Raw genomic sequence first — 56705 nt, 5'->3', positions numbered from 1 at the left:
TGCGCGCCCATCCAGACGTCAAGGCAGCAAGGCTTTGCCTCGAGCGTCACCTCGACCGCGACCGCAAGTTCCGCCGCGCCCACGCCGACGACCTCGCCCTCGCCCCCGGCCTCGCCCCCGGCCTCGCCCTCGCCCTCGCCCGCGCCCTCGCCCACACTCTCGCCCGCGACCTGGACCTCGCCCTCGAGCGCGCCAGCGAACTCCTGCTCGCCGACAACCGCGACCTCATTGGCCTTCTCTCCGTCACCCGCAGGCGCGCCAGCGCTTTCGCCAACGACCTCAACCCCAACCTCGACATCGGAAACAGCCTCAAGCTCGCCCGCAGTGTCCACGTCGCCCGCCGCCGCGCACGCGACCTCGGCCTCGACACCGACATCGTTTTTGCCCTCATCCTCACCCGCGCCCGCGCTTGCGCCCGCGACCTCGCCCACACCCACGAACTGGGCCGCGCCGACACTCCTAACCTCGATGCCTTCACCAAGATCCGTACCAACGAGGTTTGCCGGGCTATCGGCTTGGCCCTAGGCCAGGAGCCCCCTCGCCTCGATGCCGACGCGGCGTGCAGACTCCTGGACGACTTCACCCATGACGACCTGCGCGACGCCGATCTAACGGGGCTGCAGCACCTCAGCGGAGTGCATTGGTCGCAGCGCACCCAATGGCCCCCGCCCGTAGACACCGAAGCCCTCAAGGCCCGCTCAGACGAGACCCCGCCCGGAAGCGGAATCTGGGTCGTCCGATCCGGAACCATCCGTAACTTCGCCGATCTGACATGACCGGCGCAGACATCTCGGTTGGGTCCCGACGGCTGCGGAGGATGCGGGACGACCGGTGCCGTGCCCCGGGCTTCCCGGCCAGCGCAGGGCCCGCCGCAAGTACGAGAGCCGCGTCCACCTCTCTCGTGGCCGACAACCCGCGCTGAGAGCGATCTGCCGCGCCTGCCGGTTCGCGGAAGCGGCCTTCGCCCGCAGGGGGGTCGGGGCCGCTGCCGCAATACCTTCGCTACGTAGCTGGGTCCCAGTCCTCCGGGTCCGCGCCCTTCCCCTCGCCGAACTCCGGATCGGCGAGGTCGACGCCTTCAGCGTCCTCAAGCCCGGCGGCGGCGAGGAGAGCGCGGATGTCGGCTGGGCGGTGGGCGACTCCGATGGCGACTCAGTCGTACCGAACCCGGCGCCAGCCGTTCTGCCGCGGCCCTGCCTCAAGTGGCTCAGGTCCGGCAGCCAAGTCGGCTCCACGACTTGCCGCCCCTCCGTGCCTTCCTGACTTTCCGTCGGCCGCTGCTTCGATGTCAGCGCTACACGTAGACTCTGGGCTACCTCACTGAGGCTCTCTCCCTACACCTGCCAATCGGCAGGGCCCCTGATCGGGGGGCAACTGAGAGCACCGGGAGGTGCCGCATGACGAGCACGGACGGCACGGACAACAACGGCAAGAAGAAGCGCAACCGACGCAGGCCGCCCTGGCAGCGTGCGTTGGTCTTCTGGTCTCCGGTGTACGTGCCAGTGGTCGTCGAAGTGATGAGGTGGTTCAACCCCCAGGTGTGACCGTGCGCGATGCGCGGCCGAATGGTTGTGCTCGGCGGCGTACCGGGCCGCGGCGGCGTAGGCGCGGTTCCAGGCGGCGGTGAGCTGTCCTCCTTGGGCGGGAGACGGTCCCAGCGCATGCCCAGGACGTCGAGGGTTTGGAAGATGCCCACGGGGAGCTTGCCCGTGGTGTGCAGGCCGCGTTGGCGTGTGAGCCAGATCCCCAGGCGGACCCCGTGTTGTTGACTGCCCATCACCGCGGAACCAGCCGCGATGATGGGCCGTCGTGGTGACCGTGAGACTCTCCCTGCTCCGGAACGAGACCCAACGGCGCGGTCTGCGACTGTGGCACATCTGGCTCGTTCTCCCCCTGGCTTCATCACCGCGATAGCCATCGCCGGCGGCGCGTTCTGTGCCGGGTGGGACCTGCTCGGCGCCCACGGGCTCAAGCCCGAGCCTCGCCTCGACTCCAAGATTTCTCGTACTCGCGGCGGGCCTCGCGCTGGGTTGTTCAGCGAAGTGCGGGGGACCGCTGGCCAGGCCCCGACACCTGAAAAGGCGGGTGTCGGGGCTGACCTGGGAAAACGCTTCGATAGGGGGGTGGGGGCGGATTCAGCGGGCGGGATCGTGCCACGGCCGCGATGAAGCTGCCTTGCGAGGCAGCCACCGGGTCAGTCCCGCCAGGGGGTGCCGAGGGCGGTGGCGGCCAGGGCGCGCAGGTCGTCTCCGGGCGTGGTGGTCATGCGCAGGCGGAGACGCTGGCGAAGTAGATAGCCAGGCCGGTGGCTGCGGCGCCCGCGCCGGTGAGGATCGCCTGGAGGATGCCAGCGCTGGAGCGGTGGGCCAGCAGCCCTACAGTAATCGCAATGCTGCGGTCGGTGGACAGGGCGAGCAGCTTGGCTTCGTAGGTGAGAACCCGTTCTCGTGTACGGAGCCACCCGGTGCCCGGCGGGTCCCGCCACCGGGCTGCCGCTCCATCACCGGCTCCACGTTGCCCCCGTGCTCGGCGCACCAGGACACAGAGACCACGCGGCCGCACTCGTGCGGCGCGCAGCCGCAGGCCTGGCCTGGCCTTGCCTGGGCCGACGTACACCCTTCCTCGGCCGGCCGCTAAGACGTCCAGTGGAGGTGCCACCACAGGCCAATGACGGCCGGGGGCTGCAGAAGGCCAGCAGGAGAGGCTGCCGAAGATCCTATTGAGCCCTGTGTTGCTCACTGCTCCGTGCCGGGAGCCCGGTATCGCACTTGCTCGGCTCTGCGCAGGGCGTGGAGTGTTTCATCGACGGTCAGGAGGACGGTCGTCTCGAAGGAGCTGAGCGCGCCACCGCCGCTGATCGCCAGTGCCACCGCGGCCATGGATACGTTGTCCGGTGCTTCCCACAGGTTGTAGCCGTCGTGCGTGCCGAAGGCGTACCAGAAACCATGGAGCTTCCCGCCGACGGACTCGATGTACGACCGAGCGGCTTCTGCGCGGTCCTCGGGGTGCAGCGTCAGCCTCGCCCAGGTCTCTGGCGTGTAGCTGAATCTCGATAGATAGAGCGGCATCGCGTGTCTCCTTCGTTTCATCCACGCGTGCCCGCACTGGAGTGCAGGGTGCCGGACGTGTCGCGTAGGTCCCCCGATCAGCCGGGCACGATGACCGGGACAGCCCATAGCCGGGCGGCCACGTCCTCCAGACCTGCCAGGGCGGGCACAGGATCGGAGACCTGCCCCGGGCGGTGTCTGCCGTGCTCGCCGACGGGGTCGCGTTCGTTCTGCGGCCATCGAGCACCGGCGGCAGGAGCGGGCGGCGCCTTGTGGCGCGGAAGCAGCTAGCGGCACTGGCGCAGGCCCACCAGCGGCCGTCGGCTCAGGTACTGCAGGCCGCCGCGGCGCGGGAACTGGCGGCGGGCTCGGCCGATGTCCGGGTCGCGTACGACATCATCGACGGGTAGACGTCGACGAGCTCGTGGTGCAGACCCCCGCCTCCTGCTCCCAGGAGAGCCCGCGGCAAGCGAAAGCGCGCCAATCAGGACGACGACGCCTCGCAGGTCTTCAACGAGACGTGGCTGACAGCACCGACGACGACGGCACGCTGACCGACCCGAAAGGATGGCGAGTTCTAGCGGGTGGTCACCTGAGACGGTACGACGTACACCTTCGGCCTGAACAAGTCGCCGGGCGCTCCCGACTCCGACCGTACGAACTCGGTCTGAACCGTCCCTGTGTACGGCGATGACGCCGGGGAACCCGGCTGCAAGAAGGGCACCTCCTTCTCCACTCGCTCGGTCCAGCAGGCCTCGCGCTGGAACCTCGACCTCGTCCAGGACCTCCGCGGCAAAGGTTCCACGTACTGGCACACCAAGGAGGCAACTACTATGCAAAGAATGGCGTTACGGTTCCTCGGTCGGGCTTTCCTCGGGTTCCGCTGGGTTGTTGAGTACGTCGGCGAGGGCCGCGCCGACGATCGCGTGGGTGACCGCCCGCCACGGCTCGAAGACGTCTTCCTCCCGGAACGGCGAACCGAACATCAGATGCACCGACTTGTTGACGACGGCGCCGATGAGGACGACCATCCTGGAGCTGATTCCGAGCCCGAAGGCGTCGATCAGCAGGGTGTCCATCAGGTTGTCGATGTCCAGCGGCTTCACCATCCTGTCGCCCAACCAACGAGACGCCAGGGCCGCGATCAGGGCGAGCGGCACCGCTGGCACCAGGCGCCAGATCTCCCGGCTACGCAGGAAGGACTTCCACCACGGGACAGGCGGCCCCTCGTAGTAGGTGGTCTTGTACGTGCCGTACGGGTCCGTAAAGTTAACGGTGGTTTTGGAGTTGTTGGGGGTTCAGCGGCGGGCGGCTGAGAGCCGGCCGTCGAAGGTGATGTCGAAGGCGTTCAGAGCGGCCTTCCACCGCTGGGTCCAGCGTTTACGCCCCTGGCCGGTGGGGTCGAGACTCATGATGGCCATGTAGACGCACTTGATGGCGGCCTGCTCGTTCGGGAAGTGCCCGCGGGCCCGGACGGCTTGCGGATCCGCGCGTTCACGGACTCGATCGCGTTCGTTGTGCAGACGATCCGTCGTATCTCGGTGTCGAACTGGAGGAACGGCACGAACCGGCCCACGCGTTCTCCCACAGCCGCACGATCGCGGGGTAGTTCTGGCCGGGGGCGGGCCTGGCGGCGGGACCCTGCTGGGCCGGGAGCGCGGCCACAGCCCGGTCGACGCCGGCCATGCGCGCCGCAAGCAGGGGCCAGGCCCGGGTGCTGACCAGCAGGCCGGTGCGCAGCACGGCCGCGCGTAGAGCTGCCAGGATCGGGATGACCGCGGTACCGGTGAGGGTCTTCGTTGCCACATCGATGAACCACGCCCCCACGGGCGCACCAGCTCCCCATCCGCATCGACCACCAGCGACGCCTGAACATGGTCGGCCTCCCAGGTGTGGTTCCGCCACTGCATCGGTCGACGCCCGACCACATCATGAGCCCGGGCCGCCTCCGGCCCCCGGGCCAGAGCTGCGCGCTCCCCCGCGGTCAGAGCACGACGCACCGCACGTAGGGGCGTCGACAACGACGGCACCGGATCCGGTAGAGGGAATGCGTCGGTCGGCGCACCGCCCGGAACCGCGACAGCCGGCCCACCGGCCGCCCTCCGGGCCCGAATCACCAGCTACCAGCGCGCCCCTGAGCGGCCGTCCTGGCTGTGGGGCGCCCGGGCGTTCGCCTACGCCCGGCCGGCGGCCGGGACGCCATCGTCGTTCGCGGCCTGCGCCTGGTCCGCATCACCCCCGCCGCGGGCACCGCATCCCTTGCAGGCCGCAGCGCCGACCGGCTCGGGTGCGGCCCCGGACATGTCCGTCCGGGGAGGTCTCGTCGCCTCGGCGTGCCGGGACAGGATGTGCCCGAGGTGCTGCCAGCGGCGCAGTTCGCGGGCGTCCAGGTGATGCATGCGGCCGACGCCCGACGAGGTCCAGGCGGTGGCACCCGTACCCAGTACGGAGCAGATCAATGCGAACCACACAAGGTTGTTGGTCACTGCGGGTCCTCTCCGGTGAAGGTGATCATGGGGAGCGCGTTCCGGCTCTCCGGCGACATCTCGTCATAACGCTTCGGCATATGACGGGTTGCGCTCCGTCAGCCGTTTGCCGTCACGACGGCCACCGGCCCGGCGGCGGACCGGACGACCATGCGGGCATTCCCGATCAGGGGCGCGCGCCCGGGCGTGAGCGCCGTGGCGCGGCCCCGTGCGCGGTGCCCGTCGACCGTCCGATGATGTGCCCGCAGCCAGCGGAGGTGCCTCTCCGGGACGCGCGGACCGATCGTGCCGACCGAGGCGATCGGGCTCCGTCGTCCCCCCTTCGAGCTGGAAGGACCGCCGCGCCGACCGGATACCGGACCACCGCCCCGACGTGCCGTCCGTGAGCGCAGAACCGATAAAAGACACTGGTCAACACTGCTTTACTTCGTCGGCGTCACCTGTACGGAGCAAACCCTCGCCGGTATCCGGAGCGTTGGGTGGACTATGACAAGAGCAAAGAACGAAGCAATGTTCTCGCTGAGCACAGGGAGCGACGCGGTCGACGGGCAAACCCGGACCGCAAGGGTGGGGAAATGGACGTACACGCCCGTCCCGCCAGGCGCGGCCGAGGAAACTGACGCGACCCTTCACCGTGAGGGCCTGGAGGTCAACCTCCACTATTCGTCCTCGATCTTCGAGGACTTTCTGGACACGGTGTTCAGGATCCAGGACGAGTTCAACCGGAGGTCGCAGGAGGTCGCGGCGCTCAAGGCGCCGACCGGCGAGTCACGTGGGCGGATGCCCCGTGTATGAGCAGTACGGCCACTACTCGCCCCAGTCGGAGCCCGCTGCCTTCTGGCCGGAGGCGGACCGGGAGCAGCACGCCGCCTACGGCGGGCCGCTCGGGCCGGGCGGGGTCGACGCCCCGTGGGACCTGTCGGAGGAGCTAGCCCATCTCTGCAGCACAGGTAACGTCGCGGCACCGGGGCGGGCAGAGTCGATCGGCCAGGTCACGTTCGGTCAGACCTGCGACGAGACCGTCACCGGCGTCGGAGTCGGCCTCGCCTCGGGCCCGGCCGACGGAGGGCTCCCACCGGGCATCGGCCAACGGCATCCCGCACCGGTCCCGGGCGGGCACCGCCGGGGGAGCACGGCGAGGACACCGGTGGTGGCCGTCCTGCGGACCAGCAGCCTCTGCACGGCCGTGCTCGTCGCCGTCATCGCCACCGTGGTCAGTATGTTCAGCGGTCTCGCCGTCTGCGAGGCCCTGCGGCACAGCGCCGGGCCCCGCACGGCGCACGACGTGGCCAGTTGGTGGCCCCTGCTGATCTACGGCCCCTGGATGGTGGCCTCCCTGTCCATCCTGCGGGCCGCCCTGCACCAGCACCGGGCCCTGCACTCCTGGTCGATCGTCCTGCTGTTCTCCACCCTGGCCACGCTGCTCTGCGTGGCCCAGGCACCGAGGACGTTCGCCGCGCAGGCCGCGGCCACCCTTCCCCCCATCGCTGCGCTGGCCTGCTTCCAGCAACTCGTCCGGCAGATCACTCTGACGCGCCCACCCCGCCAACTCGCTCCGCGGCACCGCAGCGGTCGGTCCGCCCAACTCCGGCCGCCGACCGCGGCGGGCGGCAGGCCGGGCCCATCGCTCCCCGACTACGGGGGGCGGGACCAGCGGGACCCCGACCGTACGGGCACCGGGTACCGGTACCGGTTCCGCTACGGATCGTGAGGGTCGCGCGCTCCCGCCGGGTGCTGCCCGGTCGCCCCCGGCTGCCCGGGGCGACCGGGGGCGGGGCGGCGGCGCAGGAATCCGCCGTGCGGGGGCGGCCGGGCACGGGGCCACGGAGCGCGGTGGCGCCGACGCCCAATGCCATGCAGTCGAGCGCCGCTAACTTCTCGGACACCTCAGCCCTTCCCGGAAACCCACGAACGTGATCACGTGCACCCCAGGAACGAAGATCGAAACCCATAAGTCACGGGCTGCGCACAGTCTCAGCCCTATGAGTCTCCCGCGCTGACCCACCGTGGCCCTGCCCTCGAGCACCGCACGAGGGCTTCGACCCGCCCCGTTCGCGGCGCGACGCGCTCCATCCACCCGACCCAGACCGAGAGGTCGACACCATGACCCACGTGCTCACCCACGCCGACGCCGACCGCCTCCGGTACAGGCGGCGCCAGGACGCCGCGTACCAGGCTGGGGAGGAAGCCGTCACGAACCTTCAGGCCGCACTCGCGCTCGCCGGGCTGGCCCTCCCCTCGCTGGGCAACGACGGGCCGGTGGGCTGCCGCGGTTTCGTCCGGCTCGGAGGGTGCAGCGTCGCACTCGCCAACCGGCTCGCCGAGGTCATCACCGCAGGTGCCCACGCCCTGGAAGGCCCGCAGCTGTGAGCGCCGGGACATCCAGCCGGTGACCGGTTCGGAGGACACCGCATGAACGCCTGGCAGGCCGACCCCTACCGGTTCCCCGGCTTACGGGGTCTACCGTACGACGAGGAAGCCGGCGCCCGGATCCCCGCGAACCCCCTGTCCGATCCCCTCCCCGACGCGGACCGCCGACCGGGCACCGAGGGCCTCACCCACCGTCGACGCCACGACCTGCACACGTGCCTGACCGTCGCGGGCATTACGCCGCGCGACGGCGACCTGCATGCCATCGACGTGCTCTGCCGGGTCGACGACACCACGTACGTGGCTCTCCGACGATGGATCACCGGATCCCCCTGACCGGCCTCTACCAGCCACGAGCGGACAGCCCGTCAACTCCGCATTGGGCCAAACAGGTGGTGCTCGCGATGCGGGTGCACGACCTGATCGGCCGCCTATGCACAATGCGTTCTGTCGGTGTCTGACGTGAGGTGTGCAGCCCGCGCGCGTTCTGGAGCTGGAGGTACACCGCCCATGGCGGCGAACGGACATGCCACGGTCAGGAGGCGCCGCCTGGGCGCGGAGCTCCGCCAGCTCCGCAAGGCCGCAGGCATGACCTCCATGCAGACGGCAGGACATCTGCTGGTGTCGCAGTCCAAGATCAGCCTCATCGAGACCGGCCGCCGCGCCATCAACCCGCGCGACGTACGCGATCTGTGCCGGCTCTACGGAGTCGCCGACCAGGACCTCGTCGACTCCCTGATGCGGATGGCCAAGGAATCGCGCCAGCAGGGCTGGTGGGTTTCCTGCGGAAACATCCCGTACGGCGTCTACGTCGGGCTGGAGACCGCAGCCGCCTCCATCCACACCTACGAGCCGCTGGTGATCCCCGGCCTGCTCCAGACCCGCACCTACGCGGCCGCCCTCATCACCGAAACGGTCCCTCACATCACGGACGAACAAGCCGCCGTCAGCCTGGACGTGCGGCTGCGGCGCCAGCACCGGGCTCACCACCCCGCCCGTTCCTTCCGGTTATGGGCGGTGCTGGACGAATCCGCACTGCACCGCGCGGTCGGTGACCGCGAGGTCATGCGAGAACAGCTGGAGCACCTCAACACCCTCGGCGCCGAACCGCACATCACCGTGCAGGTCCTGCCCCACTCCGCCGGAGCCCACGCCGGGCTCCTGGGCCAGTTCTCCATCCTCGGGTTTCCCGACGCGGATGCGGGAGTCGTCTACCTGGAGCGCTTCACCAGCGATCTCTACCTGGAGAAGCACGCCGACCGGCACCCGTACCACATCATGTACGACCACCTCCAAGCCCAGGCACTCAACCCCCACGACACATGGCACTTCATCAACGACCTCATCAAGGCGTCCTAGCACCGCGACGGTGCTTGCCGTGAGAGCAGGAAGCAGCGCCGCGACCGGCTCCACACCGACCAACTCGCCGCCCTCGCCGACCTCGGAGTCCAGTGAGCCGTAGCAGGCCGCGCCGAAAGGCTGCGCCAGGCAGCCATCCGTTACGGACGACCGGCCCACACTGTCATCGATCAGTAAAACTGCCCAGTCCTTGGCGGATGCAAGCGTGGCGACCCAGGCCCACGGCGTCGCAACTGATCAGCGACAGATCTGACGCAGCGCGGTGCCCACGTTCCGCATCATCGTCACGTCCCGCAGAGCGCCGCCGACCACCAGAGCCGTCCGCCCCGCGCCGAGCGGGAGCACGTCGTACCAACAGCGCCGGGCGGCCCCCGGCTGCGCGGTCGGCACGAGCGACCGCGCCACCACGAGCTCCTCCGGCTGTGCGACGGCCGCCCGCCCCACCACCGTACGCAAAGGCGCCCGGCCGGACCGAGGTCCTGTGGCCGGGCGCCGTTCGGCGCCGTGGGGCGGTTCTTGTATGCCTGAACAGCTATCCGATGGTGAGGAACGTGTGCCAGTCGTCCTCGTCACGGCCGCTGGCGTCACCGAGGGTCGTCGTAGTGCCGCCGCGCCAGAGGTACTGATAGCCGGTGGGGGTCACGCCCCAGATGTCGGGGACACCGTCCCCGCTGGCGTCCGGGGTGCCCAGGACCAAGGGCATGGCTGCCCGGCCCCATCCCGTGGTGGCGTACGTGTAGTCCTTGGAGTCCACGGCTGCCCCGGCGGTGGCCAGCGACGCGAGGTCGGCCCCACCGCTCGCGCCCGGCTTCCCCGCGCGCAGGGCCAGCCCCCGGTTGGGATCGGCGTCGTCGCGGAAGACGAGGTCGGGGACCTTGTCGCCGGAGATGTCGCGGACACCGACGATGTCGCGCTTGGTCCATCCGGTGGCCGACATCAGCTTGGCCTGGCCGAAGCTTCCGCCGGTGTACCCCGTGAACGCCCAGAACGCGTCCCCCGCACGCGCGAAGGCATCGGGAAGGCCGTCGCCCGTCACATCCTCCGTGGTGACGATCTGCGTGAGCGAGGCCGCGTCGGGTGCGCCGGACGGCAGCAGCACCTCCATGCGGCGGCCGATGTCGAAGCGACCGGCCCCGTCACCCGGGTAGACGTACAGCTTGCCGTCCGGCATTCGGGCGATCAGATCGGTGACTCCGTCGCCGGGGAACCAGTCCACGGAGTGGCTGATCAGCGCGGACTTGCCCGACGCGTCCTTCCAGTACCCGTCGGCCACGGGCTTGCCGTTGTCGACGGCCCCGGGCAGCCAGGCGTCAGTGTCCCCCGTCGCATCACCGGCGCAGGTGCGCAGATTGCCCTTGGCGTCCACTGCAAGGATGTCGGGGAAGCCGTCACCGGTGACGTCGCCGGGCTTGTCCAGGCTGGCCCGGGGCCGGACGTAGAAGAGGTAGGTGGTCGGCGCGGACAGGTTCCCCGCCTTGTTCACGGTGCGCACGTACAGCACGTTGGGACCCGCGGTGTCGACCTTGAGCTTGATGGAGGCGAGCGCGTTGGCCGTGTCCCACACCCACACCTTCTGGTCGTAAGCCGGCCGGTTCAGACGCCACTGGAACTCCCGGATGTCCTCCGCCTTCGTGCCGTTGCCCAGGACCTCGATCCACTGGTCGGGGGTGCCGGCCGGGGCCAGGCTCCACACGGCACCGTCGGGGCCCGGCGGCGGGAAGTGGGCGGAGCGGACGGCCGGGCTGGCCGGAGCGGTGTGGTCAACCGTGAAGGTGCACCAGCCGCCACCGCCGGAGTCGGCGGGACCGCTGCCCGCGGACCCCGACCCGTCCCAGTCCACTGTCCGGGAGAGCCAGAAGTACTTGCGGCCGGACGTGAACTTGTCCCAGGAAATTTCCTTGGTGACCACTCCGTCGCTGTTGGGCCACAGCCACTCACTGTGGATGTTCTGGCCACTCGCGGCGTCCCAGACCTCGATCTGGACCTGCTTGAGGTTGCCGTCCGGGTCCGTGCCCTTCACCTGGAAGATCACATTGGTCTTGCCGATGCCGGTGCCCGATCCGCTGGTCAGGCAGGCGCCGCGCCGTCGACGCGGCAGGCCGCGCCGGCATCGCGGTCGCCCGCGAAGACCGCCAACTCGGCGAACGCACCGAATGGATCTTCAATGAGTCCACGTTGGCCTTCCTCGGCGAACGCTCACAACTGACCCGCGACTCCGCACGCGGCAAGGCCGGCACCGTCACCCACGCCTCCGCCATCCTCGACCGCGCCGTCGTCGACACCCGCGGCCAGGAACCCCAGCCGAACGCGAACCGCCATCAGGACACACCTCACTAGCCACAACAGCGCATCGGCTCCGGCGGGACACGCAGCGGCACCACGTCCCACGCCGGGCCCGACACCGCCTCCGACGCCGTCCTCCACGGGCGCCACCCGAAAGCCTTGGAGGACGGCACCCAGCGCTTGGCCCCGACGGCCAGGGCTACCACCGCGTGCCGCGAGCCCAGTCAGCCGGCAAAGGCCCCCCGAACGGCGTAGTCGCGGACCCGGTGAACCGGCTGCAGCGGCAGAGACCCCGCCCGGAGTAGCTCCCCAGCCGCCCGCTCTACTCGACCTTCGACGGCCTCAAGAAGCCGGGGCCCGCCTCGCTGCTGCGGGCACCGGGGCTGACGACAATCGGTGGCCAGGCGCCAGCGTGGGGATGGGCGGCTCCGACCGGACGCCGGGGCGGGCGCGGGGCGCACCCGGCCGCGGCAGCGCGGGGCTACCTGTCCCAACGCCTCTGTCAGGACCTCTTGAGGCTACGGTGCGTTTCCCCGGTCAACAGGACCCGTCAGGGCCACTGCGGCGCAGGGTTCCGGGCGTGGTGCCGTACCAGCGGTGGACCGCGCGGCGCAGGGCGCGGGCGTCGGCGTATCCGCTGCGGGTGGCTATGGCGTCGATGCTGAGGTCGGTGTGGTGGAGCAGCCTGGTGACGTGGGCGCGGCGTACGGTTTCGGTCTCGTGGCTCCATGTGGTGCCGTGTTCGTCGAGGCGGCGTTGGAGGGTTCGGGCGCTGATGGCCATGCGTCGCGCGACCGTGGCCAGGGTGGGTGTGGCCTCGTCGTGGGCGGAGGCGAGTGCGGTGCGGAAGAGGTCGAGCCAGTTGCGCAGCGGGACTGCGGCGGCGAGGGTCTGCTCCGCGTGTCGTCGGAGCACGGCCGACAGACCCGGCTGGGCGTGCGGCGCCGGGGCCTTCAGGTCGCGGGCGAGGAAGGTGATCGAGGTGTCCGCGGCCTCGAAGTCGAGTCTCCTGGTGCCGTAGAGCTTGGTCAGGGCGTCGTGCCGGCGTGGTGCCTTGGCCGCCAGGGTGACGTGTACGGGGACGAGCTGGCGCCGGGCGGCTTCGCCGAGGCGGCGTATGTAGAGGCCGAGGGCGTAGGCGCGGACGGCGCAGGCCGCCTCGTGGGTCAGGTCGCCCTGGTTGACGTGGCTGATCGTGACCTGTTCGCCGTCCTCGGTGATCTGGATGGTGTCCGTGGCCGAGTCGGCGACGGTGGCGAAGTAGGCCGCGGCGTCCCGGATCCCTTCGAGCGGGGTGGGTGCGGAGGTGATCAGGTAGTCCCAGACCCCGAGAGCGCCGATGCTCGACTGCTCAGCCAGCACGACGGCGAGGTCGGTCCATCGGGCGTGGACAGTGGCCAGTTCCGCGATGCGGATCGCCGTGGCCGCGGGGATTCGGCAGAGCTCGTCGTCGAGGTGCTCGGGTGCCGCCCCCAGAAGGTGTGCGTATCCGTGTGTGGGTACCCCCAGTTGCCGCGCGGCATTGACGTTCAAACGAGTCAGTGCGGAGGAGATCGTTCCAGGATGCGTGTGCGAAACCACAGGGGCTGAGCATAGGCCAACGCAAACTGCCAGCCCATCGTCGGTGCACGGCACCTGGAGTCCCTGTTGTGGCGTGGAGGGATCCCCCCGTGGCGCGTACGGTCCCCTGACTGGCGGGTGTTGTCCCGTTCCAAGATCTTTTCTCGGCGTTAGCGTGGTGCTCGTTCCCGCACGGCGCGGATCACCTCGACACAAAGAATCGGGGCCCTGCGAAGGGGAGATTCATATGCGAACGACCGCCCGCCGCCTCGCGCAACCGCTGCCGTTGCCCTGGGCCCCCTGTTCACCAGCTCCACAGCCGCGCAGGCTGAGCCCCTGTCACCGACAAGGCGGTCCTCTACGCCTCCAACGGTAAGGCGAAGCCGACGCAGCACCCCAGGGTCCACACCAGGCTCGTTTGTCCCCTGGTCCAACCGAAGCAAGCAAACCGCCGGCCTCGGCACAGAGAAAGTTGACCATGCGTAAGTCGATAATCGCCCTGTTCACGGCCTTCCTGGCCCTCATCACCACCCAGATGACCACCGCCCCCGAGGCAAGCGCAGCCTCCTGGTCGGTGCTGAAGAACGACACCTCCGGCAAGTGCGCCACGCCGCAGGGCAACGGCACCTCCAACGGCACCATCATCACCCTGTGGGACTGCACCGGCTCGACCCTGCAGCAGTGGGAGGTCCGAGCCACCCGAGGCGGCAACCAGATCATCAACCGGGCGAGCGGCAAGTGCCTCACCCCCTCCGGCAACGGCTACAGCACCGACGGTGCGGTCCTGACCCTGTGGACCTGTGACACCAGCGCCACCAACTACCCGCAGCTGTTCAGCTTCAACCAGGCCCGCACCTGGACCCTGTACTCGGGCCCGGACTACCGATGCCTGACCAACAAGGGCCAGACCCACGCCAACGGCACGTACCTCACCCTGTGGCGCTGCGCCAGCGACTACCCCAGCGAGCAGAACTGGGTCTTCTACTCCGCGTAGGGCCTTCGAACGGGAGCCGAGGAGCAGCAGGTCCGGACACCAACGTCGGATAGCGCGCGGCTTCCGTCGTGCGGTCAGATCGACCGTGAGGATGCCGTCGGTCGCCGCACGGTGGGGAGGGGGACCGCGGTGGGCGCGTCCTGCGGTCGATGGGATTGGCCGAGGGATACAGGCTCGGCTCACCTCGCCCCGCGTCCCGCCTCAGTGAGCTGCGCACCTAGCCTCCCGAGGGCCCGCCCTGCCGTGTGAGGCCGGTGGGGGGCCGTCTTCCGGCCCTGCGCGGGACCGGCCGCTCGGGCCCGGAGCGCGCAGCTGCGGATGACGATCGGCGTCTTCGTACAACCATTCGCCCGCCCGCGTGATCTCCTCCTTGATCGCTTGCCAACCACGAAGGAACCCCACATGCCGCGCGCCATCCATCGCCGCACCGCCCTCGCCGTCTCCGTCGCGACCGCGGCCGCCCTGATCGGGCCCGCGCTCGTCCTCGCCCCCGAGGCTGCCGCGGCGCCCGCCGCCAAACCCCGGGTCGACTTCAACGGCGACGGCTACGGCGACGTCGCCGCCTCCGCCCGCAACAGCACCGTCGGCTCGGTCAAGGTCGCGGGCCAGATGGTGATCCTCTACGGGTCCCCGACCGGCACCTCGGCCGCCCACCGCCAGATGCTCACCGCGAACACCCCGGCCCTTTGGAGCGCATTCGGCACCGAATCCGCGGTGGGCGACTTCGACGCGGACGGCTACAGCGACCTCGCCGTGGGCGCCCCGGCAACGGACGACGACCGCGGCGCCGTCACCGTGTTCTTCGGCTCCCCCACCGGCCTCGGCCGCGGCACCGCGCTCGCCGACCCCGACCCGCTCACCGTCCCGCCGACGACGAACACCGCCCGCACCTGGGGCGCCCGCCTCGCCGCGGGCGACTTCGACGGGGACGGCAAGACCGAGCTGCTCGTCGGCGGCGCGGCACGCACCGCGAACACCACCCTCTACGCGTTCAAGGGCCTGGCCCCGAACGCCCCGGCCACCGCCGCCGCCCGGCTGGTTCTGCCCGCCGCCCTCCCGTCGTATGTCGGCGGGCTGGCCGTGGGCGACGTGACCGGCGACGGCAAGGACGACCTCGTGGCGAGGACCCGAACCGCTGGTGGTTCCGACTCGGCGTACTTCGTGCCGGGCTCGGCGACCGGCCTGCGCACCGCCGCCGCCACCCTCGTGCCCGCCGGGTCCCTCGCCGTCGGCGACATCAACGGCGACGGCTTCGCGGACGTGGTCACCGGCCAGCAGTCCGCCGGCGCCCACAAGGGCGGCCAGGTGCTCGTCTCCTACGGAACCGCCGCCGGCCCCTCGGCCACGCTCCAGGTCATCGACCAGAACACCCCCGGCGTCCCCGGCGCCGCCGAGCCGGGCGACGGCTTCGGCGTCGCCGTCTCCCTCGGGGACATCAACGGCGACGGCCGCGCGGACCTGGCCGTCGGCACCTGCGGCGAGACCACGGGCGACCAGTCGCGGGCCGGCGCGGTCACCATCCTCTACGGCTCCACCAAGGGCCTGCGCACCTCCGCCGCGCAGGGCTTCACCCGGGCGACCGCCGGCGTCCCCGGCGCCCTGCGCAGGGCGGAACAGTTCGGCGCAGCCGTCCAGCTGACCGACACCAACGGCGACGGCCTGGCCGACCTGTTCGTGGGCGCCCGGGACGCGGACGGCATCCACCACGGCTCCGTGACCGTGCTGCCCGCCACGCCCCTGGGCGCCACCGGCACGACCAGCGCCCGCCTCTTCACTCCCCAGTCCGTCGGCCTGCCGGCCGCCGGAAGCGCCCTCGGCGCGTCCTTCGCCCGCTGATCCACCACACAACGAAGGGACAACGCCATGAGCACATTTGACGATGCGCACGATTCACCGGCCGCGGGGTCCGGGGACCTCGAGGTGCTGCTGATCACGGCAGCGGATCTGGGCAACGCAGGCCTCGGCGACTTCGCCGAGTTGCCATCACCCTCGTCCGACGAGGACCCGCCGCCGATGACCGGCCCGACACCCGAGCTCACGGCCCTGCTGAACCGGGCCTTCACGGACAAGGCCGCGAGGGAGGTCAGGACCTCGTTCGTCAGCGCCGACTCCTCGATCGTCGTCGACGTGGGCGTCTCGGAACGGTCGGGGACGGCTGCCGCGAGCTGGATGACCGACATGCGACGGCTGTACTCCGAATGTGCCTCCTGGACCATGAGCATCGGCGATCAGGAGATCGGTGTGCAGGTGGTGGACCCGGCCGGTGACCGCAGCGAGCCGCTCAAGGTGGAGCAGAGCTTCGGTGACGAGGCCTTGATGCGCACGATGCTCGCCGGGCCGGCCGGGCAACAGGGCCAGATCACCACCCTGCTGGTGCGCAGCGGTGCCCGGGCTCTGGAGCTTACCTTCCGCAGTCTGGCCGGCCCGCCCGGCGGCCCCGAGGCGCCCGGGCTCCCCACCGCCAGGGCGAAGTTCATCCAACTGGCCCCAGCGAAATTCCTCGCCCTGCCGATCGGATAGAAGTCCCACAGCGCAGGCATCGACCTTGCCGACTCGATGCCTGCGCCCGGACTTTGCGGGGGGGGCGTAGGTTCCCGGCCGCGTGCATGGCCCATGCGCCGACCACGCGGCGCCGTGCTCGTCGGGAACGAGCGTGGCGGCCGGGGTCGGGACCGGGGCCGGCCCCAGCGCAGCTTGTCGGGTCTTGGTCCGCCTTGCTGCGGTTCGGGCGGGCCGTGACCCCGACCAGCGAGGACGGCTGGCCCTGGTCGTTCGCGTACGTCTCCCGCCGCGCCGCCGTCCACGCCCGGCCCCAGGGTCGCGCGCCCCTGCGCGCGCCCGGGTGCCTCCGCGCCCCCTGCCCCGCGTCTCGAACTTGGCCTTTACTGGAGGGCGGCTGTGGCAGATGGGTGATCGCAGTTGGGCCGTCGATTTTGAGAAAGGGCTCTCGTGAGACCTGTTTCCAAGCGCATCGCGAGCGCGGCGGCGATGTGCCTCTTCATCAGCGTCGGATCGGGTGCCGCTGCGGTTGCGACGTCCCCCGCGCCGATTACCTACAGTGCGGGTGCCACCGCGTTGGCGTACGCCGACGGCAACCAGCTGCGCTTCTATTACCAGCTGGACGGAGACCCGATCTGCCGCCAACAGGCAGTACCGGGACCCGGCGCGTACTCCTCGCCGGCCCTGGCCCGGGACAACACCGCCACGGTGATCGCGGCTCAGGGCCCGAGCAACAGCCTGTATTTCTACTGGAACCTGCACAACAACCCGACTTGGTCATCCCAGAAGGTTGCCGGCGAGTACACCACGTATTCGGCCCCTGCGATCACCCGGGACAGCACCAGTACGGTGATCGCGGCCACGGATCTGAACGGCCGCCTGTATGCGTACACAAATGTGCATGGGAGCCCGGCCTGGACCAAGGAGCAGGTCGCGTCGGACTTCGCCGTGGGAGCTCCCTCGATCGCTCGGGACGGCACCACTACCGTGATCGCTGTCCGGGGAACCGCCAACAGCCTGTACTTCTACTGGAAGCGGAACGGCGACACCGTGTGGCAGCAGGATCTGGTCGCCTCTGCTGGCACGATTGCCTCCGACCCGACGATCGCCCGTGACAGCACCTCCACGGCGATCGTGGCGCGCGATGTGAACAACGGCGTGCGCTACTACCGGAACGTGCACGGGAGCCCCGGCTGGCCCTGGACTCAGGTGAGCCCTGCTCAGTCCGTGGGCAACGCCAGCGACCCCCAGATCGCAGACGACGGTACAACGTCATCGATCGTTGCGCAGGCCGCGAACGGCGAAATCTACTTCTGGTGGAAGCCGAACGGCACGGGCTCGTGGACCCGGGACGTTGTCGAGTGGCCCAACGTGGCAGGTAAACCGTCGCTGACCCGGAACACGACAGCGAGTCGGATCGCTGCCCCCGCGAACGCGGGCACCGCGATCCGCGTTTACCTCAACTTCCATGGCCAACCAACCTGGTCCGCGACTGCCTGCAACATCCGCTGATCCGGACGAGGATCCCCGTGCGCCCCGCACGCCGTCCGAGCGCGGACTCCCCCGCGCCGCTGCGATCATCCGCCCCCTGAGGGTGGTGGTGGGTGTTCGCCTCGGTCATGCCCCCGGGTCCTCCGTAACGGGCAGGCACTCGGCGAGCAGGTCGACGACGTCGCGCCATGCTCGCTGCGCGTGCTGTGGGTGGTAGCCGACGCCGGGGACCGCCGGGTGGTCGACCGGCGGGTGGTGGAAGGCGTGCAAGGCGCCGCCGTAGACCGTGAGGCGCCAGTCGACGCCCGCGGCCTGCATCTCGGCGGTGAACGCGTTCCGTTGCGCGGGCGGCATGATCGGGTCTTCCGACCCGACCCCGGCCCACACCGGGCAGCGGATGCGCGCTGCCTCGCCCGGTCGGCCCGTGGTCAGTGCGTTGACTGTCCCGATCGCGCGCAGGTTGACGCCGTCGCGCCCGAGTTCCAGCCCGACGGCGCCCCCGGTTCCGTAGCCGACGGCAGCGATCCGGTCGGGGTCGGTCCGCGGTTCGGTGCGCAGCACGTCGAGTGCCGCATGGCCGATGCCCCGCATCCGCTCGGGGTCGGCGAGCAGCGGCATGCAACGGGCCAGCATCTCCTCGGGGTCGCCCAAATAGCGCCCGCCGTGGAGGTCGAAGGCCAGCGCGACGTATCCCAGCTCGGCGAGAGCATCGGCCCGGCGGCGCTCGACGTCGCTGAGTCCCATGCCCTCCGGTCCGAGCAGCACCGCGGGCCGGCGGTCGACGCCGGCCGGGAGCGCGAGGTGCCCGATCATCGTCAAACCGTCGGCCGGGTACTCGACCGTACGCGTCGTGACCATCGTCATGAGACGGGACTGTAGTGATCGTCGAGCCCGGTTCGGTCGCAGTTCTGCCGCTGGCAGAACAGCGTGCGTGTCCCTCGTGTCCCCCTGATCACGGGGTCCGAGTGCTCAGGCTGCAAGAGCATCTCGTTGCCCCGGGCTCAGGATGCAGTACGGCAACGCGTGCGGGCACGACGTTAGTTGAGGCCGACGCCGGGTAGGCCTCGTGGACGTCGAGGAAGCGGGGCCGCTCTGATCGGGGGCCTCGTCGGTTCACAGCCTGGGAGCGGCGGGTGGTGCCCCTCGGGCAGGGACGGCAAGTGGAGTGCAAGTGGGTGTCAACTGCCGTCCGCAGGCTTGGGGGCATGACGACGAGCAACTCCTCAGACCTGACCACCCACCCCTACATCCGCGAGATGGCGATGATCCACCAGGTGTTCCGCCGCGAGTCGCGCCTGCTGTCCGAGCTCGTGCAGGACGTCGCGGCCTCGGACACCGTCCGCGCGGAGGTCCTCGCCGAGCACTGGCGGGAGTACACCGTCGGGCTGCACGCCCATCACACCGGGGAGGACGAGGTGCTCTGGCCGGCGCTCCTCCCCCACCTCGATCTCGACGCCGAGCAGGTGCTGGCGATGGAGGCCCAGCACCACGAGCTCGCCGGTGGGATGGAGGAGGTCCAGGCGCTCATGGACCGGTGGCGGGCGCGGGCGCTGGCGGCCGACCGGGACGAGCTGGCCGACGCGCTGCGCCGACACCACCGGCAGTTGAGCGCCCATCTCGACGAGGAGGAGCGGGAGGTCATGCCGCTGGTGGCGCGCCACCTGGAGGAGAAGGAATGGCACGCGGTCGGGGAGCGGGGGCTGGCCGAGACGCCCAGGAACCGCTTGATGATCGCGTTGGGCGCCATCCTGGAGGACTGCCCGCCCGATGAGCGGCAGGAGTTCCTGGGCCGCCTGCCGGTCGCCGCGCGGGTGATGTGGAAGGTGCTCGGGCAGCGGCAGTACCGGCGGGAGGTCCGTCGGATCCGCGGCCGGTACGCGTCCGCGTGAGCCGCGGCGTCGTCCGCCCCGTACCGACCGACCGTATCGATCAAGGAGGCGTCCCGTGCGCATCGGATTCTCCGTCCCCCAGTTCGGCCCCTTCGCCGATCCCGAGCTCACCGCCGGCATGTGTGCCGCCCTGGAGGCGCTCGGCTGTGACAGCCTCTGGGTGGCCGACCGGCTGCTGGCACCGCTGACCCCGCCCGAGGGCTATCCGGGTGGGACGATGCCGGCCCGCTACGGGACCCACCTCGATCCGCTGCTCGCGCTCGGCGTGGCGGCCTCGGTGACCGAGCGGGTGCGGCTGGGCAGCAGCACGCTCAACGCCCTGTGGCAACCGCCTCTCGTGCTCGCCCGGGCACTGACGACGCTCGACCTGATCAGCCGCGGGCGGCTGGACGTGGGCATCGGGCTGGGTTGGATGCGTGAGGAGTTCGAGGCCGCAGGCGTGCCGTGGCACGGGCGCGGTGGCCGTCTGGAGGAGACGCTGGACGTCTTGGAGGCCGTGTGGCGGCCCGGCCCGGTCGCGCACACGGGCCCGCTGTGGACGATTCCGCCGTCGACCGTCCTGCCCCGCCCCCTGCAGGGTCCGCGGCCGCCCCTCCTGCTGGGCGGCTTCACCCCGGTCGCCCTGGAGCGGGTCGGCAGGCGTGCGGACGGCTGGCTCGCCGCCTCGATGCCGCTGCCGTACTTCGAGGGCCTCTGGAAGGTGGCCCGCGAAGCGGCCGAGCGTGCGGGGCGCGACCCGGACGCGCTGCGCCGGGTGTTCCGAGTCAACGCCCACGTCACCCCGGTCGAGGCGGATCCGTCGCAGACCCACCACCGGGGAACCGTGCGTCAGCTCTGCGACCACCTGAGGAGCATGTGCCGGGCGGACACCGACGAGGTGCTGGTGGACCTTCAGTTGACGACGGACTCCTCCGAGGAGTACCTCGATCTGGCGGCGGAGTTCATGGCCGAACTGGGGGGCGCCTGCCCGTAGCGCCGCTCCGCGGAAGCCGGTGCCGCGGGCAGCGACGCCAGGGCGGCCCGGGCGGCGGCCTCCCAGTGGGGCGACTCCCAGGCGGCGGCCACCCGTACGGCGTCGAGGTAGTGGGCCCGGGCCTCCTGCGGGTGGCCCAGGAACCGGGCGAGGTCGCCCAGCGTCTGGGCGACGGGCCGGAAGACGATGCTGAGGCTGCTCGCACCACCCGCCAGCCCCCGGAGGGGCAGCAGGTCCGCGTAGACCTCGGCGGCGGCCTCCCGGTCGTCGAAGGCGACGGCGGCCGCTCCGCGCAGGGCCGCCAGGATCGGGAAGGCGAAGTCACGCAGGAGCGGCGCGCGCCGGGCGAACACCTCCCCGGCCTCCTCCGGGCGGCCGGCGGCGAGCAGGGCGAGGGCGGTGAGGGCCTCGTTGTGCGGCTGGTACTGCTCCCACACCGCGAGGAGCACGGGGAGGACCTCGGCGAGGCGGGTCTGCTGGAGCCGGATGCATCCGACGGCCAGGCCGGCGAGCCCGCTGAGGTCCACCGCACCGCGGGCCCGCAGTTCCGCCACCGCCGCGCCCAGTTCCTCCTCCGCCTCGTCGAAACGGCCCTGTGCCATGGCGAGCATGGGGCGGCGCAGCCTCGCCACTGCGAACGCGCCCTGGAGCTCGTAGGTGCGGGCGATCTCGTCGGCCCGTTCGAGGTACTGCTCCATGCGTGCCGGGTCGTTGTCCGCGGCTGCCAGGCGGGCGGCGGTGTAGGCGCTCATCCAGGAGTACTCGGGGCCCTCCTGGGAGTCGGCCACTTCGACGAGTTCCTCGTGGAGCCGCCGGTAGGTCTCGGCGTCGAGTTCGCAGTCGATGCGACGCAGCAGCGAGGTGAGGGTCAGTCCCCGCAGTCGCGGGTCGCCCAGGGCACGGGCGACGTCGACCGCCTGGTGTGCGACGGCCACGGCTTGCGGATCGCTGTCGTCGAGGGCGTCGGCGAGCTGGTCGAGGAGCAGGCACCGCTGCCGGTCGTCCGGGCCCCGGGTCCGAAGCAGCCTGCGGAGCTCCTCGACGGCTTGGGGGTCGGAGTCCGCGTACGCGCGCACGCGCCAGGGGGTCGGTTCGGTCCAGGTCGTGTAGGCCGCGGTCAGCAGGTCGTCCCGGCCTTCGGCGCGGGCGATCCGCACGGCTTGCTGCTGGGCTTCGCGGGCGGGGACGACGGCGCCCATCCGGATCCGGCAGTCGACCAGCTGGCCGAGCAGCCGGACCCGCATGAGCGGGGCGTCCTGGGCTGCGAAGGCGGCCGGGTGGGCGGTCAGCAGTCCGAGGGCGGCGTCGAGGAGGGTCTCGGCGTTCTGCGGGGCGTACCGGCGTACGGCCTGCTCGCCCGCGAGCCGGGCGTGGTGGACCGCGGGCCCGGCGTCGTCGGTGAGCACGGTGGCCGCCTGGAGGAGGTGGTGGGCGGTGGCCGCGACGTCGTCGGAGCCCAGGGCGATCAGGCTCCTGCCCAGCCGGGAGTGCATGCGGGCCAGTCGCAGGCGGGTGAGGTCGGCTTCCAGCGCGTCCCGGACGAGGGCGTGGGTGAAGCGGACCGTGCCGGGCCTCGGTTCGGTGAGCAGTCCCGCGGTGACACCGGCGTCCAGGGCGTCGAGGAGCTGGTCGGCGTCGTGGTCCGCGGCGTGGATCAGGAGGGGGACCGGTGCTTCGCGCCCGGCGACGGCCGCCAGGCGCAGGCCGGCCGTGGCGGTCGGCGCGAGCAGGGCCAGCCGGCGCCGCAGGACGTCCTGGACTCCCTGCGGGATGCTGGCCAGTGCCCGCTCCTCGCCCTCGCCGGCCAGCAGCAGGGAACTCTCGCGCAGGTAGAAGGGGTTTCCACCGGCTCGTTCGGCCAGGGCCGCGGCGGCCCGATCGCTCATGCCGGCCGCCGCGCGTCTGAGGAGGGCCTTCGCCTCGGTGTCCGCCAGTCCGCCGAGTACCAGTCGTACGGGCGCGTGGGCGGCCAGACGGGCCAGGGCCGCGGTCAGATCGCCCTCGCCGGTGCGGAACGAGCCGACCAGGAGCAGGGGGACGTCCCGCAGGTTCTCGGCGCAGAGCAGGAACAGCTCCAGACTCTCCTGGTCGCCCCGGTGCAGGTCGTCCATGAAGAGTGCCAGGGGCTGTCGCCGAGCGGTGTCCCGGAGCCAGCCGAGCAGCGCCTTGTGGAGACGGAAGCGTCGCGCCGGGCTGCCGTCCGCCGGTCCCGGGTCGTCGGCGGTGCCCGGGGCCAGCAGCGCGGCGAGCTCGTCGGCGTACGGGCCCGGCGGGGCGGCCTGCGCGAGGCGTGGCAGCATGTCGAACCATGCGCGGCCGGGCGGGGCCCCTTCGCTCTCCGGGCACTGTCCGAAGGCGGACAGCCAGCCCTGTGCGGGCAGTTGCCCGAGGGCGGCTTCCAGGAGGCTCGACTTGCCGATGCCGGCTTCGCCGGAGACGAGGACCACCTGTGACCGACCGGCCCGGGCCCGGTCGGCGGCGGAGGCGAGCCGGGCGAGCTCCCCGTCGCGGCCCAGAAGACGGTCCGTCGTCAACACCGTGGGGTCGGCCGGTGGTCGGAGTTCCTCGGCGGCGGCCGGCTCCCCCGCGGCCGCCGCCGCGCGGGGCGTGGCGGGGTGCGCGGAGGCTGCGGTGGCCGCGGAGGAGGGTGCGGGGGCCGTCTGGAGGTGCACGGAGGCCGTGGCGGGCGCGGCCGTGGCCGGCGCGCCGGTTTCCCGGTGCAGGAGGTCGAGCCGCTGGTTCAGCAGTCCCTGTTCCAGCTCCAGCAGGGCGGGGCCGGGGTCGACGCCGAGTTCCTCGCCCAGGACGCGGCGGGCCTGCCTCAGGGCGGTCAGTGCGTCCCCCTGGCGGTCTCGGGCCCACAGCGCCAGGGCCAGCAGCCGCCACCCCTCCTCGTGCAGGGGCTGCTCCCCCGTCAGCGCCCTGGCGTCGGCCAGGGCCTGCGCGGCCTGACCGCAGCGCAGCTGTGCCGCGGCGAGCCTCTCGCGCGCGGTGCGGCGCACCTCCTCCAGGCGGGTGCGCTCGCCCGCGGTCCACGGCTCGTCCGCGAACTCGGCGTACGGCTGCCCGCCCCAGCCGGCGAGCGCCCGGGACAGGTGCTCGGCAGCGAGGTGCGCGGGCAGTCCCGCCGTCGAACCGGCCGCCACGCGGTCCTCGAACACCCAGGCGTCCACCGCGTCCCGCTCCGCGTCGAGGGCGTAGCCGTAGGGCGCGCTGACCAGGAGCCGGGCCGGAGTCCGCGGCGCCCGGGCCGGTTCCAGGGTCCGCCGCAGACGCGCGACGTAGGCGTGGAGCGACGCCTGCGCGCTCGGCGGGACCCGGTTCGGCCACAGCCTCTCGACGATGCGGTCGGTGGGCACGACAGCGCCCCGGGCGAGCAGCAGTTGGACCAGGACCATGCGTGCGAGCCGGCCCCGGGTGTCCGTCGGCTGCCCGTCGACTTCGACCCGGAAGGATCCGAGCACCTTAAATGTGACCATGACAAGAACATCGTAAGTGGTGGGCGGACGACGGAAGATCTTCGCGGATCGTGCCCCGGAACGGACGTGCGGCCTCGCGGACGCGACGCGCCGAGGGGGTGCTGGTCGTCCGCCGTCAGTGGTGGGGGGAGCCCTTCACCGGCAACGGAACGGCCGGGACCGCCGGGGTGTCCGGGACGGCCGGCACGGCCGGGAGAGCCGGGAGAGCCGGGACGGCCGGGACAGTCGGTGCCGACCGGGCGAGGGCACGGAACCGGTCCCATTCCACCTTCGGGCGGCTCAGGCCGCGGCGTGCGAGGTAGCGGTCGGTGGACCGCTTCGTCCGGCGCAGGACTCGCAGGGCGTCGCTCGCGCGGCCCGAGCCCATGGGTTCGACCACCGTGGAAGGCGCCAGGAGCCAGCCCGCCCCGGTCCGCCGCAGGGTGCCGCGTACGAACGCGTTGTACATGTGGTTGAGTCGTTCGTCGTGCCGGTGGACGAGGAGGCCGGCCGGCCCGGCCGTGACGGGGCAGTCCGCCGGCACCTCGACCAGGTAGCCCGACGGGGTCGGCCGCGGCAGGGTGCGGGCCAGGACCGGAGCACCCGAGGCGTCCCGCGCGGCCAGAACGGCCGAGGGCGCGCCCCCCAGCTGCGCCGCTCCGGGCAGTGGCCGCCCACCGGTGACGGCCACCGGCGCTCCGCGGCGCACCAGCTCGGCCAACGGCGGGCGCACGATGACGTGTTCCGGCTCCACGGTGATGAGCAGGCGCAGGTAGTACCACGACATGAGCGGCCTCATGGGAGGGGTCAGGTACGAGCGGCTGTGCGGCTGGCGCTCGAAAAGCCTGCGCCAGTAGTCCTCGGCACCCTGCGGCCCCGTCATGATCGTGTCGGGACACTCGGCGCGGCCGCTGACGAACACCTGCGGCGCGCGGCCGAGGCCGCTGCCCGTCGGATCGGAGAAGAGCAGGGCGACCCGGCCGTCGCGCCGTACGTTCAGCGCCTTCTGGGCAAACGCGAGGCAGGTGGTCACGAGCAGGGTCCCGTCATCGCGACGGGCGACCGCCGTGGGCCAGGCGAGCGGGGTCCCGTCCCGCCCCAAGGTGACGAACTCGCAGGTTCGGTAGGCGTCCAGGACGTCATGGGGCCCCGAGGGGAATGCCGGACGGCGGACGCGGTCGGCCGCGACCGCGTGGTGGTCATGAAGGGTTCGGGAGGCACTACGGGGGGACACGATCGGTTGCTCCAGGGTCGATTCCGACAGCGGATACGACACCCTGGACGCTCCCCCTTGGCAGGCACTTGGCGCTGACTTGCCGTGGCGCGACACGCTCTCCACCGGTGCCACCTCGTCGGTACCGTCGGGCGACCAGACCCGGATGATCGCACTCGCCAACGGTCCCGCCAGCGGCGCCGGCGGCGGCGAGACTCCCGGCGCCGAAGCCCTCATCGGCAAGGGGACTGGCCGTCACCGGCACCGCCGCGTGCCGTGCCCCGCACGAGCGGGCTGTGCATCCTGGGTCCCCGTGTGCTGGCGTGAGCCCAAGCGAAATCACCTGGCGTCAGAGGTCGTTCGCGGGCAGGACTCCCGATACGGCACCTCAGGGATCTGATCATGCCAAAGCATGCGCTCCAGGCCGCCGCCGAGGCGGGAGCACAGGGCCGCGACCACGTCCTCCGGAGCGACGGGGTGTTCCAGTGGCGCGGTGTAGCGGCCCTGGGAGCGCAGCGTGCGGTCGTCCGGCGCGAAGGTCAGCCGCGTGACCTCGTCCCCGGGGCCGAGCAGGGCGGTGCCCAGGGCCTTGCGGGATTCCGCGTCCCACAGACGGATCCGGCCCAGTTCGTCACCGGTCGCGAGGACAGTGCCGTCATGGGAGAAGGCCAGCGCGGTAAGGGGCGCGGGTTCGCCGGCCGCGGTGGGCAGACCGTCGCTGAGTACTCCCAGCCGCTGGGTGACAACGCCGTTCCACAACGTGACCCGGCCGACACCGTCGGACAGCGCGAAAAGGCTTCCGTCCCCGTTGAAGGCCAGCGCCGAGCCCAGGGCTCGCTGCGATGTGGGCCTCAGGACAACATTCTCGGGCAGCATCACGACGGCTCCGTCACCGAGGACGAGGAGCTTCCCGTCGGGCCTGACCGCCATGCTGGACGGCCCGTTGGGGAACTCCGCGATCCGTTGTCGGCGTGTGAGGTCCCACAATGCCGAGGAATCCCCGGCGAGGATGGCGTAGACGACCGGCATGCCGTTCTGCACGACCGGTTCGAGGGCCACGACCGCTCTGGCTCCGGCGGGCACCGGCAGGTCGGGCAGTGCCCGCCGGCCCCGGACGTCCCACAGCCTGACCGCCGTGCCCTGGGCATCCCGCAAGCCGTAGGCGAAGAGGCTTCCATCAGGGCTGAATGTTCCCTGGGCCAGATCGGTAAGACCCTCCGGCGGAACCTGCGGCAGGCGCAACGGCGGCAACCGTAATCCCGGTCCGGCCGCACCTCCGGTGACGGGACGCTGCTCGAAGACATGGTCTGCGCCCTCCCTGCGCATGGTGATCGTGTGCGCTGCGTCGGGGCTGGTGTACACGGGGTCGGCGGGAAACCGGGACCATGGGGTCCGCAGCGCCTGGTCGAGTGCGATGGTGGCAACGCCCAGGCTGCCCGCCCGGAGGTAGCGGAGCTTGCCTGCCGCGGCGTCGAAGCGGATGTCCGTGGGCATCTCGTTCGGCAGCGGCTGGGAGAAGACGAGCGCATTCCTTCCGTGTTCGTCGATCCGCCAGAGCAGGACAGCATCCTTGCGCAGCGCCGCGAGGAAGGTTCCATCCGTGCTGAATGCCAGCTCAGTGACATCGCGTGCGGAGATCTCTGCGCCGGAGTCGTCGGCTTCTGCGTCCAGGCCGATCAGCCTCAAGCCGGTGGTGAGTTTCAGGGCCAGCCTCCCTCCGTCGGGACTGAGGTGGAGCGTCCCCGTCGGGCACACGCCACCCGGCAGGCTCAGAAGGTGTGGATCGGGCGTCGAGACCCTCGTGCGCCGGGCCACGTCCCAGATCTCGACGTTGCCGCCCGGCGCGCACAGGGCCAGGCGCCGCCCGTTCGCGCTGAGGGCGACATCCAAACCGTCCTCGGCCGCGTCGGCGGCGAGCACCAGTCTCCTGGTGGCGACGTCCCACACCTCCGCCCGCCCCTGCACAGCCGTGGCCAGCAGCCGACTGCCGTCGCCCCACGACGTGCTGGTCACCGCCGATTTGTTCTCCCGCACGATCGTGTGGCGGGTGCCGGCGACGACGTCCCACAAGCGGATCTCCGTCGGCTTGAAGGGCTGATCGTTGATGCGCCCGCCGTGTGTCGTCACGACGGCCCACCGCCCGTCCGGACTGGGCCGTAGATACCCGCTGCCGTCCACCCTCTCCAAGTCACGCGATTGCACGGGCGGGAGGGGCTTGGGGGCGCCGTCGACCGCGTGCGTGGCGGTACGGCGCCCCGTACGCACGTCCCACTGCTCCACCTCGCCCTCCTTGTGCACGATGAGGGTGGTGCCGTCCGGGCCCAGCCACCCGCTCTGCCGCTGTACGTCACCCGTGGCGTGTTGGATCCCGCTCTCGGGCTGTACGTCGCTCGTGACGAGCTGGATGTCGGGCTCCGCACGATGGGTGTGGGCCGCGTACAGGGCGGCCTTCGTCTCCGGCGTATGGGCCATGCTCCAGGCCGCGAGGCTGAGACGGGCCGCGGTGGCCGGGTCGGTGGCCCGCAGGCCGTCTGCGACGGCCGCCGTGTGCAGGGCGGCGTTCAGCTGCCGCCGGTCCGTGCCCGCACGGTTCTGCTGCCAGGCGACGGTCCCCGCGAGGACGGCCAGTACCGCGAGCAGCGACATCGTCGCCCGAGCCGTCCGTCGACGGCGGATGGTACGGCGATGGGTGGCGGTACCTGCCGCGAGGAAGTCGCTCTCCAGGGCGGTCAGCTCGCTCCGGCCATCCGTTGTCGTGAAGTCACGCAGCTGGGTGAGGCGAACGGGGGAGATCCGCACGGCGGGGTCCCGGCCCACGGACTCCCACGCGGCGGCGGCCTCGGTCAGCCAGCGGTGCAGGCGCAGCCCCTCGCGATCCGCGTCGATCCATCCGTGCAGCCGGGGCCAGGCCGTGATCAGGGTCTCATGGGCAAGGTCGACGGTGTCCTCGCCAAGGGTGATGAGGCGGGCCCGGGCCAGAATCTCGAGGACCGCGTGGGTCTGCAGGCCGTCTCCGATGGCTTCGAGCTCGGCTCGGGTGGTGGGGCGGCGTGTGTCGGGGGCGCCGTCGCCCGGGGTGATCAGCCGCAGCATCACCTGCCGGGCGATCCCGGCCTGGTGCGCGTCCATGGCCTCGTACGCCGCTTCCGCGCTCTGGGCGATGGCACCCCGTATGCCGCCCGCCCGCTCGTAGGCCTCCAGGGAGAGAGTACGACCCCGACGCCCGCGCCAGGTCTCCAGCAGGGCGTGGGAGAGCATCGGCAGCCCGCAGGTCCCGGTGGCGACCTCTTCGACGAGTGTCTCGGTCAGGGCGCGTTCGACGACGAGCCCGCAGGCGGCGGCCGGCTTGATGATCGCCTGCCGGAGCTCGGCCGCGGTCATCCGGCCGACCGGCAGGCTCGCGTCACGGATCAAGGCCGCCAGGCCCGAGTGATCCAGGCAGCGGGCGTAGAAGTCCGCCCGTACTCCCAGCACCACGCGCAACCGCCCGGCCGCCGTCCCGGCTTCGAGGAGGGCGTCGATGAACCCGCCTCGCTCCACCTCATCGTGGCAGAGCGTGAAGACCTCCTCGAACTGGTCGACCACGAGCCAGGTGTCACCGGCGGCGTCGGAGGGGACGAGGACGGAGCCATGGGTGGCGAGCGGATGCTCCCCCGGGGTGAGAATGCGGATTGCGCCCGGGCGCGGCAGCCCCTGCGACCCGGCGTCACGCAGCCGGGGAATGAGACCTGCCCGTAGCAAGGACGACTTCCCGCTGCCGGAGGCCCCGAACACGGCTACGACCCGGTGCTCGGTCGTGAGGGCCGACAGATCGTCGGCCAGCCGGTCACGGCCGAAGAAGAGCGCCTGGTCACCCGGCTCGAAGCGGGCCAGACCCCGATACGGAGGCTGCTCGTCGGACCGGTCCCGCACCCGGGCAGCGGTCAGCTCCTCGGACACCTGTTGCCAGCGTTCCTCCCACTCCTGCGGGTCGCCACCGCACGCGGTCACGTACGCCAGCACGACGGGCAGCGTCGGCAGCTGCTCACCGCCAGCGGCACGGGACAGCGTGGCGACCGAATAGGAGCTGCGGCGCGCCATCGCACTGTAGGTGGGCCTGCCCGCCTCGTGCCGGAGCTTGCGCAACGCGAACGCGAAGCCGGCCACTGGCCCCGACGCCGCGTCCAGCGGCTTCTCCTGACGCCCCACCATGCCCCCCTGTGCATCCAGCAGACCGTCTGCTCCGGATCAGCCAGCCCACCATTCGACTCGAGCCCACACAAGGCGCAATCCCGCCCTCCACCTCCGCCTACGCCCCGCAGCCTCGCCGCTGCGCACCGAGGCTTCCGCCGACTCGGCGCGCGGTCGTCCGCATACCAGAGGCTCCGTGACCAGACGCCCGGCCCTCCGTGACTGACGTGATCCGGCGCGACAACCTCGGCCGGGACTCTTCGTACCAACGCTCATCCGGCTCCAGACTGTGGAACCCGCCCACGCTCGGGGACGGGTTGCGCTGTTTGGCGGCCGCACCTCGGGACCACGGTGCGGCGCCTGAAGCAATCACTGACAACTGTCCGGTTACCTCCTTCTTCCGTTGCCGGTCCTGCGGCTTGACTCGATTCCTTGCCTTGTCCCCGGCAGAACAGGAATCTTCATGTCAGGCATGTTCAAAAGGCTGTCGAGCCTCGCTGCGGCGATGGCTGTCACGATGGCGCTGGGCGCGGGCACCGCTTCCGCGGCCGCGCAGGAGCCCCGGCAGGACAAGCGTGTGTACAACGCGATGCAGATCGCCTTCGATCCCGCGCACCCCGACGCCTTCTGCACCATCGGGGCCGTCGGCAACGACGACTACGGGCGGAAGATCGCCGTCTCGGCCGGGCACTGCCTCTCCGGCCCCGCCTACGCCGACCGCGAGATCCGCGAGAACATCATCCCCGTCTACCACCGGCAGGACATCGGCTACGGGCCCATCGGGTACGTCCGCTGGTTCAAGGACCCGGAGGGGTCGATGACCGGGCACCTCACCAAGGACTACATGATCATCGAACTCGTGGACGGGGTGACCCTGTCCTCCCAGGGACCGCACCTGAAGCAGACCGGCGTGCTGGAGGTCCCCGGCGGAAATCCCAGCCCCAACGCCCTCAGCCCGGCCCCGAACAGCGAACGCCTCCTCGGTGCGGCCTGGTTCAACAACAACGAGCTGGTGGTCTCGGGCCAGCTGGGCGTCTGGTACGGCCGGATCACCAACAACGACCGGGGCGTCTACCAGGCGCACCCCCCGCACAAGGCCGGGGACTCGGGCGGCCCCACCATCTGGCACGTCCCCGGGACGGCGTACCCCTCCGAGGCCAACGGGTTCAAGGCCGAGGGGCCCTGGGCGGGCATCACCAAGGCGATCATCCTCTCGTACCCCCAGTACGCCTACACCAGCTCGGCGAACATCCTGGCCGACCTGCGCGCCCGTGACACCGCAGACCCCGCCGACGTCTACGGAGCCGGCTTCGAGGTGACCGCCAACCCGTGACGCCGCACCAGCCCTGAACCCCGGCGCGGTCGATCCGTACGGTGCGGCCGCGGCCGGTGTGAGGACGCGTGGGCCGGAGGCGCCCGGTCGGCACCCGGTTCGGTGAGGGGGAGGATGGATCGGCGCCTGCCGATCCGTCCGGCGCCTCTGCACCGCCGAGTGGGCACCCGTTCACGGGCAGCCACCCACCTACCCGCTGAACCTCGGTCGTGATCAATCAGCTGATGCGCCGCGGTCTGCCAGCCCTCACCCTCGCCCCGGGTATTCGAGAGGGTCTCGCGAAGTTCTCGGTCAGCGGCGCACAGGCAGAACGCGCTGGGCTCCGAGGCACCGTCGGACTATGCCCGTCACCACTCCGCCACGTCCGATGCAGCGGTGCAACCTGGGGCATGCCCGTGTTCTTCGTGGGTCTGCCTGGGCTGGTCCGCAGTCCATGCGGCATCCCGGGGATAGGCCTGCACGTGCGGCGCGTCCCGCGTCGGGTGGCCGCGAGTGATGTTGTGGTGGAGCGGTGAGACCACTTCTGCCCGGCCGAGGGTCGGGACGGCGACGCGGTCTGGCCCTGTGGCCAGTCCGCCAACGGCGCCAGCCAGAACAGCAGGGGCGCCTGGGGTTGTGGCCGATCCATTGGGTGCTTGGTCTTGCCTTCGCGGGCGCGGCCCTCGCAGCCACCGTGACGTTCTACGCCGGGTGGAGACTGCTGGGCGTCCAAGGCTTGGCGCCCGAGCAGCACATCGGCTCCGCGCAACTGTTCGATCTCGTTAAGCTGTCCTTCGGTGTCGTTGCAGGAGCGGGCGCCCTGGTCGCCTTGGTCAATGGCTATCGGCGACAGCGCGTCGACGAGGCGCGGCATCGCGTTGACGAGGCTGCAGCCCTGCGCGAAGAGACACGATTGCACACCGAACGCTTCACCGCCGCCATCGCTCAACTCGGCGAACCGGCAGAGGCCGTCCGACTCGGTGCCGTGCATGCCCTGGCAGGGCTCGCCGACGACGCACCCACCTCCGGCTTGCGCCAGACCTGTATCGACGTGCTGTGCTCCTTCCTTCGCCTGCCCTTCACCGCCGAGGCGGACGGGCCCGACGATGACGCTAGCGCCCGGAATGCCTACCTGGCTCTGCGGGAAGTGCGGCACACGGTCATCCGGCTCATCCGGGACCACCTTCGTCTGCTCCCGGAGCATCCACACTCGTGGCAAGGGTTTCACTTCGACTTCACGAGTGTCGCCTTTGACGGGGGCGACTTCAGCGGCGCGAAGTTCTCCGGTGCCAGGGTCGACTTCAAAGACACGATCTTCTCAGGCGCGAGGGTAGACTTCAGGCGTTCGTCGTTCTGCGACGGCGAGGTCACCTTCCATGGCGCAATGTTCTCCGACTGCGAGGTCGACTTCAGGGGCGCGACCTTCAAAGGCGCCAAGGTCGACTTCAGCTCAACAACCTTCGACGCTTCGGTCTCCTTCCGCGATGCCACCTTTTCCGATGGCTCGGTGACCTTCGACGGCGCCATGTTCCTCGGCTCCCACGTCGATTTCTGTAGCTCGTTCTCCGGAGGCTCTGTCTCTCTTGGTGCGGAGTTCTCGGGCGATACGGTGTCCTTCCGCGGCGCGTCGTTCGCCGGTTCCGAGGTCAGCTTCGACAGCACCAACTTCTCCGGCTCCACGGCGACCTTCCGCGGTGCGAACTTCTCCGGCGGGACGGTGCACTACGACGGTACGAGGTTCTCGGAAGGCAAGGTGACGTTCCGCGGAGCCGCGTTCTCGGGCGCAGACATCACCTTCCATGACGCGAAGTTCTCCGGTGGCAAAGTTGACCTGTCGGCTGCGGTCGGCCAACCGCCATCGGGGCTTGTGCCAGCGCACGGGGAGAATCTCCCCGATGGGCTGATCCTGCCTCCCGAGTGGTACCCCACGAAGCCCTGAGTCGGGGCGAGGCGGGTCGACAGGGGCGTCGCCACTTTGCCCGAGTATGAACGCTGGTCGGCGTCGGCGCCATGGCGATCACGACGCTGACGAGCCTCGCTCTCGTCCGGTACCAACCCGTAAGTCGGATGCACTCGTCCCGACACTGCGCGCCTCCGCGGCGAGTTCGCGTCGTCCCGTCGGGCCCGCTCGCGCAGCCGGCTCGCCGGTCCGCCACCGGAGCATATGGCAGGATCATGAACATGACGGACGCGAGGGCGCGACGTATCGCTGTGCAGCACGTCGGTACGACATGGGCCGCCAGAGGGATCATCCACGCCATGGACGGTGAACGGTTCCTCCTGAGCAGGGGATCCAGGATGGAGGTCCACCGGCGTGACACCTTCTTCGCCCTGGGCGCCGTGCGTCCCCTGTCGGAGGTGGAGCTGCCGTCCATGGTGCGGGGCGCGGTGACGCCTGACGGCGGTTTCGTGCTCTGCGGGGAGTTCCGCGTCTGGTGCGTGGCCCCGGACGGCAGCACCCGTTGGGAACTCCCCGACGGCATCTGGCCCGACGGCGTCCGCGGCGACCGGGTCCGGGGAGACGTGACGGTGAGTCCGGACGGATCGCTGGCGGCCGTGGTGAAGTCGACGCTCGTCATCGATCCCGCCGTGCCGGCCGTGCGCGGCGGCGACGGTCTGCCGGAGCCCCGGTACGGCCCGGACGTCCTGCTGCTCCTGGACACCGCGACCGGCGACGTGCTCGGCCGGCAGCCGCTGGACGTCCCGGCTCTGCTCACCGCGCACCACGTGTGGCATCCGGACGGATCCCGGCTCGCCGTGTCCTGCTGGGACTTCTGGGACAGCTGGATCACCCACTGGCTGACCGTCGGCGGTGACGGGCTGCGGGTGCTCGGCGGGGCGACGCTGGAGGAGGCCACGGCCTTCGTCCCGGGGTCGACGCGGCTGCTCACCATGCGGCGGGCCGAGGGCTTCGGCGGGTCCCGGGAATCCAACGAGTTGGCGTCGTACGACACGGACACCTCCGAGCGCCTCGCGGTGCAGGACGTCGGGGACCTGCTCGCCGGCTGGGCGGACCCTAGTGGGGCGCGTCCGTACGTCCTGGACGCCGAGCGGCTCATCCTGAGCGTCAATCCCCGTGACGGCGAAGAGGACACGCGGAGCAGGCACTGGCTGTGCGACGCGCACACCCTCCGTCCGCTCGGCCTCCTGGACTACTCCGAACACCCGGGCGCCGGGCATCCGGTGACGCCCCTCGAGGACGGCACCTGGCTCACCCGGCGCGGCAGACGGGTGGACCGCTGGGCCCTCGCCTGAGAGACACGGCCCTCGTCCGCGGGGCCGGGAGGCAGCGCAGCGTCGCCGCGCCGCCCGGCGGCCCGGGCCGGACGAGGAAGGCCGCCGGTGGCCGGGCGCCCGGAGAGGCCGGCCACCGGTGCCCGTGTGCGTCGCGGGGCGGCTCGGTGCGCGCCCGGGCGCGGCTGGTCCTCAGGTCAGGACGGGAAGCCGGGCCAGCCCGCGGACGAGGCGGGTGCGTCGCCATTCCAGTCGGTCGGGCGGGACGGCGAGGGCGATTCCGGGGAACCGGGTCAGGACCGCTCGCAGGGCGATCTCCAGCTCGGCCCTGGCCAAGGGGGCTCCGACACAGCGGTGGATACCGTGGCCGAACGCGAGATGGGCGGCCGCGTCCCGGTCCACGTCGAGGTGGTCCGGCGCCGGGAACCGGGCCGGGTCCCGGTTGGCCTCCCCCAGCGCGACCAGGACCGGGGCGCCCGCCGGGATCTCGGTGCCGCCGAGCGTGACGGCCTCCGTGGTGAACCGGAAGGTGGCCACGCTGACCGCCGGGTCGAGGCGGAGCAGTTCGTCCAGCGCGGCCGGGATCCGATCCGGGTCCTCCCGGAGGCGGTCCAGCACGGTCGGGTGCCGGAGCAGCGCCACGAGGGCGTTGCCGAGGGCGTTGGTGGTGGTCTCGTGTCCGGCCACGAGCAGCAGCACGGCCAGGGAGACCAGTTCCTCCTCGCTCAGGCGGTCCTCTCCGTCCCGAGCCGAGGCGAGCCGGTCCAGGAGCGAGCTGCCGGGGTCCCGTCGCCTGGCGGCGACGAGGTCCGCCATGTAGCCGGCCATCGCGTGCGAGGCCGCGTCGACGACGTCGGGCTGCCCCGCCGCGAACAGTTCTGCGGACCAGCGTCGGACCGCGGACCGGTCGGCCTGCGGCACGCCGAGCAGCTGGCAGATCACGATGACGGGCAGCGGTTCCGCCAGGCGGGCCACGAAATCGACCGGTTCGCCGACGGGCCACCGGTCCAGCAGCTCCTCGGTGACCCGGGCGATGTAGGGGCGCAGTTCGTCGACGGCCCCGGTCGTGAACGCCCCGGTCACCAGCTTCCGCAGCCGGGTGTGCCGCGGCGGGTCGCTGGCCAGCATGGTGCGGGACACCGCCGGATGCAGGCGGCGCCGCGACTCCTGGCCCGCGAAGAAGGCGGCCGTGTCCTTGGAGAGACGGGGGTCGGCGAGGGCTTTCCGGGCCTCCGCGTAGCCCGTGACGAGGTAGTTGACACGCCCTCCGGAACCGGCCGGCACCGGCCGCACCGGGCACGCGGACGGCGTGGCCCCGTACGTCGTCTCGGGGTCCCGGTGGACGTGCCCGCCCCTCGCGCCGTGCGGTCCCAGCCCCGACACCCCCTCCGTACGACCCGGCAACCTCCTCACAAAATAGCCGGTCGGCGCGCCCTTCCGCGGCGCCGGGCGGTCGGGGGCAGCCGATGCCTATCCGAGCCAGACGACGTCCAGGACGGACAGGTGCCGGGTGAGCCGGTTGATCACGTAGACGACGGACAGCTGCCCGACGGGCGCGGTCCGGACGTCTTCGCCCTCGGGGTCGCCGACGTCCCACTGGGGCCAGCCCCACGGGGAGCGCACCGCGATGTCCAGGACGTCGCGGACCGTCTCCCTCGCGTGCTCGGGGAGCGTGGTGAGTACCTTCGCGGCCTGCGGGGACAGGCGCACCGCCCACGGCCGGCCCTGTGCGCTCACGGGTTTCTCCATACGAGAGGTCGGTACTGGCGTGCGGGCGGCTCAGCCGGCGGGGTGGGCGTCCTCGGTGTTCCGGCAGAAGCGGCGGTCGCGCTCCGCCGCCCGTGTCCGCGGACCGGCCGAGCGCAGGACGACGTCCAGGGCCCGGTCCGGATCGGCGGCATAGCTGTTGCTGAACCACGCCATGTTCGCCTCGACCACCGCCCACCGGTCGGCGGCGCCGTGCTCGGGTGCGGACACGAGCCCGATGTCCACCACCACCGCGCTGGGCAGGCCGTCGCCGCACGTGGCCAGGAAGTCGTCCGCGAACGCGAGGGCCGCGTCCTCGTGGCGGTGCCCGTCGAGCGGCTCGGCGTGGAGACGGCCGAAGGTGGCGTACTGCGAACCGGTGCGGACCTCGCCGTCCAGCACGTACAGGCGAAACTCCGTCGCCCAGGTCACCACGTCGCTGATCTGCACCGGCACGTCCGCTGACAGCTCCGGTCGCGTCGGGAGGTGACGACCACTGGCGTAGACGGCGGCCGGGAAGCTCTTGTCGGTCGGCGGCTTGACGAACGCCGGTCGGGTCAGGCGGCGCGCCTCGCCCAGGGTCGCCATCGCGATGCTCCGTCCGGTGTACTCGTGGGGCAGCGTGGTCAGCCAGTCGTCGGCCGGCTCCAGGAGCGCGACCTCGAGGGCGTCCACGACGCGTGCCGCGAAGACGGGGCCGCCGTAGTAGTGGCCACCGCTCCTCCCCGCCACGGTGCCGGCACCGTCGTGGGCGGGAAGGACTTCCACGGCCATCCCCCGCCGGTGCGCCGCCGTCGAGAGCAGTTCGGATGTCGTGGTGTACTGCGGCGCCAGCGCCAGGAAACCATGTTTCGTCACGATCGCTGACGATGCCACCGATCCGGCCGGACAGTCCACACGGTTCGGCCCACGCCTCGGGGTTCGCTCGCGCCGAAGGCCTCGGCGTCGTGGAGGCGCTCCCTCGTTCTCCGGCCACGCACGTCTGCCCGCCGGGCCGCGCGTCGCACGACGGCACCCTCAGAGGGGGCGGGGTCAGGTGCAGCTCCTGTCGAAGGTGAGAGGGGTGGCGCGGGTGCTGGTGGTCCAGGTTCCCTGGTTGGTCTGGGAGATCAGGCGGTGGAAGAGGTTCCAGGCACCGGTCGGGCCGAGGACGTGGACGCAGGCCGCCTGGTTGACGGCTCGGGTGTAGAAGGGCTTGCCGTTGCGCCAGGCGCGGAAGCCGTGGTCGGGGAACTCGTCCGCGCTCGCCCTGAACGTGATCTTGTTGCGCGCGGGGAAGCTGACCCACAGGTCGGAGTCGATCGCCGGTGCGTGGCCGAGCCCCGGAAACCAGTCGACGAGGGGGTTGGGGGTGTGCAGGTCCAGGTGCACGCCCGTGGTGCCGGTGCGGGTGACCATGGCCTTCTCGGTGGGTCGTTGGGCCTCGGTGCAGTGCTTGGCGGTTCCGGGGACGGGGTCGATGACGAAGTCGCGGTGTGACGTGCCGAAGAGGGCCGCGGGGTCGTGGGTCGTCCTGATGCCGGAGACGGCGGTGCCGTCCCAGGTGAACTCGGCCCAGACGCGTCCGCGGTAGCTGCCGTCGAAGCCTCGGTGGTCGTCGCCGCGGAAGGTGGAGGTCTGCCGCAGGGGGCCGCTGACGACACCGCAGGCGTGCATCGAGTCCCCGCTGTTGACGTGCGGGAGGATCTCGGCCACCGGATGGACCGGGTCGACGACCCTGGGATGCGGGATCCAGGCAGCGGTTCCGGCACCGCCGCCGCCGACGCGGGCAGCAGGGCCGCGGCGCACAGCGCCACGACACCGGCCGCAAGGGTTCTCCGGCCGAACCGCTCGATGACCATCTGACCATCCCCCCGGATGCAGACGCCGGACCGGCGGGTGTTCGCGGGCACGCGACGCCGTGGGCCGACTCCTCGAGGATGCCCCATCGCGCACCGCTGCGTACCCCGAACCGGGCTTGTCACCGCTGGCGCCGGGGTGCCCCTGCGCGCAAGGGCGCCGCACGTGCGGTTCCCGTACGGGAAGCCGCGTGCAGCGCCCCCGGCGCACCGACGCAGGTGTCAGGTGTCGGCCGTCAGCCGGCCGTCAGGAGAGCTTCACGGCGTCCGGGTTCTCCTTCAGCCAGGCGCGTACCGCCTGCTGCTCCTTGCCCTTGCCGGTCTGCTGGATCTTCGCCTCCAGCCCCGTCAGCTGCTCCTCGGTGAGCTTGAAGTCGCGCAGCCAGCGCACCACCTCGGGCTCGTCCTCCGCGAGGCCCTTGCGGGCGAGGGTGTGGATGCCGTCGCCCTTGCCCCAGGCGCCCTTCGGGTCCCGGAGCTTGGTCAGGTGGTAGGAGGAGTACGCCCAGTGCGGGGACCACAGCACGACGGCGACGGGCTGCTCCTTCTCGTAGGCCCGCTTCAGTTCGGCGAGCATGCCCGGGGTCGATCCGTCGACGACCTGGTACTCACCGTCCAGGCCGTACTCCTTGAGGACCTGGTCCTTGAGGATCGACATCTCGCCGGCGCTCGGTTCGATGCCGATGATCCGGCCCTTGAACCGGTCGGACTTGCCCTTGAGGTCGGCGAGGGAGCGTACGTCCTTCACGTACGAGGGGACGGACAGCTCCAGGGACGTCGGGCCGTACCAGGAGCCGAGGTCCTCCAGCTCGTTCCGGTACTTCTCCCAGTACCGGGCGTGGGTGACGGGCAGCCAGGAGTCGGTCTGGAGGTCGATGCCGCCGCCGGCGAGGCCGGTGTAGAGCGCTCCGGCCTCCAGCTGGCGGGCGTCGACCTCGAAGCCGCGCCGTTCCAGGAGTTCCTTCCAGAGGAAGGTGGAGGCGATGCCCTCGTCCCAGGGGATGTACCCGAGGGAGAGGGTGCGGCCCTTGCCGGTGTTCGCGGCGCCCGCGGGGCCGTCCGGACCGGAGGTTCCGGTGAGGGTGTTCAGGGCGCCGGCGGCCAGGGCGAGGACGACGACCCCGGTGACGGCGTGGGCGGGCTGGGGCCGGTGGCTCCACAGCCGGGCCGCGCCGGTGGCGGCGGACCGGGCCCCGGCGAGGGCGCGCCGGCCGAGCGGGGAGACCTGGCGGCCCAGGGCGCCGGTCATGCGGTCGAGGTACATGGCCAGGACCACGATGGAGACGCCGGCTTCGAAGCCGAGGCCGATGTCGACGTTTCCGATGGCCCGGTAGACGGCGCCGCCCAGTCCGCCGCCGCCCACCATGCCGGCGATGACGACCATGGAGAGGCCGAGCATGATGACCTGGTTGACGCCGGCCATGATCGTGGGCAGGGCCAGCGGCAGCTGGAGGTGGAGCAGGGTGTCGCGCGGGGTGGTGCCGAAGGCCCGGGCCGCCTCGACGAGTTCGCCGTCGACCTGACGGATGCCGAGCTCGGTCATCCGCACGCCGGGCGGCAACGAGAAGATGACGGTGGCGATGATGCCGGGTACGACGCCCACGCCGAAGAAGACGATGCCGGGGATCAGGTAGACCATGGCCGGCATGGTCTGCATGAAGTCCAGTGCGGGGCGCAGGACGGCGCTGATCCGGTCGGAGCGGGCGGCGAGGATGCCGAGCGGGACGGCGGCCGCCAGGGTGAAGAGGGTGGCGACCAGGACCAGGGACAGCGTGGACATGGCCTCGGGCCACAGGCCGACGGAGTCGACGAGCGCGAGGGCGGCGAAGGCGAGCAGGCCGGCGAGCAGGCCGCGCAGCCACCAGGCGGCGACGGCCAGGATCCCCGCGAACAGCAGCGGGGCGGGGGCCGACAGCATCGCGCCGACGGCGTCGTCCAGGCCGGTGACCAGGGAGCCGATGGCGTCGAACAGCCAGGAGAGGTGGCGCTGGAGGAGGTCGACGCCGCTGTCGGCCCAGGCGCCGAGGTGCAGGCGGGGCATCAGGCGGCCACCTCCGTGCAGCGCAGCGGGGGGCGTTGCTCGTCGCCGATGAAGCCGACGAGGCGGCCCTGCGGCACGGAGCCGACGACGGCGCCGTCGGCTCCGGTGACGGCGACCGGGTGGGGGACGCGGGCGCTGACGGCGCACAGGTCGGCGAGCGGGGTGTCGGCACTCACCGTGGGGCAGCCGCAGGGGCGGGCGTCGACGGGGGTCGGTGCCATGACGGCGTCGGCCGTGAGCACGCGCGAGCGGTCGACGTCCTGGATGAAGGAGGCGACGTAGTCGTCGGCGGGGCGGGTGAGGATGTCCTCGCTGGTGCCCTGCTGGACGATGCGGCCGTCTCGCATGACGGCGATGCCGTCGCCGAGGCGCATGGCCTCGTTGAGGTCGTGGGTGATGAAGACGATGGTCTTCTTCAGGGTGCGCTGGAGTTCGAGGAGCTGGTCCTGCATGTCGCGGCGGATCAGCGGGTCGAGGGCGCTGAAGGACTCGTCCATGAGGAGCAGGTCGGCGTCGGTGGCCAGCGCGCGGGCCAGTCCCACGCGCTGCTGCATGCCGCCGGACAGCTCGTCGGGCCAGGACGTCTCCCAGCCGCCGAGCCCGCACAGCTCCAGGGCCTGCGCGGCCCTGCGCGCGCGCTCGGCCCGGGGGACGCCCTGGACCTCCAGTCCGTAGCCGGCGTTCTCCAGGACGTTGCGGTGCGGGAACAGCGCGAAGTGCTGGAAGACCATGCTGATCTTGGTGGCGCGGACGCGGCGCAGTTCGCGCGGGTCGAGGGCGGTGAGGTCCTCGCCGTCGAAGAGGACGCGTCCGGAGGTGGGTTCCAGGAGCCCGTTGAGCATGCGCAACAGGGTGGACTTGCCGGATCCCGACAGGCCCATGACGACGAAGATCTGACCCGGTTCCACTCGGAACGACGCATCGATGACGGCGGCCGTCGCGCCGTCGGCGCGCAGCGCCTCGCGGTCGGCGCCCTGTTCGAGCGCGCGGACCGCGGCCGCCGCACGGTCGGGGTTCCTTCCGAACGCCTTGTAGACGTGCTCGGTCTGGAGCGTGGACACATACACCTCGCGGGTCGTACCGGAAACGGCGCGCCGCCCTCCGGAGGGCCCGGGGGGCGGCGTGCCGTGGAGCGGGGCGGGATCGGCCCGCGTGCGCCCCGCGCCGGCAGCAAGCCGGAGTGTGGGGTTCCGCTCCGGTGGAGCCCCTGCCCGGCGTTCACCCCCGCAAACGCGATGGTGAGTTACCTCACGTGGCGGCCGCCCGTGCGCTCGCCACGGGTCCGACGTCAGGTCGGGCGGCGGATCCGGTCGACGACCCCGGTGGGTGGGCGGCGCCGGTCAGAGACCGCCGGTGTTGAGCAGCCGGTTGGGAGTGTCGAGGCGGACGCCGCGCAGGATGTTGCGGGTGGCCGTGCGGTCGAGCCAGCGGTGGACCTCGTTGGCCGTGGCGTGCGGGTGGGCCGACAGGTACAGGGCGATCACCCCGGTCGCGTGCGGCGCGGCCCAGGACGTCGCGCCCTCCTCCACCGTGGCCGTGCCGCCGCCGGCAAGGGCGGAGGTCACCTTCTGGCCGGGGGCGTACAGGTCCACGCACCGTCCGTAGCCCGATCCGTAGGAGCCGCTGTCGGTCCACGGGCGGTCCTTCGGGGTGGCGGCCGCCACGACGATCGTGCCCGGGACGCCGGCCGGGGAGTGCTTGCAGGCGTCGTCGTGGAAGTTGCCGGCGGACACCACCGTCGGGATCCCCGCGTCGACCATCTTCTTCACGGCCGCCTCCACGGCCGCCGACCGGCGGCCGAAGTTGAGGGACATGTTCACCACCGCGGGCCTCTTCGCGTGCGCGGTGACCCACTTGACGGACTTCACCACGGCCGCCTCGGCCGCCGCCGGGGAGCCGCCGCCCTCGCTCTCGCACAGGATTCCCTGGACCCGTACGAGCTCCGCCTTGGGTGCGACGCCGTACTTCGCCCCGGCGATGATGCCCGCGACGAACGTGCCGTGGCCCAGGCCCCCCTCGTCGAAGCAGTCCCGGGAGTCCTTCGGGCCCACGAAGTCGGCGCCGAGGCGGGCGCGTCCGCCGAACTCCTTGTGGGCGATGTCCATCCCGGTGTCGATCACGTAGACGTGGACGCCCTTGCCCGTGGCGGTGGTGGTGAACTTCCCGTTCAGCGGCCGCGACCGCTGGTCCAGGACGTCCAGGTTCCAGGGCACGCGCCGGGTGACGGGCGACGCCCCCGTCCGTACGGTCCCGGACATCACCCCCGCGGGGTCGGCGGACCTCGCCGCGGGCCCGGACGACGCCCCGCCCCCGAACGACGCGACCGCCTCCCCCTGCCCCGTCGCGGGATGCGTCCCGCCGCTTCCCCCGGCCGCCGTGCCGCCGGCCGCCGCGCCGCAGGCCGAAACCCCGAGCACGGTCGCGACGGCCACCGTCATGAGACCGGCCTTCGCCATGTTCCGCTTCACAACGCCCCCCACATCACCGCTTCGTCCGCACGTCATTGCCCAGGACGACCACGGAGGGCATGCGGTTCCGGCGGGGCGTTCGGCACGGCGGCGACGGCCGGGGCGATGCTGCGCCGCTAGTTGAGGCCGATCTCCTCGCACGCGGCCTTCAGTTCGTCGGTGCAGATCTCGGCCACCGTGTAGACGCCGTCGTTGACCACGGTGGACTTGATGTTGCTCCTGGTCAGCGCGACGCCCGGGACGAGCACCGACGGCACCCGCTTGGAGGTCGGGCTGTCGACGACCTGGTTGATGATGCCGTCGATCCGCTCGCCCTTGGCGAGCGTGACGGCCATCTCCGCGGCGGCCGCGGCTTCGGGGGCGTACGGCTTGTAGACGCTCATGTACTGGGTGCCCGCGACGATGCGCTGCACGCCGGCGATTTCGGCGTCCTGGCCGGTGACCGGGGGCAGGGGGGAGACGCCGGCCCTCTTGAGGGCGGTGATGATGCCGCCCGCCATGCCGTCGTTGGCCGAGTAGACGCCCACGATCGCGCTCTTGCCGAGCGATGCGATCGCGGCCGTCATGTGGGCGGTGGCGTTCTCCGGCTTCCAGTCGGCCGTGTCGTACTCCTTGCCGATGTTCACCGAGCCGTCGAGGACGGCGTGCGCGCTCTGCTTGAACTGCCGCGCGTTCGGGTCGGTGGGCGAGCCGTTCATCATGACGATCTGGCCGGACCTGGCCTTGCCGCCCAGCGCGTCCAGCAGCGCCTTGCCCTGGACCTTGCCGACGTCCTCGTTGTCGAACGAGGCGTACGCGTCGATCGGGCCCTCGGCCAGGCGGTCGTAGGCGACGACCGGGATGCCGGCGCGCTTGGCCTTCTTGACCGCGTCGGCGATGGCCTTGGAGTCCACCGCGTCGATGATCAGGACGTCCACCTTGGCGGCGATCATCGCGTCGACCTGCGTGCTCTGGACCGCCGCGTCCTGCTGGGCGTTGGCGTAGATCACCTTGCCCTTGCCCAGGGTGAAGTTGCGGACCTTCTTCTCGATGAGCGGCTTGTCGAACTTCTCGTAGCGCGCGGTCTCGTTCTCCGGAAGCAGGAGACCGACCTTGATCGCGTCGCCCTTGACGGACCCCGCGGGGCTCGCGTCGTCCTCCTCCGCGCCGCACGCGGCGAGCGAGACGGTGATCGCGCAAGCAGCGACGGCGACGGTGGCCCGCCCCAGACGTGTGTTCACTAGGTAAACCTCCCTGACGAGGCCGTGTCCATCGGCCGAGGTAGGCGAAGTCAACTCGCTACCGGGAGTAGCGTCAAGGAGTGAATTCTTAACGAGATGGCAACGTTGCCAAGATCCTCGATGCTCGGACATTTCACTACATCCTGGGCGGTTCCTCACCTTTGGAGCGAGGGGATCCGCTTCAACTTGTGAACTTGGCACGGGTGTTGTTCCACGCCGAGTGCCGTGCCGGTCGGACCGGTTCCGCGCGGGATCGTGGAACGGCCCGGGCGGGGGCGTCGTACGCCGTCCCGCCCGGGCCGTTGGTCAGGGCCGGTGCCGAGTGGTGTGCCGGATCAGCCGGTGGTGACCGAGGTGTCGTCGATCAGGAAGCTGGTCGCCTGGGACGAGTCCTCGGCTCCCGTGAACTTGATGGTGACCGTCTTGCCCTTGAAGGCGGACAGGTCGAGGGTGCGCTGGACGTAGCCGCTCGGCGTGACGTTGGAGTACGTCGCCAGAGTGGTCGTCGTGGTGCCGGAGACGACCTGCGCCTTGAGGGTGTCGTACGCGGTGGTGCCCGTCTCCTTGGTGTCGATCGCGAGCCAGAAGGAGAGCTTCGGGGCGGTGGCGGTCGACGGGATGGTCACCGACTGGGACAGGGTGTCGGTGTGGGCGGAGCCGTAGCCGTCCAGCCAGGCGTAGTAGGAGCCGCCGTGGGGGGAGGCGCCGGTGTCGTTGGTGATGACGCCGGAGGACGCGGACCAGGTGGTCGCGCCCGACTCGAAGCCCGGGTTGGCCAGCAGGTTGGTGCCGGTCGGCGGCTGGGTGGTGCCGCCGCACGTGGTGGCGGTCGGGGCGACGGCGACGCCGCTCCAGGCCTTCTCGACGGTGGTGCACTGGGTGCTGCTGGCGCCGTACAGGTCCGTCGCGGCCTTGATGGTCGCGGTACGGGCGTCCGCGTACGTGGAGGCGGCCGTCAGGTACGTGGTGAGCGCGCGGTACCAGATCTTGCCGGCGGTGGCGTTGCCGAGGCCGGTGACCGTGCTGCCGTTGCAGGTCGGGCTGTTGCCGTAGCTGGAGGAGCCCGAGCCGACCGCCATCAGGTAGAACCAGTGGTTGCCGACGCCGGACGAGTAGTGCGGGTCGAGGTTCTTGGTGCCGGTGGTCCAGCAGCTCTGGGAGGAGCCGTCCTTCTTCGGGTCGTCCATCCACCGCAGCGGCGTGCTGCTGATCTTCTCGCCGATGAGGTAGTCCGGCGTGTCCGCCGGGCTGTTGGCGTTGAACTCGACCAGGGTGCCGAAGATGTCCGAGGTGGACTCGTTCATGCCGCCCGCGTCGCCGAAGTAGTTCAGGCCGGCGGTGGCGGCGGTGACGCCGTGGCTCATCTCGTGGCCGGCCACGTCCAGCTCGGTGAACGGCTTCTGGCCCACGGCACCGTCGCCGTAGATCATGCTGAAGCTGTCGTCGTCCCAGCCGGCGTTGTCGTAGTTGACGCCGTAGTGGACGAAGGAGCGGGCGCCGACGCCGTCGTTCTTGATGCCGTTGCGGCCGTGGACGTTCTTGTAGTAGTCCCAGGTGGCCTGGATGCCGTAGTGGGCGTCCACGGCGACGGTGGCGCGGTCGCTCAGGGCGCCGTTGCCCCACACGTTGTCCGCGTCGGTGAAGCCGACGCCCCAGCCGGCCGGCGGCGAGTCGTTGGTGGCGGTCTTGTTCTGGGCGTCCCGCGTCTCCCCGTTACCGCGGGTCGGGTCCTTGAGCTCGTACCCGCCGGTGATGCTGTTCGTCCCCAGGGTCACGTCGCCGACCTGGTAGCCGTGGCCCGTGCCCGAGGCGCTCACGCCGGCCAGGGAGGCCGCCCGCGGCGCCGTGGTCTTCGGCGCGGTGCGGGAGCGGCCCGGGACGACGGTGGCGTGGAAGGTGTTCCAGGACTTCCCGGCCTTGCCCGTCGTCGCGTTGACCAGCGTGTAGAAGTGGCTGGGCGAGCCGTCGGGGGCGGTGCCGTCGACGACGACCTGCCAGGCGAGCACCGGCGTGGCCGACGTCGCGTCGACGACGAGCTGAGCCCTGCTCCGCTTCTTGGTGCCCTTGAACTTCGCGGCGGCCGCGGCGATCGCGCGCTGCTTGCCGACCTTCGGCGTCACCGAGAGCGACAGCGGGGCCTTGAGGGTCATCGAGGTCGAGCGCAGCTCGCCGTTGGGGGCCGAGTGCACGATGACGTCGCCGCCCAGGACCGGCAGACCCTGGTAGTGGCGGTCCAGGTGGACGTGGCGGGTGCCGTCCTTGTCGACCGTCACATCGTGTGACAGGAAGGTGTCGTGGCTGCCGGCCCGGACCGCGCCGGGGCTGGCGGTCACCTCGGCGATGGCGTCCCGCAGCGCCTCGGCCTTGCTCGCCTTCGGCGAGACGGCACGGGGACCCTTGGCTGCGGAAGCGGGGGCACCCGCACCGGCTATGAGAAGGCCGCTGACCGCGACGGACAGCGTTCCGACGAGCAGTGATCGTTTCATGGGGCGAGAGAATGGCGGGATCCACGGCGCCAGGGCAATGAACTGCAAATTCTGTTTAATAAGCACCCTTGTGAAGCGGTCATGTCATGTTACGGGGGCGTGTCCCCGTTGTTTCCTGCCCAGGTGGGCGGCTGTGCCCGGAGCCGACCGAACATTCGGTGCCCGTCCCGGCGCAACCCGGGCCCGGGCCAAGACTGTTCACACCGTGATGCGCGTCACCTGGCGTTTGGCTGGAAGTCGCTAGCATGTGCCACCCCCCACACGGCACGCAGGACGGATCACCTGTGCCCCCTCAAACCCCCCTGCCCGACCTGGCCGGAGCCCTGCGCAACGGCCCGTTCGAGGTCGCGCTCGACTGCGCCGTACGCGCCAGCGGCCTCAGTCTGGAACGCATCCAGCACCGGCTGGCGATCCGCGGAGTCACCGTCAGCGTGACCACCCTCAGCTACTGGCGGCGCGGCCGCAGCCGCCCCGAGCGCCCCCAGTCCCGGCAGGCCGTCCGGCTGTTGGAGGAGCTGCTGGGGCTCCCCACCGACTCCCTGGTCTCCTTGCTGGGTCCGCAACGTCCGCGTGGACGGTGGGTCAACCCGCCCCGGGTCCTGGAGACCGAGCACCTGTGGCAGGAGTACGAGAGTCTGCCCGGCCTGCTCGACGCGATGGGCTCGACCGACGACGGGCTGACCCGGCTCGCCGTGCACGACCGGTACGAGATCGACGAGAACGGCGCCGAGCGGCGGCTCACCGTCACCATGGTCCTGCGCGCCGAGCGCGAGTGGGTGGACCGGCTGGTCCTCATCAGCCGCGGCGACGACCCGCAGCGCGAGCTGCCGGAGATCACCGGCATCCGCAACGCCCGCAAGGGCAGGCGCCGCTCCGACCCTTCCGTACCCCTGTACGTCGCGGAGCTGCTGCTGGACCGGGTGCTCACCAAGGGCGAGACCGACGTGATCGAGTACACCTACGCCTTCTCGACCACCGGCGCCCGCACCAGCGAGGTCGGCACCGGGTTCCGCGCCCCCGCCCGGCTCTACACCCTCGAGGTCCAGTTCCATCCCGACGCCGTCCCCGTCCGGTGCCGGCGGTACGCCGGCACCACCGCCGGCGCCATGGATCCCGCCGGACAGGTCTGGATCAGCGCCTCCGGCCGCGCCGCCTTCACCGTCGAGGACCCCGGACCGGGCTTCCAGGCGATGCGCTGGGAGTGGGAGTAGGGCACCGCGCCGCGGTCCTGCCCGGGCTGCGCCCCGACGAGGGGGATAGCGGTGAGGTTCAGGTGGCCGGCACGTGCACGTGGACGGTCTTGCCGCCCTCCCGCGTGCGCCGGACGTCGACGTCGGAGGCCAGACGGTTCACCAGCCACCATCCGTACCCGTCAGCGCTGCCGGCCGGATCCTGCCGGCGCAGTCGGGGCGGTTCGGGGCTGGTGTCGGTGACGTCGATGTCGATCCCGTCCCCCTCCCAGGCCATCTCCAGGCTGCACGGCCCCGGGGTGTGGCGGACGGCGTTCGTCACCAGCTCGGAGACCACCAGCAGTACGGTGTCCTGCGCATCCGCCGGGAGCCGGTGGCCGATGGCGCGCGCGTCGTCGACGAAGCCTCGGACCTCGGCGCGCGCCCGGGCCGCGGCCCCCACGGTGCCGCAGTCACATCGTCGCCGTACGGGATGGGCCATCAGCCCCTCCTCGAACCCTTGGACCACCTGCTTGGACCTGCGCTGCTACCCCGGGTAGCCGCCCCCATGCCCACCTGAGCCCCGCCCTCCGGGTTTCGCCGGGGGCGGCCGGGGCAGGCGCGTGACCGAAGACCCTCGAGGGCGGCCGCGGGCCGTCCGCGAGCGAAAGGTGCGATGATCATGGCAGGGCGTCTCCTCGCGGCCCCCGATGCGGAGCGGCTGCTGGCCATCTACCTCAACGACCATCTGGCGGGTTCGAACGCCGGCCTGTCGCTGATCCGGCGGATCGTCCGACACCATCGGCGCACCCCGCTGCGGGCCCCCCTGACGCGGATCGCGCAGGAGGTCGCCGAAGACCGCGACAGCCTGCGCGAGATCATGCAGGCCCTCGACACACCGGCCCTGCACGCCCGAGCGGCCATCGGCACAGTGGCGGAGCGGGCGGCCCGCCTGAAGCTCAACGGTCGTCTGCTGTCCCGCTCCCCTCTGAGTGACGTCCTGGAACTCGAAGCCATGCGCCTGGGCGTGGAAGGCAAGGCGGCCGGCTGGCGCGCCCTGCGGAGCGTGGCCGACTCCGACCCGCGACTGGACCGGGCGATCCTGGATCGGCTGTCGGCCCGGGCCGAACGTCAGGCGCGTGCGCTGGAGGAGATGCGCCTGGCCGCGGCCGCCCGCGCGTTCCCGGCGGAGGGCGTGGCCGCGGGCCGCGGTCGTGGGCGCCGGCACCTGGGTGTGCCGGCGGTGGGCTGACGCAGGATCACCCGGCGAGCGCTCCGCCTCCCGTGGCAGGGGTCCCGGCTGCCGCACCGGGTGCAGGCCGTCCCGCCCCGTGCCACTTTGGTCGGGCAAGCCACCATCGGATCCCAGAGGAGTCACCGTCATGGGCGGTATGCAGGACAAGAGGCAGCAGCCGGGCAAGGGTCGCGAGGAGCAGGAACGCCCCCACAAGCCGGGGCCGGGCGAGTCCCGCTCCCGCCAGGAGGGCAAGACCCCGGACGAGCTGCGCCGCCGCGAGGACACGGACCAGACGCGCGCCGACCGCGGCGAGGACACGGACCGGACGGGCGACGACGAGATGTGACGACGGCACCGCCCCGGTCCGCCGGTCCGGTCCGCCGGTCCGGAACCCGGCCGGGCCCGAAGAGGGCTCCGGCCGGGTTCCGGCGTCCTGCCGGCTCCGCCGTGCCGGCCCGGTTCGTGACACCGGTCCCGTCAGGGTGCGTCCGCTCCGGCCGGCATCGTCGCGGCCGGGCTGGGCAGGCGCCCGGTAGGGCGTGTGCCCGGTAGGACCCGCATCTCGGGAGGGATCGTGAACAAGGCGAAGCTCGTGTACCGACCCGTCGGGCTGGGACTCGGCGCGGCGAGCGGAATGGTGGCGGCGGCGTTGTTCAAGCAGCTGTGGCCCGTGTTCGGTCGGGGCGATGACGCCCCTGACGCGCTGGACGAGGGCCGCTCCTGGCCGGAGGTGCTGCTGGCCGCCGGAGTGCAGGGCGCGGTGTTCGCCGTGGTGAAGGCGGGCGTGGACCGGGCGGGGGCCGCCGGAGTGCGCAGGCTGACGGGCACCTGGCCCGCCTGAGGTCGGCACCGAGCCCCTGGCGTGCCTGCCCTGAGAGGCCCCCGGCGCGCCTGTGCTGAGAGCGGCGGCGGTGCACCGCGTTCGGCTCCCACGGGAGCGGGCCGGGGTCCGACCCGCGGACGGGTCAGCCGGTGGAGGCCGGGGCGGTCAGGCGCGTGCACTCGGTCACCACCGCACGCAGCGCACCGGTGGTGTGCAGGAGGTCGCGTTGGCGGCGGGCGCCGTTGCCACGGCCGAGGAGGCGGGCGACGCCCTGGCGTACGAGCTCGTGGTCGCCGTTGTCCTCCAGCGCGTCCCGTACGTGGTCCAGCAGCACGTCGAGGACCGCCTCGGGCGGGGCCGGGGCCATCGAGCGGGGGTCGAGCAGGGGGCCCTCCAGACCGGATTTCGCCGCCCGCCAGGAGGCGAGCCGCAGCAGGCCGACGCCGATCCGGGCCGGTGGGTCCCCCGCCCGCCAGGCGCGCACCGCGGTGTCCACCAGGGCCCGGGCCAGGGCGGCGAGCAGGACGGGGGTGTCGGGGTCGAGGCAGACGTCGGCGACGCGGATCTCGACGGTGGGGTAGGTGGCGGACAGCCGGGCGTCGAAGTAGACCATGCCCTCGTCGCGCAGCACACCGGTGGTCAGCATGTCGCGTACGTGCTGGTGGTAGCGCTCCGCGCTGCCGAAGACCTCGGTGGGACCGGCGGAGGGCCAGCGGTTCCACACCCGGCTGCGGTAGCTGGCGTAGCCGCTGTCGTGGCCCTGCCAGAAGGGGGAGTTGGCGCTGATCGCGGTCAGGACCGCCAGCCAGGGGCGCATGCGGTCCAGGGCCGCCACGCCCTCCTCGTCCGACGCGACCGAGACGTGGACGTGGCAGCCACAGGTGAGCTGTTCCCGTGCGGTCAGGCCGAACGCGCCGGCCATCCAGCGGTAGCGTGCGCCGGGGCTCGTGGAGGGGGTCACGGGCAGGGGGGACGTGGCCAGCGCGGCGACGGCCGCGCCGGCTTCGGCGGCGTGCCGTGCGGCCTGCGCGCGCCAGCGGACGATCTCCTCGGCCAGCTCCCCCATCCGCAACACGGGACGCGTGGAGAACTCGACCTGCTCACGCTTGAGCTCCCCCTCCAGGACCCCCTCCCCCGGGCCCGCGGAGGCCGCACCGGCCTCGCGGGCCGCGGACAGGACTGCGGAGGACAGCGCCAGCGGCTCCCCGGTCCGGGCGTCCACGAGCAGCAGCTCCTCCTCCACCCCGACCCGACGCACACCCGTCATCGGCGGCCGCCGCGACGGACCGGACCCGCAGCCGCGACCGCGCCCGGGCCCGCACCCATCGGGGGTGGCTGCCGGGACGGACCCGGGCCGCCCCCGGCCGCGGCGGCCGCGGATCGACCGCCCTGGTGGCCCGGCGACCGTACGGGGCGACGGCGCGCGGCCACGGGCCCTTCCGCCGCCGGGGGCGCCGCGGCCCGGTGCGGCGGCACGAGTCCCGGCAGCACGCGGACGATCGGAACGCCGCCTTGTCCCATCCGGTGCGACAGCATCCCCCCATCCTGCCGCCTCCCCCCGTGCCCGGCCCGCCGACGGGCCGGACGCGCGGGGCGCCGTCGGGCGGAGGGACCGACGGGCCGGCCCGGAGACGGGTGCGGCGGCCGGCCCGGGGACGGGTGCGGCGGCCCGGACGACGTGTGATCAACGTCCCCGTCCCCCGGCTGAGCCGCCCAGCCGGCCGACAGCCCGCGCACCGGACCGGGTGACCGGGCCCGCACTCAGGGCGCGTACGACGCGTCCCGGAACCGGCATGGCCCAGGATGCATCCGGCAGCCCCCTCCTCGACCGACAGGAGTACCGACGTGCTCGAACGCAAGAAGCTCAAGGGCCGTACCCAGATCACCTTCGTCCTGCCCGACCACGCCCCCGACGGACCCGTCAGCGTCGTGGGGGACTTCAACCAGTGGGACCCCTACGCCCACCCGCTGACCCCCCGGGGCGACGGCACCCGCGCCGCGACCGTCACCCTCCCCGCCCGCACCGCGCACTCCTTCCGCTACCTGGCCGCCGGCGACCACTGGTTCGACGAGGACGGCGCCGACCACCACGACGGCACCAACAGCCGCGTTCACACCTGACCCGGCCGATCCGGCGGCCGCCCGGCCCCACACCTGCGCTTCCGCAGGGGTGGGGGACCATTCGGGCGGCGGCGCCCTCCGTCACGGATGCCGCGGTGGCGCATTCCCCTCCTTCGCCCTGGTGACCGCCCGCGAGAAGGAGGGACCGGGGGCCGGGCCGCTCGGGGTCGTGCGGACCGGATCGGGCGAGCAGGCATGAGCACCCGCGCCCCGGGCAGGCGCCTGGGGCAGAGGAGGTCGCCATGACCAGCGGAAGGGATCGCACCAGTCAGCTCGCCGCGCCCCGCAACGCCGAACCGCACGTCGTTCACGTGAGCGGCGAGATGGACTTCGACCACGCCGAGCAGCTCAGCGCGATGCTGGCAGCAGCTTCGGACGAGGCCCCCGACGGCTCGGACATCGTCGTCGACCTGCGCAACTCGTCCTTCTGCGACTCGGCAGGGCTGAACATGTTGCTGGCGTCCCGGCAGCGGGCCCAGCAGGCCGGCCACCACCTCGTGCTCGCCGCCCCGAGCCACCAGATGGTCAGGATGCTGGAGCTGACGGAGACGGCCGCCCTGTTCCCGCTCGTCCCCGCAGCCGCGCTCTGAGCGCCACCGGCACCGGCGGCCGGGGCCCGGCGGCGCCGGGCACCCTGCCGGGAACGCGGAAGGGCCCCGGTGGCCGGCCTGGGGAGGCCGGCCACCGGGGCCTTCGTGGGTCTTGCCCGCTGGTGGCTTAGTACCAGTGGTTGGCCTGCCAGAAGTTCCAGGCGCCGACCGGGGAGCCGTAGCGGGAGTTCATGTAGTCCAGACCCCACTTGATCTGCGTGGCCGGGTTGGTCTTCCAGTCCGCGCCCGCCGAGGCCATCTTCGAACCCGGCAGCGCCTGCACCAGACCGTACGCACCCGAGGAAGCGTTGGTCGCCGAAGGGTTCCAGCCGCTCTCGTGCTCCACGATCTTGCTGAACGCCGCGAACTGCGCCGGGTCCTTGATCATCTGCTGCGCGATCGCCTTGGCGCCCGCCGGAGCGGCGGCCTGCGCCGGCACCGTGGCGAGCAGGGAACCGGCGGCGGCAAGGCCGACCACGGTGCCCGCGAGGGTCTTCTTGGAGGTGGCGATGCGGCGGATGACGGCGTAGGACACGTAGAACCTTCCGAAGACAACAAGGACCGTCACAGACACACCCAGAAGGCGTGCGAGAGCCACTCACACGAGGGAGAGGGGATCGTCGGCGAGGCGGGGCCGAACCCCGGCCGCCCTGCGACAACACCAGTTAGCCAGGCCCCCGACCCCAAGGCAACGACCCCACCTACTACCCCGCACCGGAACACGAGCCGTCCGACCCGCTCCGGCCGAGGCGAAAGAACCGCAGGTGGGGCACGCATGAGGGACGGACGCACGGAGAGCCGCAGGACTACTACCGCCCCTCGGATGTGACCTGGGTCCTGTGGGCCGCCTCACCGCCCCCACCCCCGAAACTCACCCTCCGTGACCGCACGCACCCCCTAGGGTGGGCTCATGCGGATGATCGTGCGCGGTGCCCGGCTGTACACCGGCGGCGGCGAGCTCTCGCCCTCCCTGATGGACGTGGAGGTGGGTGAGGACGGCCGCGTCGCGCGCGTCGTGCCGTACGACGACCAGAAGGAACCCCCGACCACGGGGGTGCTCATCGAGGCGCACGGCGACCTGCTCAGCCCGCCCTTCGTCGAGCCGCACATCCACCTCGACACCGCGCTGACCGCGGGCGAACCGCGGTGGAACGCCTCCGGCACGCTCTGGGAGGGCATCGCCTGCTGGAGCGAGCGCAAGCGGAGCCTGACCCGCGAGGACGTGGTGGCCCGCGCCACCGAGGTGCTGCGCTGGCAGGCCGCACAGGGCGTCCTGCACGTGCGGACGCACTGTGACGTGACCGACCCGGACCTGACGGCGCTGGACGCGCTGCTGGAAGTGCGGGACCGGGTCCGGGAGGTGATGACGCTGCAGGTCGTCGCGTTCCCGCAGGAGGGGATCGTCTCCTTCCCCGGGGGCGAGGAGCTGATGCGCGCCGCCGTCGCCCGCGGCGCGGACGTGGTCGGTGCGATCCCGCACTTCGAGGACACCCGCGAGGACGGTGTGGCCTCCCTGCACCTGGCGTTCTCGCTGGCCGAGCGGTACGGACTGCGGGTGGACGCGCACTGCGACGAGATCGACGACGAGCAGTCCCGCTTCGTCGAGGTCCTGGCCGCGCTCGCCCTGCGCACCGGACTGCGCGACCGGGTCACCGCCTCGCACACCACGGCCATGGGCTCGTACAACGGCGCCTACAGCTACAAGCTCCAGCGGCTGCTGCGCCGCTCGGGCGTGCACCTGGTCTGCAACCCGTTCGCCAACCTCGCGCTCCAGGGCCGCTTCGACGGCTACCCCAAGCGGCGCGGCCTGACCCAGGTCAAGGAGATGCTGGGCGCGGGAGTGAACGTGGCCTTCGGCCACGACGACGTGATGGACCCGTGGAACCCGCTGGGCACCGGCAACCCGCTGCAGACCGCGCTGACGGGCCTGTACGCCGCCCAGCTGACCGGCGCGGACGAGATCGCGACGGCGTTCTCGATGGTGACGGACCGGGCGGCTGCCGTGCTGGGCCTGGAGGACCACGCGATCGCCCCGGGCGCCCCGGCCTCCTTCGTCCTGCTGCCGGCCCGCACCCCGTACGACGCCCTGCGCCGCCAGGTGCGTCCGACCCACGTGATCGCCCGCGGCTCCCTCCTCGCCCGGACCCCGGCCACCCCGACGCAGCTGAGCTGGCCGGGCGAGGAACCCACAGAGCTCTCCTTCGCGCGGCCGTTGCTGTGACGGGGGCCGGCCGGGGCGGGTCCGGAGGCGGTCCGGCCCGCGGGGGCGGGTGCGGCCGGCGGGGGCAGGGGCGGGGCCGGGTTCGGCTAGGGGGTGGCCGGCGGGTCGGACGGGCCGGCCAGCCAGTGGGCCATCGCCCGGCTGATCGCACCTCCTGCCCGGCGGTCGTCGCCCTCGAAACAGGGCATCGCGTTGGCCTCGAGGAAGTACCACTCCCCCGTGGCCGCGTCGATCTTGAAGTCCACACCCAGGAGGGGTGTCCCCGTGTGGGCGGTCAGGCGCGCGCAGCCGCGGACCACGGACTCCGGGAGCGTGAGGGGGCGGTAGTCGTTGACGCCCACGACGGTGCGGTAGTCGATCTCGGGTGAGTGGACGGCCTCCCCGAACGCCTGGTCGCCGACGGTGTGGACGCGTACGTCCGGGCCGGCGATCCTCTCCTGGAAGAGCACCGGTACCCGACCCAGCCGGTCCAACCGTGCCGCGTCGCCCGCCTCGTAGGCCCGGGCGAAGGTCTTGGCCGCGGACGCGCCCTTGAAGACCGCGCCCCGCGGGCAGTCGGCGACGAACGCGCGCGCCTCGTCGGGGTCTGAGGTCAGGCAGGTCCTCGGCACCTGCCAGCCGCCGACGGCGGCCATCGTCACCGCGTGCAGGACCTTGGTGAAGCCGGTGGCCTCGCGCAGCGGACGGTTCATGACCCGGACGGGGAGGTGCTCGAACAGCCGCAGGAACGCCTGGTAGTGCCCGGCGGCGGCGTGCCGGTGGCGGGGGTCGGGGGCGTGGGCGGACACGTCCAGCAGCCGGCACCAGACGGCACCGGCCCCGCCGAGCCGGATGACGCGGCGGCCGGTGTCGATGGTCGCGCTCGCCAGGTCGTCGAGGGGGATGCGTACCGATCCGCGCAGGGCCAGGGAGGGCAGGTCGACCGCCTCGTGGTCCAGGCCCGCGGCACGGACGGCGTGGAGACCGGCCAGGAAGGTGGGGTCGGCGGCCACGCCGACGCAGAGGATCACCCGACCGGCCGCGGGTGCCGGGGCGGCCGTGTCTGCCGGGTCAGCCGGGTCAGCCGGGTCAGCAGTGCGGCGTAGGCGGCGTCCGCCACGGACGCGAACTGGTGGTGGTTCGGCCACGGTGAGGCCTCGAGGAGCCGGAGGGCGCCGTCGTCCGCGTCGGCGGTCTCCAGGGTGACGATGGCGAAGTCCGTCTGCTTGGCGTGCAGCCAGTTGCGAATCCGGGTGACCTGCGGGGCGTGGCGGGCGAGGTCGGCCCGGCGGGCGGGGTCGCCGAGGTGGAAGGTGCTGGTCCCGGCGACGAGGAGCCGGTGGGTCCGCCCCGCGTCGAGCCGCGTGAGGTGGACGACGTCGTACGGGGTGCGTGCGGCGGGGTCCAGTTGCGCGTGGTCGCTGATGCGGTAGGCGTGGTTCGCGCCGGTGGCGTCCCGGCCGTCGGTCAGGGTGCCGGCCGGCCGGATGCCGGGCACCGACGAGGCGAGTTCCAGTGGGTCCAGCCGCGGCGGGTACCCGTGCACGGTGGGCCGGTTGACCACCGGGCCGGGCCACAGCGCCACGGCGGACCAGACGGCGGCCTGCCGCTCGCTGGCGGCGAAGCGGGCGGCCGGTGTCGGCGGGGTCGACGCGTCCGGCCGGCCCCGGCAGAGGATGCCGGTCGGGGGGCGGCCGTCGACGAGGACGGTGCTGCGGGAGTGCAGCTCGCGGGACACGGTGACGGAGACCGCGAGACGGTCGAAGTCGGCCGCCACGACGGCCTCGACGCCCCTTTCGGAAGCGGAGCGGGCGAAGCGTACGGCGGTCTCGTCACTGCTCTCCGCCAGCACCAGCAGCGTCATCGCCCTCCTCGAAGGCGCGAAGGGCCTCGGCGACCAGCCAGGCGCGCACCCCGACCTCGCTCACCACGTCGGGCCGCGCCCCGGGCGGGATGAACAGCGCCTCCTCGTCGCACGGCGGCCCGTCTAGCGGGGTTCCCACGTCAGCCCGGTGCCCGGCCCGCCCGGCAGCCGGTCCGCGCCCCAGCCGTGCTCGTGTTCCTTGTACTCGCTGCGTTCGGTGGACTCGCTGTTCTCGCTGTTCTCGGAGGATTCGCTGCGCTCGCTGCCCTCGCTCCCCTCGCTGCCCTCGGATCCGGTGTTCGACGCCTCGGGCAACGCCCCCGCGCCCCGTTCCCCGAGGAACTGCAGTGCCCGCCGCCGGACGTCGTCCGGGAAGTCCTCGAATGCGCGCCCGCCCATCGCACGCCTCCTTGCGCGTGGCCTCGCCCAGGACTCATGGAACCGCTCGACCGCCGTGCACGCAAGGGCGGGTCAACTTGACCCGGCCCTAAAGGACCGGGCTTGGAGGTAGTGCCCAACTGGCTGCTGGGTTGGCTCCTCCGTCCAGACACCCCGTTATGGGGT

At 71.8% G+C, this 56705-nt stretch carries 51 protein-coding genes and 2 pseudogenes (1 of these 53 running past the window's edge); 25 read left to right on the top strand and 28 right to left on the bottom strand.

Annotated elements, in window-relative coordinates; translation table 11 throughout:
• Positions 1-776, top strand: the 3' portion of a protein-coding gene (locus ACIQCH_RS26015) for a hypothetical protein (RefSeq protein WP_402584633.1). The gene continues 304 nt to the left of window position 1, outside the view; only the last 776 of its 1080 coding nucleotides appear in the window; its start codon lies off the left edge, out of view; its stop codon occupies positions 774-776.
• Between the two features lie 621 nt (positions 777-1397).
• A complete protein-coding gene (locus tag ACIQCH_RS26010) occupies positions 1398-1544 on the top strand; it encodes a hypothetical protein (protein ID WP_402584632.1) in 147 nt (48 codons plus the stop codon).
• 1191 nt (positions 1545-2735) lie between these two features.
• Here the strand turns inward: ACIQCH_RS26010 and ACIQCH_RS26005 are convergent.
• Positions 2736-3068: a GYD domain-containing protein gene (locus ACIQCH_RS26005; protein ID WP_402584630.1), complete on the bottom strand. Its 333-nt coding sequence runs from the start codon at positions 3066-3068 to the stop codon at positions 2736-2738.
• Positions 3069-3250: 182 nt separating this feature from the next.
• Here ACIQCH_RS26005 and ACIQCH_RS26000 point away from each other — a divergent pair, with 182 nt between their 5' ends.
• On the top strand, positions 3251-3457 hold the full coding sequence (locus ACIQCH_RS26000) for a hypothetical protein (protein ID WP_402584628.1): 207 nt from the start codon (positions 3251-3253) through the stop codon (positions 3455-3457).
• A gap of 438 nt (positions 3458-3895) precedes the next feature.
• On the opposite strand, the gene ACIQCH_RS25995 is transcribed toward ACIQCH_RS26000, so the two are convergent.
• From ACIQCH_RS25995 to ACIQCH_RS25985, 3 genes and pseudogenes are all read right to left on the bottom strand, one after another.
• Entirely contained in the window at positions 3896-4207 is a 312-nt protein-coding gene (locus ACIQCH_RS25995) for a hypothetical protein (protein WP_402584626.1), read from the bottom strand.
• Positions 4208-4345: 138 nt separating this feature from the next.
• Positions 4346-4664, bottom strand: a pseudogene (locus ACIQCH_RS25990) (transposase); the annotation flags it as partial.
• A gap of 557 nt (positions 4665-5221) precedes the next feature.
• A complete protein-coding gene (locus tag ACIQCH_RS25985) occupies positions 5222-5533 on the bottom strand; it encodes a hypothetical protein (protein WP_402584625.1) in 312 nt (103 codons plus the stop codon).
• A gap of 510 nt (positions 5534-6043) precedes the next feature.
• Here ACIQCH_RS25985 and ACIQCH_RS25980 point away from each other — a divergent pair.
• The 5 genes from ACIQCH_RS25980 (at position 6044) to ACIQCH_RS25960 (ending at position 9262) form a co-directional block, all read left to right on the top strand.
• Entirely contained in the window at positions 6044-6328 is a 285-nt protein-coding gene (locus ACIQCH_RS25980; protein ID WP_402584623.1) for a hypothetical protein, read from the top strand.
• Complete coding sequence (locus tag ACIQCH_RS25975; RefSeq protein WP_402584621.1) at positions 6321-7244, top strand: hypothetical protein; 924 nt, start codon at positions 6321-6323, stop codon at positions 7242-7244. The genes ACIQCH_RS25980 and ACIQCH_RS25975 overlap by 8 nt, the downstream gene beginning before the upstream one ends.
• 392 nt (positions 7245-7636) lie before the next feature.
• Positions 7637-7903, top strand: a complete 267-nt coding sequence (locus ACIQCH_RS25970) for a hypothetical protein (RefSeq protein ID WP_402584619.1) — start codon at positions 7637-7639, stop codon at positions 7901-7903.
• A gap of 42 nt (positions 7904-7945) precedes the next feature.
• Positions 7946-8239: a hypothetical protein gene (locus ACIQCH_RS25965; RefSeq protein ID WP_402584618.1), complete on the top strand. Its 294-nt coding sequence runs from the start codon at positions 7946-7948 to the stop codon at positions 8237-8239.
• Positions 8240-8413: 174 nt separating this feature from the next.
• Entirely contained in the window at positions 8414-9262 is an 849-nt protein-coding gene (locus ACIQCH_RS25960) for a helix-turn-helix domain-containing protein (protein WP_402584616.1), read from the top strand.
• 237 nt (positions 9263-9499) lie between these two features.
• On the opposite strand, the gene ACIQCH_RS25955 is transcribed toward ACIQCH_RS25960, so the two are convergent.
• Together ACIQCH_RS25955 and ACIQCH_RS25950 are read right to left on the bottom strand one after the other, a co-directional pair.
• Positions 9500-9667 (bottom strand): hypothetical protein, encoded by a 168-nt coding sequence (locus ACIQCH_RS25955; protein ID WP_402584614.1) that lies wholly within the window; start codon positions 9665-9667, stop codon positions 9500-9502.
• A 127-nt stretch (positions 9668-9794) separates the two neighbouring features.
• Complete coding sequence (locus ACIQCH_RS25950) at positions 9795-11282, bottom strand: hypothetical protein (protein WP_402584612.1); 1488 nt, start codon at positions 11280-11282, stop codon at positions 9795-9797.
• 155 nt (positions 11283-11437) lie between these two features.
• Between ACIQCH_RS25950 and ACIQCH_RS25945 the strand changes: the two genes are divergently transcribed.
• Positions 11438-11599 (top strand): hypothetical protein, encoded by a 162-nt coding sequence (locus ACIQCH_RS25945; protein WP_402584610.1) that lies wholly within the window; start codon positions 11438-11440, stop codon positions 11597-11599.
• Between the two features lie 483 nt (positions 11600-12082).
• Here ACIQCH_RS25945 and ACIQCH_RS25940 read toward each other — a convergent pair whose 3' ends face one another.
• Positions 12083-13078, bottom strand: coding sequence for an AraC family transcriptional regulator ligand-binding domain-containing protein (locus ACIQCH_RS25940; RefSeq protein ID WP_402584608.1), 996 nt, complete (start codon positions 13076-13078; stop codon positions 12083-12085).
• A 505-nt stretch (positions 13079-13583) separates the two neighbouring features.
• On the opposite strand from ACIQCH_RS25940, the gene ACIQCH_RS25935 reads away from it, so the two are divergent.
• From ACIQCH_RS25935 to ACIQCH_RS25925, 3 genes are all read left to right on the top strand, one after another.
• Positions 13584-14099: an RICIN domain-containing protein gene (locus ACIQCH_RS25935; RefSeq protein ID WP_402584606.1), complete on the top strand. Its 516-nt coding sequence runs from the start codon at positions 13584-13586 to the stop codon at positions 14097-14099.
• A 402-nt stretch (positions 14100-14501) separates the two neighbouring features.
• Positions 14502-15935, top strand: coding sequence for an FG-GAP and VCBS repeat-containing protein (locus tag ACIQCH_RS25930; protein WP_402584604.1), 1434 nt, complete (start codon positions 14502-14504; stop codon positions 15933-15935).
• An 84-nt stretch (positions 15936-16019) separates the two neighbouring features.
• Positions 16020-16619 carry a hypothetical protein gene (locus ACIQCH_RS25925; RefSeq protein WP_402584603.1) on the top strand — a complete coding sequence of 200 codons (600 nt, stop codon included), beginning with the start codon at positions 16020-16022 and terminating at the stop codon, positions 16617-16619.
• Between the two features lie 178 nt (positions 16620-16797).
• Here the strand turns inward: ACIQCH_RS25925 and ACIQCH_RS25920 are convergent.
• Positions 16798-16905: pseudogene (locus ACIQCH_RS25920) on the bottom strand (HNH endonuclease); the annotation flags it as partial.
• A gap of 143 nt (positions 16906-17048) precedes the next feature.
• Between ACIQCH_RS25920 and ACIQCH_RS25915 the strand changes: the two are divergent.
• The gene (locus ACIQCH_RS25915; protein WP_402584601.1) at positions 17049-18110 is read left to right on the top strand and encodes a hypothetical protein; all 1062 of its coding nucleotides are present in this window, start codon (positions 17049-17051) and stop codon (positions 18108-18110) included.
• 105 nt (positions 18111-18215) lie between these two features.
• Here the strand turns inward: ACIQCH_RS25915 and ACIQCH_RS25910 are convergent, their stop codons facing one another.
• Entirely contained in the window at positions 18216-18953 is a 738-nt protein-coding gene (locus ACIQCH_RS25910) for a dienelactone hydrolase family protein (RefSeq protein WP_402584599.1), read from the bottom strand.
• Positions 18954-19294: 341 nt separating this feature from the next.
• Here ACIQCH_RS25910 and ACIQCH_RS25905 point away from each other — a divergent pair, with 341 nt between their 5' ends.
• Both ACIQCH_RS25905 and ACIQCH_RS25900 read left to right on the top strand, forming a co-directional pair.
• Positions 19295-19978, top strand: coding sequence for a hemerythrin domain-containing protein (locus ACIQCH_RS25905; RefSeq protein ID WP_402584597.1), 684 nt, complete (start codon positions 19295-19297; stop codon positions 19976-19978).
• Between the two features lie 55 nt (positions 19979-20033).
• A complete protein-coding gene (locus ACIQCH_RS25900) occupies positions 20034-20951 on the top strand; it encodes an LLM class flavin-dependent oxidoreductase (RefSeq protein WP_402584595.1) in 918 nt (305 codons plus the stop codon).
• On the opposite strand, the gene ACIQCH_RS25895 is transcribed toward ACIQCH_RS25900, so the two are convergent.
• The 3 genes from ACIQCH_RS25895 to ACIQCH_RS25885 form a co-directional block, all read right to left on the bottom strand.
• A complete protein-coding gene (locus ACIQCH_RS25895) occupies positions 20870-24430 on the bottom strand; it encodes a BTAD domain-containing putative transcriptional regulator (RefSeq protein ID WP_402584593.1) in 3561 nt (1186 codons plus the stop codon). The two genes, ACIQCH_RS25900 and ACIQCH_RS25895, sit on opposite strands and share 82 nt — an antisense overlap.
• A gap of 115 nt (positions 24431-24545) precedes the next feature.
• Complete coding sequence (locus ACIQCH_RS25890; RefSeq protein WP_402584714.1) at positions 24546-25544, bottom strand: pyridoxamine 5'-phosphate oxidase family protein; 999 nt, start codon at positions 25542-25544, stop codon at positions 24546-24548.
• Positions 25545-25961: 417 nt separating this feature from the next.
• Complete coding sequence (locus ACIQCH_RS25885) at positions 25962-29813, bottom strand: helix-turn-helix domain-containing protein (protein ID WP_402584591.1); 3852 nt, start codon at positions 29811-29813, stop codon at positions 25962-25964.
• Between the two features lie 484 nt (positions 29814-30297).
• On the opposite strand from ACIQCH_RS25885, the gene ACIQCH_RS25880 reads away from it, so the two are divergent.
• The 3 genes from ACIQCH_RS25880 (at position 30298) to ACIQCH_RS25870 (ending at position 34359) form a co-directional block, all read left to right on the top strand.
• Positions 30298-31125 carry a hypothetical protein gene (locus ACIQCH_RS25880; RefSeq protein WP_402584589.1) on the top strand — a complete coding sequence of 276 codons (828 nt, stop codon included), beginning with the start codon at positions 30298-30300 and terminating at the stop codon, positions 31123-31125.
• A gap of 673 nt (positions 31126-31798) precedes the next feature.
• On the top strand, positions 31799-33043 hold the full coding sequence (locus ACIQCH_RS25875; RefSeq protein ID WP_402584588.1) for a pentapeptide repeat-containing protein: 1245 nt from the start codon (positions 31799-31801) through the stop codon (positions 33041-33043).
• A gap of 320 nt (positions 33044-33363) precedes the next feature.
• Positions 33364-34359: a hypothetical protein gene (locus ACIQCH_RS25870; protein WP_402584586.1), complete on the top strand. Its 996-nt coding sequence runs from the start codon at positions 33364-33366 to the stop codon at positions 34357-34359.
• A 171-nt stretch (positions 34360-34530) separates the two neighbouring features.
• Here the strand turns inward: ACIQCH_RS25870 and ACIQCH_RS25865 are convergent, their stop codons facing one another.
• The 9 genes from ACIQCH_RS25865 to ACIQCH_RS25825 all read right to left on the bottom strand — a co-directional run bounded on the left by ACIQCH_RS25865 (position 34531) and on the right by ACIQCH_RS25825 (position 46137).
• Positions 34531-35631: a cytochrome P450 gene (locus tag ACIQCH_RS25865; RefSeq protein WP_402584712.1), complete on the bottom strand. Its 1101-nt coding sequence runs from the start codon at positions 35629-35631 to the stop codon at positions 34531-34533.
• Positions 35632-35808: 177 nt separating this feature from the next.
• Positions 35809-36075 carry a hypothetical protein gene (locus ACIQCH_RS25860; RefSeq protein WP_402584584.1) on the bottom strand — a complete coding sequence of 89 codons (267 nt, stop codon included), beginning with the start codon at positions 36073-36075 and terminating at the stop codon, positions 35809-35811.
• Positions 36076-36117: 42 nt separating this feature from the next.
• Complete coding sequence (locus ACIQCH_RS25855; RefSeq protein ID WP_402584710.1) at positions 36118-36945, bottom strand: ATP-grasp domain-containing protein; 828 nt, start codon at positions 36943-36945, stop codon at positions 36118-36120.
• Positions 36946-37116: 171 nt separating this feature from the next.
• Positions 37117-37779 carry a hypothetical protein gene (locus ACIQCH_RS25850; protein WP_402584582.1) on the bottom strand — a complete coding sequence of 221 codons (663 nt, stop codon included), beginning with the start codon at positions 37777-37779 and terminating at the stop codon, positions 37117-37119.
• Positions 37780-38169: 390 nt separating this feature from the next.
• The gene (locus ACIQCH_RS25845; protein WP_402584580.1) at positions 38170-39963 is read right to left on the bottom strand and encodes an ABC transporter permease/substrate binding protein; all 1794 of its coding nucleotides are present in this window, start codon (positions 39961-39963) and stop codon (positions 38170-38172) included.
• The gene (locus tag ACIQCH_RS25840; protein WP_402584579.1) at positions 39963-41024 is read right to left on the bottom strand and encodes a glycine betaine/L-proline ABC transporter ATP-binding protein; all 1062 of its coding nucleotides are present in this window, start codon (positions 41022-41024) and stop codon (positions 39963-39965) included. The genes ACIQCH_RS25845 and ACIQCH_RS25840 overlap by 1 nt, the downstream gene beginning before the upstream one ends.
• Positions 41025-41303: 279 nt before the next feature.
• The gene (locus ACIQCH_RS25835) at positions 41304-42419 is read right to left on the bottom strand and encodes a S8 family peptidase (RefSeq protein WP_402584577.1); all 1116 of its coding nucleotides are present in this window, start codon (positions 42417-42419) and stop codon (positions 41304-41306) included.
• A gap of 128 nt (positions 42420-42547) precedes the next feature.
• Complete coding sequence (locus tag ACIQCH_RS25830) at positions 42548-43651, bottom strand: sugar ABC transporter substrate-binding protein (RefSeq protein WP_402584575.1); 1104 nt, start codon at positions 43649-43651, stop codon at positions 42548-42550.
• A 335-nt stretch (positions 43652-43986) separates the two neighbouring features.
• Positions 43987-46137, bottom strand: coding sequence for a M4 family metallopeptidase (locus ACIQCH_RS25825; protein WP_402584573.1), 2151 nt, complete (start codon positions 46135-46137; stop codon positions 43987-43989).
• A 284-nt stretch (positions 46138-46421) separates the two neighbouring features.
• Here ACIQCH_RS25825 and ACIQCH_RS25820 point away from each other — a divergent pair, with 284 nt between their 5' ends.
• Positions 46422-47348 (top strand): hypothetical protein, encoded by a 927-nt coding sequence (locus ACIQCH_RS25820; protein ID WP_402584571.1) that lies wholly within the window; start codon positions 46422-46424, stop codon positions 47346-47348.
• Positions 47349-47406: 58 nt separating this feature from the next.
• Here ACIQCH_RS25820 and ACIQCH_RS25815 read toward each other — a convergent pair whose 3' ends face one another.
• Complete coding sequence (locus ACIQCH_RS25815) at positions 47407-47808, bottom strand: ATP-binding protein (protein WP_402584569.1); 402 nt, start codon at positions 47806-47808, stop codon at positions 47407-47409.
• Between the two features lie 180 nt (positions 47809-47988).
• Here ACIQCH_RS25815 and ACIQCH_RS25810 point away from each other — a divergent pair, with 180 nt between their 5' ends.
• From ACIQCH_RS25810 to ACIQCH_RS25800, 3 genes are all read left to right on the top strand, one after another.
• Positions 47989-48558 carry a hypothetical protein gene (locus ACIQCH_RS25810; RefSeq protein ID WP_402584567.1) on the top strand — a complete coding sequence of 190 codons (570 nt, stop codon included), beginning with the start codon at positions 47989-47991 and terminating at the stop codon, positions 48556-48558.
• Between the two features lie 130 nt (positions 48559-48688).
• Positions 48689-48889 (top strand): hypothetical protein, encoded by a 201-nt coding sequence (locus ACIQCH_RS25805; protein WP_402584565.1) that lies wholly within the window; start codon positions 48689-48691, stop codon positions 48887-48889.
• 228 nt (positions 48890-49117) lie between these two features.
• Positions 49118-49384 (top strand): DUF4235 domain-containing protein, encoded by a 267-nt coding sequence (locus ACIQCH_RS25800; RefSeq protein WP_402584563.1) that lies wholly within the window; start codon positions 49118-49120, stop codon positions 49382-49384.
• 124 nt (positions 49385-49508) lie between these two features.
• Here the strand turns inward: ACIQCH_RS25800 and ACIQCH_RS25795 are convergent, their stop codons facing one another.
• The gene (locus ACIQCH_RS25795; RefSeq protein ID WP_402584561.1) at positions 49509-50633 is read right to left on the bottom strand and encodes a glutamate--cysteine ligase; all 1125 of its coding nucleotides are present in this window, start codon (positions 50631-50633) and stop codon (positions 49509-49511) included.
• 578 nt (positions 50634-51211) lie between these two features.
• On the opposite strand from ACIQCH_RS25795, the gene ACIQCH_RS25790 reads away from it, so the two are divergent.
• Positions 51212-51487 carry an isoamylase early set domain-containing protein gene (locus ACIQCH_RS25790; RefSeq protein WP_402584559.1) on the top strand — a complete coding sequence of 92 codons (276 nt, stop codon included), beginning with the start codon at positions 51212-51214 and terminating at the stop codon, positions 51485-51487.
• 242 nt (positions 51488-51729) lie between these two features.
• Positions 51730-52077: an STAS domain-containing protein gene (locus ACIQCH_RS25785; RefSeq protein ID WP_402584557.1), complete on the top strand. Its 348-nt coding sequence runs from the start codon at positions 51730-51732 to the stop codon at positions 52075-52077.
• Positions 52078-52204: 127 nt separating this feature from the next.
• Here ACIQCH_RS25785 and ACIQCH_RS25780 read toward each other — a convergent pair whose 3' ends face one another.
• Positions 52205-52612 carry a transglycosylase SLT domain-containing protein gene (locus tag ACIQCH_RS25780; protein ID WP_402576239.1) on the bottom strand — a complete coding sequence of 136 codons (408 nt, stop codon included), beginning with the start codon at positions 52610-52612 and terminating at the stop codon, positions 52205-52207.
• Positions 52613-52987: 375 nt separating this feature from the next.
• Here ACIQCH_RS25780 and codA point away from each other — a divergent pair, with 375 nt between their 5' ends.
• The gene (gene codA, locus ACIQCH_RS25775) at positions 52988-54298 is read left to right on the top strand and encodes a cytosine deaminase (RefSeq protein WP_402584556.1); all 1311 of its coding nucleotides are present in this window, start codon (positions 52988-52990) and stop codon (positions 54296-54298) included.
• Positions 54299-54384: 86 nt separating this feature from the next.
• Here the strand turns inward: codA and ACIQCH_RS25770 are convergent, their stop codons facing one another.
• From ACIQCH_RS25770 to ACIQCH_RS25755, 4 genes are read right to left on the bottom strand one after another with little or no spacing between them, the layout of a single operon-like run.
• Positions 54385-55290, bottom strand: coding sequence for a RimK family alpha-L-glutamate ligase (locus ACIQCH_RS25770; protein WP_402584554.1), 906 nt, complete (start codon positions 55288-55290; stop codon positions 54385-54387).
• A gap of 14 nt (positions 55291-55304) precedes the next feature.
• Complete coding sequence (locus ACIQCH_RS25765; RefSeq protein WP_402584552.1) at positions 55305-56141, bottom strand: hypothetical protein; 837 nt, start codon at positions 56139-56141, stop codon at positions 55305-55307.
• Positions 56110-56280 (bottom strand): hypothetical protein, encoded by a 171-nt coding sequence (locus ACIQCH_RS25760; protein ID WP_402584550.1) that lies wholly within the window; start codon positions 56278-56280, stop codon positions 56110-56112. The genes ACIQCH_RS25765 and ACIQCH_RS25760 overlap by 32 nt, the downstream gene beginning before the upstream one ends.
• A complete protein-coding gene (locus ACIQCH_RS25755; protein ID WP_402584548.1) occupies positions 56265-56540 on the bottom strand; it encodes a hypothetical protein in 276 nt (91 codons plus the stop codon). Before ACIQCH_RS25755 ends, ACIQCH_RS25760 begins: the two co-directional genes overlap by 16 nt.
• Between the last annotated feature and the right edge of the window lie 165 nt (positions 56541-56705).

The organism is Streptomyces sp. NPDC093225, from assembly GCF_044753805.1.
In the GTDB taxonomy this organism is placed as follows: domain Bacteria; phylum Actinomycetota; class Actinomycetes; order Streptomycetales; family Streptomycetaceae; genus Streptomyces.
The sequence above is the reverse complement of the archived record's forward strand: the minus strand, read 5'-3'. Positions and strand labels throughout refer to the sequence as shown.

Coding starts and splice junctions, on each gene's coding strand:
- ACIQCH_RS26010 (WP_402584632.1), top strand. CDS start 1,398: ATGACGAGCACGGACGGCACGGACAACAACGGCAAGAAGAAGCGCAAC.
- ACIQCH_RS26005 (WP_402584630.1), bottom strand. CDS start 3,068: ATGCCGCTCTATCTATCGAGATTCAGCTACACGCCAGAGACCTGGGCG.
- ACIQCH_RS25980 (WP_402584623.1), top strand. CDS start 6,044: ATGTTCTCGCTGAGCACAGGGAGCGACGCGGTCGACGGGCAAACCCGG.
- ACIQCH_RS25970 (WP_402584619.1), top strand. CDS start 7,637: ATGACCCACGTGCTCACCCACGCCGACGCCGACCGCCTCCGGTACAGG.
- ACIQCH_RS25965 (WP_402584618.1), top strand. CDS start 7,946: ATGAACGCCTGGCAGGCCGACCCCTACCGGTTCCCCGGCTTACGGGGT.
- ACIQCH_RS25960 (WP_402584616.1), top strand. CDS start 8,414: ATGGCGGCGAACGGACATGCCACGGTCAGGAGGCGCCGCCTGGGCGCG.
- ACIQCH_RS25935 (WP_402584606.1), top strand. CDS start 13,584: ATGCGTAAGTCGATAATCGCCCTGTTCACGGCCTTCCTGGCCCTCATC.
- ACIQCH_RS25930 (WP_402584604.1), top strand. CDS start 14,502: ATGCCGCGCGCCATCCATCGCCGCACCGCCCTCGCCGTCTCCGTCGCG.
- ACIQCH_RS25910 (WP_402584599.1), bottom strand. CDS start 18,953: ATGACGATGGTCACGACGCGTACGGTCGAGTACCCGGCCGACGGTTTG.
- ACIQCH_RS25905 (WP_402584597.1), top strand. CDS start 19,295: ATGACGACGAGCAACTCCTCAGACCTGACCACCCACCCCTACATCCGC.
- ACIQCH_RS25895 (WP_402584593.1), bottom strand. CDS start 24,430: ATGGTCACATTTAAGGTGCTCGGATCCTTCCGGGTCGAAGTCGACGGG.
- ACIQCH_RS25885 (WP_402584591.1), bottom strand. CDS start 29,813: ATGGTGGGGCGTCAGGAGAAGCCGCTGGACGCGGCGTCGGGGCCAGTG.
- ACIQCH_RS25880 (WP_402584589.1), top strand. CDS start 30,298: ATGGCTGTCACGATGGCGCTGGGCGCGGGCACCGCTTCCGCGGCCGCG.
- ACIQCH_RS25870 (WP_402584586.1), top strand. CDS start 33,364: ATGGACGGTGAACGGTTCCTCCTGAGCAGGGGATCCAGGATGGAGGTC.
- ACIQCH_RS25845 (WP_402584580.1), bottom strand. CDS start 39,963: ATGCCCCGCCTGCACCTCGGCGCCTGGGCCGACAGCGGCGTCGACCTC.
- ACIQCH_RS25835 (WP_402584577.1), bottom strand. CDS start 42,419: ATGGCGAAGGCCGGTCTCATGACGGTGGCCGTCGCGACCGTGCTCGGG.
- ACIQCH_RS25825 (WP_402584573.1), bottom strand. CDS start 46,137: ATGAAACGATCACTGCTCGTCGGAACGCTGTCCGTCGCGGTCAGCGGC.
- ACIQCH_RS25815 (WP_402584569.1), bottom strand. CDS start 47,808: ATGGCCCATCCCGTACGGCGACGATGTGACTGCGGCACCGTGGGGGCC.
- ACIQCH_RS25810 (WP_402584567.1), top strand. CDS start 47,989: ATGGCAGGGCGTCTCCTCGCGGCCCCCGATGCGGAGCGGCTGCTGGCC.
- ACIQCH_RS25805 (WP_402584565.1), top strand. CDS start 48,689: ATGGGCGGTATGCAGGACAAGAGGCAGCAGCCGGGCAAGGGTCGCGAG.
- ACIQCH_RS25795 (WP_402584561.1), bottom strand. CDS start 50,633: ATGACGGGTGTGCGTCGGGTCGGGGTGGAGGAGGAGCTGCTGCTCGTG.
- ACIQCH_RS25785 (WP_402584557.1), top strand. CDS start 51,730: ATGACCAGCGGAAGGGATCGCACCAGTCAGCTCGCCGCGCCCCGCAAC.
- codA (WP_402584556.1), top strand. CDS start 52,988: ATGCGGATGATCGTGCGCGGTGCCCGGCTGTACACCGGCGGCGGCGAG.
- ACIQCH_RS25765 (WP_402584552.1), bottom strand. CDS start 56,141: ATGACGCTGCTGGTGCTGGCGGAGAGCAGTGACGAGACCGCCGTACGC.
- ACIQCH_RS25755 (WP_402584548.1), bottom strand. CDS start 56,540: ATGGGCGGGCGCGCATTCGAGGACTTCCCGGACGACGTCCGGCGGCGG.